At 48.3% G+C, this 55869-nt stretch carries 65 protein-coding genes, 1 CRISPR repeat array and 1 other annotated feature (1 of these 67 only partly in view); of the genes, 17 read left to right on the top strand and 48 right to left on the bottom strand.

The window, feature by feature from the left end; all coding sequences use genetic code 11:
• The 19 genes from J1781_RS11605 to J1781_RS11515 all read right to left on the bottom strand — a co-directional run.
• A protein-coding gene (locus J1781_RS11605; RefSeq protein WP_217233599.1) for a phage tail tube protein crosses the window boundary here: on the bottom strand, nt 1–433 show its 5' portion. The gene continues 38 nt to the left of window position 1, outside the view; only the first 433 of its 471 coding nucleotides appear in the window; the start codon lies at nt 431–433; the stop codon falls past the left edge of the window.
• A 55-nt stretch (nt 434–488) separates the two neighbouring features.
• Entirely contained in the window at nt 489–836 is a 348-nt protein-coding gene (gene gp17, locus J1781_RS11600; RefSeq protein ID WP_217233598.1) for a tail completion protein gp17, read from the bottom strand.
• On the bottom strand, nt 833–1279 hold the full coding sequence (locus J1781_RS11595; RefSeq protein WP_217233597.1) for an HK97-gp10 family putative phage morphogenesis protein: 447 nt from the start codon (nt 1277–1279) through the stop codon (nt 833–835). The genes gp17 and J1781_RS11595 overlap by 4 nt, the downstream gene beginning before the upstream one ends.
• On the bottom strand, nt 1276–1614 hold the full coding sequence (locus tag J1781_RS11590; protein WP_217233596.1) for a phage head closure protein: 339 nt from the start codon (nt 1612–1614) through the stop codon (nt 1276–1278). The genes J1781_RS11595 and J1781_RS11590 overlap by 4 nt, the downstream gene beginning before the upstream one ends.
• A gap of 10 nt (nt 1615–1624) precedes the next feature.
• Nucleotides 1625–1969, bottom strand: a complete 345-nt coding sequence (locus J1781_RS11585) for a head-tail connector protein (protein ID WP_217233595.1) — start codon at nt 1967–1969, stop codon at nt 1625–1627.
• Nucleotides 1970–2028: 59 nt separating this feature from the next.
• Nucleotides 2029–3243, bottom strand: coding sequence for a phage major capsid protein (locus J1781_RS11580; protein ID WP_217233594.1), 1215 nt, complete (start codon nt 3241–3243; stop codon nt 2029–2031).
• Between the two features lie 9 nt (nt 3244–3252).
• Nucleotides 3253–4101, bottom strand: a complete 849-nt coding sequence (locus J1781_RS11575) for a head maturation protease, ClpP-related (protein WP_217233593.1) — start codon at nt 4099–4101, stop codon at nt 3253–3255.
• Nucleotides 4102–4111: 10 nt separating this feature from the next.
• The gene (locus J1781_RS11570; RefSeq protein ID WP_217233592.1) at nt 4112–5416 is read right to left on the bottom strand and encodes a phage portal protein; all 1305 of its coding nucleotides are present in this window, start codon (nt 5414–5416) and stop codon (nt 4112–4114) included.
• Complete coding sequence (locus J1781_RS11565) at nt 5416–7146, bottom strand: terminase large subunit (protein WP_217233591.1); 1731 nt, start codon at nt 7144–7146, stop codon at nt 5416–5418. The genes J1781_RS11570 and J1781_RS11565 overlap by 1 nt, the downstream gene beginning before the upstream one ends.
• A gap of 3 nt (nt 7147–7149) precedes the next feature.
• The gene (locus J1781_RS11560; RefSeq protein WP_217233590.1) at nt 7150–7623 is read right to left on the bottom strand and encodes a phage terminase small subunit P27 family; all 474 of its coding nucleotides are present in this window, start codon (nt 7621–7623) and stop codon (nt 7150–7152) included.
• Nucleotides 7624–7830: 207 nt separating this feature from the next.
• A complete protein-coding gene (locus J1781_RS11555) occupies nt 7831–8181 on the bottom strand; it encodes an HNH endonuclease (RefSeq protein WP_217233589.1) in 351 nt (116 codons plus the stop codon).
• Nucleotides 8182–8193: 12 nt separating this feature from the next.
• Nucleotides 8194–8793: a hypothetical protein gene (locus J1781_RS11550; protein ID WP_217233588.1), complete on the bottom strand. Its 600-nt coding sequence runs from the start codon at nt 8791–8793 to the stop codon at nt 8194–8196.
• Nucleotides 8775–10229, bottom strand: coding sequence for a glycosyltransferase family 2 protein (locus J1781_RS11545; protein WP_217233587.1), 1455 nt, complete (start codon nt 10227–10229; stop codon nt 8775–8777). The genes J1781_RS11550 and J1781_RS11545 overlap by 19 nt, the downstream gene beginning before the upstream one ends.
• A gap of 57 nt (nt 10230–10286) precedes the next feature.
• The gene (locus J1781_RS11540; RefSeq protein ID WP_119822328.1) at nt 10287–10709 is read right to left on the bottom strand and encodes a hypothetical protein; all 423 of its coding nucleotides are present in this window, start codon (nt 10707–10709) and stop codon (nt 10287–10289) included.
• Between the two features lie 338 nt (nt 10710–11047).
• Nucleotides 11048–11599: a hypothetical protein gene (locus tag J1781_RS11535; RefSeq protein ID WP_129952718.1), complete on the bottom strand. Its 552-nt coding sequence runs from the start codon at nt 11597–11599 to the stop codon at nt 11048–11050.
• A gap of 99 nt (nt 11600–11698) precedes the next feature.
• Nucleotides 11699–12238, bottom strand: coding sequence for a lysozyme (locus tag J1781_RS11530; protein ID WP_217233628.1), 540 nt, complete (start codon nt 12236–12238; stop codon nt 11699–11701).
• A complete protein-coding gene (locus J1781_RS11525; RefSeq protein ID WP_013577792.1) occupies nt 12238–12441 on the bottom strand; it encodes a class II holin family protein in 204 nt (67 codons plus the stop codon). The genes J1781_RS11530 and J1781_RS11525 overlap by 1 nt, the downstream gene beginning before the upstream one ends.
• 415 nt (nt 12442–12856) lie before the next feature.
• Nucleotides 12857–13108, bottom strand: a complete 252-nt coding sequence (locus J1781_RS11520) for a hypothetical protein (RefSeq protein WP_129991853.1) — start codon at nt 13106–13108, stop codon at nt 12857–12859.
• A gap of 237 nt (nt 13109–13345) precedes the next feature.
• Nucleotides 13346–14401, bottom strand: a complete 1056-nt coding sequence (locus tag J1781_RS11515) for a DNA-methyltransferase (RefSeq protein WP_217233586.1) — start codon at nt 14399–14401, stop codon at nt 13346–13348.
• A gap of 1089 nt (nt 14402–15490) precedes the next feature.
• Between J1781_RS11515 and J1781_RS11510 the strand changes: the two genes are divergently transcribed.
• Complete coding sequence (locus J1781_RS11510; protein ID WP_217233585.1) at nt 15491–16552, top strand: N-acetyltransferase; 1062 nt, start codon at nt 15491–15493, stop codon at nt 16550–16552.
• Nucleotides 16530–16907: an ASCH domain-containing protein gene (locus tag J1781_RS11505; protein ID WP_217233584.1), complete on the top strand. Its 378-nt coding sequence runs from the start codon at nt 16530–16532 to the stop codon at nt 16905–16907. Before J1781_RS11510 ends, J1781_RS11505 begins: the two co-directional genes overlap by 23 nt.
• A gap of 28 nt (nt 16908–16935) precedes the next feature.
• Here J1781_RS11505 and J1781_RS11500 read toward each other — a convergent pair whose 3' ends face one another.
• The 10 genes from J1781_RS11500 to J1781_RS11455 form a co-directional block, all read right to left on the bottom strand.
• Nucleotides 16936–17283, bottom strand: coding sequence for an antiterminator Q family protein (locus J1781_RS11500; RefSeq protein WP_217233583.1), 348 nt, complete (start codon nt 17281–17283; stop codon nt 16936–16938).
• Between the two features lie 16 nt (nt 17284–17299).
• The gene (locus J1781_RS11495) at nt 17300–18313 is read right to left on the bottom strand and encodes a DUF968 domain-containing protein (protein ID WP_217233582.1); all 1014 of its coding nucleotides are present in this window, start codon (nt 18311–18313) and stop codon (nt 17300–17302) included.
• Nucleotides 18310–18468, bottom strand: a complete 159-nt coding sequence (locus J1781_RS11490; RefSeq protein WP_165383716.1) for a hypothetical protein — start codon at nt 18466–18468, stop codon at nt 18310–18312. Before J1781_RS11490 ends, J1781_RS11495 begins: the two co-directional genes overlap by 4 nt.
• On the bottom strand, nt 18465–19220 hold the full coding sequence (locus J1781_RS11485) for an MT-A70 family methyltransferase (RefSeq protein WP_217233581.1): 756 nt from the start codon (nt 19218–19220) through the stop codon (nt 18465–18467). Before J1781_RS11485 ends, J1781_RS11490 begins: the two co-directional genes overlap by 4 nt.
• Entirely contained in the window at nt 19217–19723 is a 507-nt protein-coding gene (locus J1781_RS26170) for a hypothetical protein (protein WP_238483517.1), read from the bottom strand. Before J1781_RS26170 ends, J1781_RS11485 begins: the two co-directional genes overlap by 4 nt.
• Nucleotides 19716–20063 (bottom strand): hypothetical protein, encoded by a 348-nt coding sequence (locus J1781_RS11475; protein WP_217233580.1) that lies wholly within the window; start codon nt 20061–20063, stop codon nt 19716–19718. The genes J1781_RS26170 and J1781_RS11475 overlap by 8 nt, the downstream gene beginning before the upstream one ends.
• On the bottom strand, nt 20060–21085 hold the full coding sequence (locus J1781_RS11470) for a conserved phage C-terminal domain-containing protein (protein ID WP_217233579.1): 1026 nt from the start codon (nt 21083–21085) through the stop codon (nt 20060–20062). The genes J1781_RS11475 and J1781_RS11470 overlap by 4 nt, the downstream gene beginning before the upstream one ends.
• A complete protein-coding gene (locus J1781_RS11465; protein WP_217233578.1) occupies nt 21082–21258 on the bottom strand; it encodes a DUF4222 domain-containing protein in 177 nt (58 codons plus the stop codon). Before J1781_RS11465 ends, J1781_RS11470 begins: the two co-directional genes overlap by 4 nt.
• 183 nt (nt 21259–21441) lie before the next feature.
• Nucleotides 21442–21963, bottom strand: coding sequence for a YmfL family putative regulatory protein (locus J1781_RS11460; RefSeq protein ID WP_217233577.1), 522 nt, complete (start codon nt 21961–21963; stop codon nt 21442–21444).
• Nucleotides 21964–22004: 41 nt separating this feature from the next.
• Entirely contained in the window at nt 22005–22244 is a 240-nt protein-coding gene (locus tag J1781_RS11455; protein WP_217233576.1) for a transcriptional regulator, read from the bottom strand.
• 108 nt (nt 22245–22352) lie between these two features.
• On the opposite strand from J1781_RS11455, the gene J1781_RS11450 reads away from it, so the two are divergent.
• Genes J1781_RS11450 through J1781_RS11440 form a run of 3 tightly spaced genes read left to right on the top strand, consistent with a single transcriptional unit; the run spans nt 22353 to nt 24019 of the window.
• The gene (locus tag J1781_RS11450; RefSeq protein WP_217233575.1) at nt 22353–23072 is read left to right on the top strand and encodes an XRE family transcriptional regulator; all 720 of its coding nucleotides are present in this window, start codon (nt 22353–22355) and stop codon (nt 23070–23072) included.
• A 47-nt stretch (nt 23073–23119) separates the two neighbouring features.
• Nucleotides 23120–23557 carry a hypothetical protein gene (locus tag J1781_RS11445; protein WP_217233574.1) on the top strand — a complete coding sequence of 146 codons (438 nt, stop codon included), beginning with the start codon at nt 23120–23122 and terminating at the stop codon, nt 23555–23557.
• A complete protein-coding gene (locus J1781_RS11440; protein WP_217233573.1) occupies nt 23558–24019 on the top strand; it encodes a hypothetical protein in 462 nt (153 codons plus the stop codon).
• Here the strand turns inward: J1781_RS11440 and J1781_RS11435 are convergent.
• Together J1781_RS11435 and J1781_RS11430 are read right to left on the bottom strand one after the other, a co-directional pair.
• The gene (locus J1781_RS11435; protein WP_217233572.1) at nt 23994–24260 is read right to left on the bottom strand and encodes a DUF2767 family protein; all 267 of its coding nucleotides are present in this window, start codon (nt 24258–24260) and stop codon (nt 23994–23996) included. The genes J1781_RS11440 and J1781_RS11435 overlap by 26 nt on opposite strands.
• 351 nt (nt 24261–24611) lie before the next feature.
• Nucleotides 24612–24905, bottom strand: coding sequence for a hypothetical protein (locus tag J1781_RS11430; RefSeq protein ID WP_217233571.1), 294 nt, complete (start codon nt 24903–24905; stop codon nt 24612–24614).
• Between the two features lie 839 nt (nt 24906–25744).
• On the opposite strand from J1781_RS11430, the gene J1781_RS11425 reads away from it, so the two are divergent.
• The 4 genes from J1781_RS11425 to J1781_RS11410 all read left to right on the top strand — a co-directional run bounded on the left by J1781_RS11425 (nt 25745) and on the right by J1781_RS11410 (nt 28752).
• Nucleotides 25745–26116, top strand: a complete 372-nt coding sequence (locus J1781_RS11425; protein ID WP_037033046.1) for a YfdP family phage-associated protein — start codon at nt 25745–25747, stop codon at nt 26114–26116.
• A 34-nt stretch (nt 26117–26150) separates the two neighbouring features.
• Nucleotides 26151–26978 (top strand): YfdQ family protein, encoded by an 828-nt coding sequence (locus J1781_RS11420; protein WP_217233570.1) that lies wholly within the window; start codon nt 26151–26153, stop codon nt 26976–26978.
• 390 nt (nt 26979–27368) lie between these two features.
• Nucleotides 27369–27626 (top strand): excisionase, encoded by a 258-nt coding sequence (locus J1781_RS11415; protein ID WP_129952702.1) that lies wholly within the window; start codon nt 27369–27371, stop codon nt 27624–27626.
• Nucleotides 27607–28752, top strand: a complete 1146-nt coding sequence (locus J1781_RS11410) for a phage integrase Arm DNA-binding domain-containing protein (RefSeq protein WP_217233569.1) — start codon at nt 27607–27609, stop codon at nt 28750–28752. Before J1781_RS11415 ends, J1781_RS11410 begins: the two co-directional genes overlap by 20 nt.
• Before the next feature lie 81 nt (nt 28753–28833).
• Nucleotides 28834–29101: a CRISPR direct-repeat array (repeat unit 28 nt; unit sequence TTTCTAAGCTGCCTGTACGGCAGTGAAC).
• 188 nt (nt 29102–29289) lie between these two features.
• Here J1781_RS11410 and J1781_RS11405 read toward each other — a convergent pair.
• The 9 genes from J1781_RS11405 to J1781_RS11365 form a co-directional block, all read right to left on the bottom strand.
• Complete coding sequence (locus J1781_RS11405) at nt 29290–29508, bottom strand: helix-turn-helix domain-containing protein (RefSeq protein ID WP_129952700.1); 219 nt, start codon at nt 29506–29508, stop codon at nt 29290–29292.
• Nucleotides 29505–29897 (bottom strand): hypothetical protein, encoded by a 393-nt coding sequence (locus J1781_RS11400; protein ID WP_217137744.1) that lies wholly within the window; start codon nt 29895–29897, stop codon nt 29505–29507. Before J1781_RS11400 ends, J1781_RS11405 begins: the two co-directional genes overlap by 4 nt.
• 711 nt (nt 29898–30608) lie before the next feature.
• A complete protein-coding gene (gene cheW, locus J1781_RS11395) occupies nt 30609–31106 on the bottom strand; it encodes a chemotaxis protein CheW (protein ID WP_129952698.1) in 498 nt (165 codons plus the stop codon).
• Between the two features lie 83 nt (nt 31107–31189).
• Complete coding sequence (gene cheA, locus J1781_RS11390; RefSeq protein WP_217233568.1) at nt 31190–33223, bottom strand: chemotaxis protein CheA; 2034 nt, start codon at nt 33221–33223, stop codon at nt 31190–31192.
• A gap of 30 nt (nt 33224–33253) precedes the next feature.
• The gene (gene motB / locus J1781_RS11385) at nt 33254–34357 is read right to left on the bottom strand and encodes a flagellar motor protein MotB (RefSeq protein ID WP_217233567.1); all 1104 of its coding nucleotides are present in this window, start codon (nt 34355–34357) and stop codon (nt 33254–33256) included.
• Nucleotides 34354–35244, bottom strand: a complete 891-nt coding sequence (gene motA / locus J1781_RS11380; RefSeq protein ID WP_047609299.1) for a flagellar motor stator protein MotA — start codon at nt 35242–35244, stop codon at nt 34354–34356. Before motA ends, motB begins: the two co-directional genes overlap by 4 nt.
• A 175-nt stretch (nt 35245–35419) precedes the next feature.
• Nucleotides 35420–36028: a flagellar transcriptional regulator FlhC gene (gene flhC / locus J1781_RS11375; protein WP_217233566.1), complete on the bottom strand. Its 609-nt coding sequence runs from the start codon at nt 36026–36028 to the stop codon at nt 35420–35422.
• Between the two features lie 2 nt (nt 36029–36030).
• Nucleotides 36031–36375: a flagellar transcriptional regulator FlhD gene (flhD, locus tag J1781_RS11370; protein ID WP_129952695.1), complete on the bottom strand. Its 345-nt coding sequence runs from the start codon at nt 36373–36375 to the stop codon at nt 36031–36033.
• A 1263-nt stretch (nt 36376–37638) separates the two neighbouring features.
• The gene (locus J1781_RS11365; protein ID WP_217218629.1) at nt 37639–38463 is read right to left on the bottom strand and encodes an SDR family oxidoreductase; all 825 of its coding nucleotides are present in this window, start codon (nt 38461–38463) and stop codon (nt 37639–37641) included.
• Nucleotides 38464–38792: 329 nt separating this feature from the next.
• Nucleotides 38793–38914, top strand: a sequence feature (His leader region).
• Between the two features lie 73 nt (nt 38915–38987).
• Between J1781_RS11365 and hisG the strand changes: the two genes are divergently transcribed.
• Genes hisG through hisIE form a run of 8 tightly spaced genes read left to right on the top strand, consistent with a single transcriptional unit; the run spans nt 38988 to nt 46141 of the window.
• Nucleotides 38988–39887, top strand: a complete 900-nt coding sequence (hisG, locus tag J1781_RS11360; RefSeq protein WP_129952693.1) for an ATP phosphoribosyltransferase — start codon at nt 38988–38990, stop codon at nt 39885–39887.
• A 3-nt stretch (nt 39888–39890) separates the two neighbouring features.
• Nucleotides 39891–41213, top strand: coding sequence for a histidinol dehydrogenase (gene hisD, locus J1781_RS11355; RefSeq protein ID WP_217233565.1), 1323 nt, complete (start codon nt 39891–39893; stop codon nt 41211–41213).
• Entirely contained in the window at nt 41203–42336 is a 1134-nt protein-coding gene (gene hisC, locus J1781_RS11350; RefSeq protein ID WP_217137740.1) for a histidinol-phosphate transaminase, read from the top strand. Before hisD ends, hisC begins: the two co-directional genes overlap by 11 nt.
• 14 nt (nt 42337–42350) lie before the next feature.
• Nucleotides 42351–43415, top strand: a complete 1065-nt coding sequence (gene hisB, locus J1781_RS11345) for a bifunctional histidinol-phosphatase/imidazoleglycerol-phosphate dehydratase HisB (RefSeq protein WP_238483519.1) — start codon at nt 42351–42353, stop codon at nt 43413–43415.
• Nucleotides 43415–44005 (top strand): imidazole glycerol phosphate synthase subunit HisH, encoded by a 591-nt coding sequence (hisH, locus tag J1781_RS11340; RefSeq protein WP_217233563.1) that lies wholly within the window; start codon nt 43415–43417, stop codon nt 44003–44005. The genes hisB and hisH overlap by 1 nt, the downstream gene beginning before the upstream one ends.
• A 5-nt stretch (nt 44006–44010) precedes the next feature.
• On the top strand, nt 44011–44748 hold the full coding sequence (hisA, locus tag J1781_RS11335) for a 1-(5-phosphoribosyl)-5-[(5-phosphoribosylamino)methylideneamino]imidazole-4-carboxamide isomerase (protein WP_129952688.1): 738 nt from the start codon (nt 44011–44013) through the stop codon (nt 44746–44748).
• Nucleotides 44730–45503 carry an imidazole glycerol phosphate synthase subunit HisF gene (gene hisF, locus J1781_RS11330; RefSeq protein WP_217233562.1) on the top strand — a complete coding sequence of 258 codons (774 nt, stop codon included), beginning with the start codon at nt 44730–44732 and terminating at the stop codon, nt 45501–45503. The genes hisA and hisF overlap by 19 nt, the downstream gene beginning before the upstream one ends.
• A 23-nt stretch (nt 45504–45526) precedes the next feature.
• On the top strand, nt 45527–46141 hold the full coding sequence (gene hisIE / locus J1781_RS11325) for a bifunctional phosphoribosyl-AMP cyclohydrolase/phosphoribosyl-ATP diphosphatase HisIE (RefSeq protein WP_129952796.1): 615 nt from the start codon (nt 45527–45529) through the stop codon (nt 46139–46141).
• A gap of 118 nt (nt 46142–46259) precedes the next feature.
• Here hisIE and gndA read toward each other — a convergent pair whose 3' ends face one another.
• The 8 genes from gndA to J1781_RS11285 form a co-directional block, all read right to left on the bottom strand.
• Nucleotides 46260–47669 (bottom strand): NADP-dependent phosphogluconate dehydrogenase, encoded by a 1410-nt coding sequence (gndA, locus tag J1781_RS11320; RefSeq protein WP_129952686.1) that lies wholly within the window; start codon nt 47667–47669, stop codon nt 46260–46262.
• A gap of 263 nt (nt 47670–47932) precedes the next feature.
• Nucleotides 47933–49177: a polysaccharide pyruvyl transferase family protein gene (locus J1781_RS11315; RefSeq protein ID WP_217233561.1), complete on the bottom strand. Its 1245-nt coding sequence runs from the start codon at nt 49175–49177 to the stop codon at nt 47933–47935.
• Between the two features lie 19 nt (nt 49178–49196).
• Complete coding sequence (locus tag J1781_RS11310; protein WP_217233560.1) at nt 49197–50339, bottom strand: glycosyltransferase family 4 protein; 1143 nt, start codon at nt 50337–50339, stop codon at nt 49197–49199.
• Between the two features lie 13 nt (nt 50340–50352).
• The gene (locus J1781_RS11305) at nt 50353–51246 is read right to left on the bottom strand and encodes a glycosyltransferase (RefSeq protein WP_217137735.1); all 894 of its coding nucleotides are present in this window, start codon (nt 51244–51246) and stop codon (nt 50353–50355) included.
• The gene (glf, locus tag J1781_RS11300; RefSeq protein ID WP_129952682.1) at nt 51243–52397 is read right to left on the bottom strand and encodes a UDP-galactopyranose mutase; all 1155 of its coding nucleotides are present in this window, start codon (nt 52395–52397) and stop codon (nt 51243–51245) included. The genes J1781_RS11305 and glf overlap by 4 nt, the downstream gene beginning before the upstream one ends.
• A gap of 13 nt (nt 52398–52410) precedes the next feature.
• Nucleotides 52411–54303 carry a DUF4422 domain-containing protein gene (locus J1781_RS11295; RefSeq protein WP_217137733.1) on the bottom strand — a complete coding sequence of 631 codons (1893 nt, stop codon included), beginning with the start codon at nt 54301–54303 and terminating at the stop codon, nt 52411–52413.
• Between the two features lie 34 nt (nt 54304–54337).
• Entirely contained in the window at nt 54338–55078 is a 741-nt protein-coding gene (locus J1781_RS11290) for an ABC transporter ATP-binding protein (RefSeq protein ID WP_129952680.1), read from the bottom strand.
• Nucleotides 55078–55845 (bottom strand): ABC transporter permease, encoded by a 768-nt coding sequence (locus J1781_RS11285; protein WP_217233627.1) that lies wholly within the window; start codon nt 55843–55845, stop codon nt 55078–55080. The genes J1781_RS11290 and J1781_RS11285 overlap by 1 nt, the downstream gene beginning before the upstream one ends.
• Nucleotides 55846–55869 lie beyond the last annotated feature (24 nt).

The following is a 55869-nucleotide window of genomic DNA, read 5'->3' as shown; positions in this document are numbered from 1 at the left end:
GCACGCGAAGAGAGTATGTTGCGGCGACCACGGAAGAAGTTGCCGCTGACCAGGTGCTCTGGCGAACCTCCACAAGAATGTAGTAACCATTGCCCGAGGCGAATTTCACACGCAGAGCGCGAAGTTCGTCATTCTCATAAGCTGTTTGCAATGCGCCCTGAGCCTCTTCGTCCCCAACCCAGTTACGGGTAATGCTCATTTCAGCTGGAGCGGAGAGACCATTGGTTTGCTCCTGCTCGGTTGAGCACAGCGTAGTGACATCAATATCCCCTTTCTGGCCGCCGGTGAAGGAAATTTCTTTGGTGGCACAGGTAGCCTCCAGCCAGGTGATACCCACACCAGGGAATGCAGGCGCGGTAAAATCAGCAACGGACACGGGGGCGTCGCTGATGGCAAACGTCATCCCTTTTGTAACTTCGTATTTACTCGACATAAGTTCTCCGGACATAAAAAAACCGCCCGTAGGCGGTTATTGGTGAGGTGATGGGTTATTGCTGGTTCTGAATTTCCAGCATGGCACGGTAGAGCCCTGTTTCGGACTCATATCCGTTGGTTCTATTGAGTTGCGTGAAATTCAGTGGGGCCAGCGCGTTTTGTACCAACTCACGAATTGCGCGGGCTTCATCAGGCGATTTCGCGTAAACATCGACCTGAACGGAATCTGTTTCTTCGGCAGGGCCACAAAGGGTGTCGCCAAAGTTCTCGCTGAAAATACTGAATACTATCCATGGTGCGGCGACAGCGGTTTGGCCCTCGGCATTCAGCGGTGCTACGTAGGGATAAACTTGCCCCCCGGCCAGATCCCCGATGAGGCCAAAAACGTCAGCTTCCGTCATTTTGATAGTGCCTCATCGATGGCCTTATTCATCTCGTCAAAACCAGCTTGCGCCGCCAGTTCCTGATTTGTGTCATAGGCTGGTCTGACAAATGGATTTGCGGGTAACTTAGAGGTCCCAAGCTCAATGAAGCGCCAGTAGAACGCATTATTGCGACTCGTTCCCTTAGTAGTGTTATCGCTGTTCGTGCCTTTGGGATTAGTGCCGCGAATATGCACCCCCGCCACCGCTTCACCCGGTCCGGATTTGCGGCTAACGACCACTATATTACGAGCCAGTTTACCGGTTCGTTTTGGCGCCCCATCTTCCACAGCATCGCGCAAAACCTGAGCACCCGCTCTTGCTGCCTGATTGAGGACTTTTTTAGTTTCCGACTTACTTAAAACAGCCAGGTCTTCAGCCAAATTCAGAAGATCGCTAAAATCTAAATTTGCTCCAATCATGCTTTCACCCCCTGATTACAGAGAATTTCCAACTGCGTCATTCTTGAGTCTGGGATTGGGGGACCTGATATTTCTAAAACCTGTCCTTTAAAGGGTCCTGACTCGCAGACAAGCCGGGATGAAGCGCCGATGTCAGCGCGATAGCGCACCCATACACGTATCGTTGCTTCGGCCTTTTCCGCCCCTGACGCCACAAGTTCACGCCCGCTTATGCCTTTCACTTCAGCCCAAACGGTAGCTGTATTCGACCAGACCTTTTCCGGCTGCCCGGATGGCTTTCTGGATTCAATAAAATTCTGAATGGTTACCCGATCACGAAGTCGTCCGGCCTGCATATAGCACTCCTTAAACGCCGTAAATTCGGTACGGCTGCAAAAGCGATTCCACAGCAAATGGGATAGACGAGGTAATGTTGCCGATATTTACCGCCTCCCTGTTGGCATACCAGTGGCCAATCAGCAAAAGCATCGCTGCCCGGATATCGTCATCAAGCAACAGCCTGTTTTCGTCTGTGTCGAAACCAGGATCCGTGTTCAGTAAGTAAAGCGTCCGGCGCGTCCACGTTTCAACATAACGCTTCGCAGCACCGGTATAAATTTGGAATAACGAATCATCAAGGGTGAAATCAGGTTCAACCCGGCAATGATTTTTTACGATATCTAGATCAAGTACTGCGGCGGGATCGGCCATCTTTCGCCCAACCTTTTACGTAAGAAAAAGCGGCCCGAAGGCCGCCATAAAATACAGATTTAGCTGCCGGAACCAGGCGCGGTGAATGCCCCGTAAATGAAGGCTTCCGGACGCTTAACTGCCAACGCCAGACGCTCCTCGCAACGAATCGAAATCATGTTCTTTTCGAAGTCGTCGGCGTTCTCAGTACTGATCACCACATTGGCGTCCTCACGGTCAAACAACTGAGCCGCCGCATTAAAAGCACCAGTCAGGAATTTGCCCTGGAATGCAGCTTCTTCAGTGGCGACAACCGGGAGTCCCCAAAGAGTCGGTCCGATCAGACCGGATGGGTTAGCCAGAATGTAACGGCCCAGCGTGTCTTTCGTCAGCTCGATCTTCGCCCAGTCGATGAAGTGGAGTACATGGCCGGATGCAGGGAAACGCGCCAACTGTGCCTGCAACATTGCCAGACGCAGATCATCGATGCCGTTTTGCTGTTCTACCGTAAAGGCTGGGTCGAATGCGGTAGCCTGCGGCACGATGCCATGAAGATGAACACCGGTACCATCGCCAAAGAGAATTTCCTGTTCTTCAACATATTTCAGGCCATAACGCATTTCCGCATCAATGGTTGATTGCAGTTGAGAAAAGTCATCAAGGATCTGTTTGGATGCTTTGAACATGTGCGCAATGGTAGTGACTGCAGTGATTTTTGTTGCAAACTGAATGCCGCTGTATGGCTTGGTCGTACCTTCCGGAACAACCTTCGCGGCATTAGTGAAGCCAGTTTGCTGCACCCAGAAAATCGCTGGAGCGCCAGTGCGCCCCGGAGCAATCAGATCGCGGATGAACAAGCGCTGTTTTGGAGCAGTGTCAATGCCTGGCAGTCGCTGCGGTTCAACTACACCGTCGGCGACATCCGGGGACAGTAATGCCGCATTCACAGGAATGTTTACACGCTTGCCGCCTTCAACACTCGCCGCGAAGTTCTTCAGCGCTTCGGAGCTGATCACCACTTTACCCACGGTCTCAGCGACTTTGGCAGCATTGTTCAGAGGCATCTGCGCGACGTGCTGTTCCAGATCGCCGAGTGCGGCTTTCAGCGTTTTTTCAGCTTCACGCAGGGCATTGAACTCAGATGCCATCTGATCGACTGCTGCCTTTGTTTCTGTAGAAAGAGACCCGGATTTTTTGGCCTCTGTCAGCGCTTCTTCTGCCTTAGCACTGAATTTGCCATTAGCTTCTTCAATGCTCGCCGTGACTTTTTTCAGAATATCGTTTACTTCAGACATGATGTTTCCTTATTTGCCGAACGCGGCCAGCGCGTCTTCAAGTTGTTTGATGTTTTCAGGGTTTGGTGCATCGGTAGCGCTCGGCTTACCTTGTTGATTGTCAGTAGCGCCCGGCGTACTGGCAGATAAAGATTTGAGAAGTTTTCTGCGCTCAGAGCGCGGGGTATTGGCTTTCGCTAACAATGCGTCAAGCTTACGCAGCGCGGCTGCCGGGCTTTCATCACCGTCAGAGATTTCATCTGCAGAAAGAAGGCGGTCAGCAAAACCTTTTTCGACCGCATCGTTGCCACCGATATACGTTTCGTTATCCATCATTTCTGAAACGTCTGAAGCATCAAGGCCACTGCGGGCAGAGTAAATATCCTGCATGGCGCGATCGAAAGGCTCCATGTCCTGGGCTGCCCGTGCAAGGTCATGCCGGTTTCCTACCGCGTAAACCCAGCAGTTATGGATCATCAGGAACGCCCCGCGACCGATCTGCACCTCATCCCCGGCCATTGCGATAATCGACGCGGCAGAAGCAGCGATGCCCAGCACTTTTACGGTGACTTTGCCGCTGTATTCGCGAAGCTGGTTATAGATTGCCAGCCCTTCGAACATGTCACCGCCCGGCGAGTTGATGCTCACTGTGACGGCTTCGCCGTTCATTGAGCGAAGAGCACCAGCAATTCGGTTAGCGGTAACACCTTCCCCCCAGTAATCAGAACCGATGACATCGAAAATAGAGATCGTGTTGTCGTTGCTGTTGGCAGCCTTAATGCCACCGTCCCAGCGATCCAAAGCGGCCGGCGATAGCTCACTGGTAACTTTCGCGCACGGGCGCCCCTCCGGCGCGGCCGGAAGATTCTTTAATGACATGGGATGGCTCCTAAGCCGCCTTTTTCAGCGGGGAATGTTCGAAAGAAATATCGGGGAACAATTGGTTATGAAGCTCGAGCAATGCGTTGGCTCTCGCTGCCTGGTTGTTTTGGCGTAAATCTTCAAGCGCGGTGAGGTTCAGCTGCACGGTATAAATCTCGCCGCCCGGGATCGGCGGTAGATTTTCCAGCCGGCGGACATCGTTGCGGCTCATCCAGCCATTCTGCAAGGCGGTAGTGTAATAAGCCGCACGCCCGGCGCTGTCAGCGCGGAGTAAACCTTCCACCGAGAATTCCGCAAAATAATCTTCATCATTACCCAGCAGACAGCGCGCTATCTCCTGCTCGATATTGACAAGCAGAGGGCGCAGCGTGTTCGTCAGGAATAACAGGTTCATGCCTTCGACGCTGGACGCCCAGCTGCTTTGTTTGGTCATGTGCCCTACCATAAACGGCGGGATCCGGAACCAGCGGCAGATTTCTTCAATACTGAAAGAACGGCTCTCCAGCATTTGCGCTGCCTCAGGGTTCATCGTTACCCCCTGATAGGTCATGTCACCTTCAAGCACCATGACCTTACCGGCATTTTTCGAGCCTACAAAAGAACTCAGGTTCTGCTTTAACTGTTCTCTCTGCTCTTTATTAATGTCTGTTTTTGCACTAATAAACCCTGAATTCTGTATGCCGTTCTCAAAGATTTTCGCGGCAGATTCCTCAACCGCCATTGCCGATCCAATGACATCACGACCGGCCATCATCGGCATCATGCCACATACACCATCGAGGCCGAACCCGCGAATATGCATCATGTTTTTCACAGGAATAACGCGCTGACCGTTTTTATCGGTGTAGGTGTATTGCAATTGCCCGTTATCAAGTCGCTTAACGACCATGTTTTGCGGTAACAGCGGGTTAAGCCCAACCAGCTTTTGACCAATCATCAGTTTTTCTATGAAGGCATTACCCCGCATGCAGATACTTGCAACGAGCATCAGCATAAATCTGGATGGTGTCATTTCCCCGTTGGGCTGCTTACAGAGCACTCTATATGCTGGGTGATCGGTGGCCAACTCCCGAGAACCGTCCTTTTCCCGCTTATAGACTTTCAGCGGCAGCGTTGATACCGACTCACTCAGCAGCCGTGCGCAGGCCCAGACGGCGGACAACATGATCGCCTTATCAACGGTCACCGTTTTACCGCTACTGCTGGTTCCCATCCACTCCTGCCAAAACGTGCCGGTGGTCAAACTGATAGGTACACCGAGCCAATTTAAAAGGGCGCTTTTTACGCGCCCCGGTTGTTTTTTGGATTTCATCAGACACCTATCATTATCGGATCTTCGAAGAAGTCGGTTAAGTCCTGCTTATCATCGCCGCCATTGACCAGTAACCGGCTCTTCGCCGTAAACAGTGCAACCGGTCCGTCGATTTTGTTTTCTGGGGTCGATTTATTGGGGAAGATATTGTCGTTTTTGTCAGGTTTAACCGTGACGTTTGACATCATCCACGTCATCACCGGATTGCCGTCGTGGTGGATTTTGCTTCCGTACACATCGGCCTGTACTGACTTCATCGCCTCAGACAGGTTTTTAACTGTTTGTGCAACCTCAACCAGCGGCAATCCCTCTTCAGCCAGTGCCAAACTAAACTGTGTTGCACTCCACGGGTCGAACGCGATTTCCTTCAGGCTTTCGCCTTTTACCCACGCTTCCACTTCGGCCTTGATGTAGCCGTGATCGATAACGTCACCATCGGTTAAGTCCAGATAACCCGCATCTGCCCACTTCCGGTACAGTTCGGAAATATGCTTCGGCGCGGTCTCCAGTCTTCCCTCAGGGATCCAGAATTTCGATTTCGTGTGAGTGTGGCCGGATGGAGAACGCCACGTTTTCACTGCGGCGCAAATATCGATTTTGTTTGCAAGGTCGATACCCACCCAAAGTGGCCAGTTGCGCAGTTCATCATCGGGTGCGATGTCAGCACATTTCGCCCAGCGGTCCATATCCATCCAGGCGCTTTCAGCCGTCACCCAGATATTTAGATGCTTCGTAAAGAAGTTCGGACGGGCGGCGATCTGCTCTTTCGCCTTTTTTGCAAGACGGCGCATATCGTCCCAGCGCTTACAGATGCCAAGCCCCGGATTCGCCTTCGGCCAGTTCTTTTCATCAAACGGGTCGTCGTCTTCATCAAGCGTATAAATGACAGCAAAATAAGTGTCATCGTCCACCACGCCGCGCAGCACTTTTATCGCATAGTCGCGCTGTTCGAAACAGATACCCTCTTTGTTAGATCCTGCTGTCGTAATGGCAAACAGCAATGATTGAAGACGCGCGCCGGTGGCCGTTTCCAATACGTCCCAGACGTCACGGGTGCGGTGAGCGTGAAGCTCATCCACGATCCCGCAATGAATGTTCAGGCCGTCGAGGTTATTTGCGTCGCTGGAAAGCGGTTCAAACTTTGAGGCTGTTCTCTCCTGATGGATGTTCAGTTTGACGTGACCAAACAGTCTGCCCAGTGTCCGGGGCGCTTTCTTGATCATGTTCTTCGCATCATCAAATACGATACGGGCCTGATCGCGTGTGGTCGCTGCTGAATAAACTTCGGCACCACCCTCACCGTCCGCGCCGGTCATGTAAAGCCCGATACCGGAAGAGAGCGTTGATTTTGCGTTTTTGCGGGCCACCTCGTTATAAGCAGTACGGAAACGACGAACCATGATTGCATCGCCGTCTTCATCGAACACCTGTTCCCCGGTCATTTCATCGATCAGGGGGATAACGAAGCCAAAAAGATTAATCAGAATGAAGATGTCCCACGCCATGAGCTCTATCGGCTTGCCAGCCAGTGCGCCTTTAACGTGGGGGACGAAGTTATAGAAATCGAGGATGTGCTGGGCACGATCCTCACTGAAGTAGACGCCGCGTTCCGGCCCATGCTCTAAATCGTTAAGGAATCGTTGGCACGAAAGCCGCACCAGTTCGCCAGCAACAATCTCGCCAGTCAGCACACGTTCTGCGTACTGAATACCTTCCGAAACGGTTGCCATTCATCATTTGCGCTTTTTCAAAAATTCTTCGAGTGGATCGGCTTCCCCTGCACCATCGCTGCTTACCTTGCTGCGTGAAGCGGGTGTCATGCCGAATTCTGCCATCATGCCGCGGAGGCGTTTCCAGGCATCTGCCATCATTCCAACCCGCGGATGAGCTTTAATCAGAGTGTCGCCTGTCATCGTCTTTGTTTTGTAGGTTTCCCCCTCCTCATCCAGAATGTCTCGGTGACTTCTCCATTCCACATAAGCACCGATCAACAATTCAAGTGCCATTCCATCGAGATGTGTGATCATATTTGAACCATCCAGCTCCTCACCGATCCGCTTGAACCAATACTTCTCTTGCTTATTGAAATGCTTCGGAACTGGGGGTACCCCTGACGGAGGTTTTGGCTCTGACTTGTTTATTGCTCGTTTTGAAGGGTTCCCCTTGATCAAACGCAGATTCGTTGGGGTTCTCGGTGGTCCAGACATGATAGAAAACTCCTATTAATCGCGATTGGGGATCCCCATGAAAAAGGTTTCCAACCTGCGGGCGCGTAACAAAAACTTAGGCGGCGGTCCTGAAGCGTGAAAGGCCTGAACTTTCGACCCGCCCTCCCCCTCGGAAATGAGAATTGATATCATTTGCATTGAAATGATTCAAAATGCAACGATTTATCATGTTGTTGATAATAATTATCACTTTAGTCGTTCCCGACCTGTTTTACCCCGATGACATGGCCAGCACAGGCTTTCGAGGTTGTCCGGGTCATCGGTACCCCCATTGGCTTTGGCAACGATGTGATCGACGGTTGTAGCTGGTGTGATCCTGCCCTGTCGCGCGCACTCCTGACACAGGTGCTTGTCGCGCCCGAGGATGAGCGGTCTGAGTTTGTCCCAACTGGTGCCATATCCGCGCGCATGCCTTGACTGTCCCCGCTGGTGCTGCTGCCATCCTTCATTGCGGTGCGTCTCACAATAACCAGAACGGTCTGTCGTGGTTAGGCCGCATCCATGCTTACGGCATGCGCGGGGAATTGCTGCTGGCATATTATTTACCTATCAGGGTGATACAGCGAGACGCCATGCGCGCCGCCGCTCTACCCTTGGTTGATTGTCTGGGTGTCGCTCGACCGTGACGCCGTCTGCATGATCCACCAACGAGTAACAGGGATAGATGACCTTGCCGCCCAATGCATCACCGACTGCATAGTCAGCCGCCTTGGTGCGGTTCCAGTTCTGCATGATGCGGCTTAGTCCGCTAACTGGCGGGCTGTAGCACACGCCATGTATTAGCCTGTCCATCGAGATGTGGGCAGCTCGGCATCTATCGGCATCAATCAGGCTGGCTGCGATATGCTGCTGGTACTGCGGAGGGCGCCCGGTACCCAGATAGAAACTGATGAGATTATCGGGGAACTTGGCCAACCACTCATTCACTCCCTGGGTAAAGTCCGGTAATGGCAGAGCATCATCCTCAAGTATTACCACGCGACAGTCCTGCTGACTGGCCCACTCGATAGCGCGTCTGTGATTCCAGTTCGCGCCGTGATCTTCTTCATCGATCAACAGGTGCGCGGACAACATGTCAGCGAGGCGAGTCGCCATGTCTCGGCGCTGGTGGTGCCCTACAACGCAGAAGGTCACTTGTGCCGATACCATGCGAACTCCTTACCGATGCCGTCAGATTTAAAAATGGTATGTACTTTGGGGCCAGTCACGATACGGTCACCGAATGACTTCGCCACGATGCCAAACGCACCCATATCAAACGGAGTCGCTGGCGTCTTTCCCTTATCCCAGAACCTGTGGCTTTCGCTGAGGTAATGCAGACGGACTATCTGGTGTGCAAAATCCATAACGTCAGCACGACAGCCTCCGAGCAGACCAGCATTAAGCAACGGGCTGTTACGGTGTTCGCTAAGGAAGTCAGCGTAACCTTTCCCGTGATGGTTCTGATGCATCCACTGATCTGAATATGTCTTGGGTTCAGAGCCAACATATATCTTGCCGGGCTCCATCTCTGCCCACGGTTCGTGCAACATCTCAACGTCAGTGCCGTCGGTACACCACACGAAGCGGTATTCAGGGTGAGCCCTCAGATACTGGTATATGTGCAGCCACCGAGCGAAGTAAGGACTCATCTGCAAAGCTGGAACTGAAACGAGTGCCGCGCCCGCGGGTGCATTGCTGAGTTGGTCAGCCAGCACAACAGCATCCGCGCCGCGAATTGACGATGCCCACGTGCTGAGCAGAGATGCATCCGGCTTAATCACGGCACCGCGCTGAGGATCCGGCTGTCCGGTCAGCAATGAAGTGATTACCACATCATGCTGGCGCCGGAATTCAGCATAACCGGCATACCCAGAATCACGACGGGCATTGAAAATGGTCACATTCTTCCGTACCAATGCTTCACGGTCAGGCTGAGCGACAGTGCGATTAACCGCTTCATGTTCATCAAGCGAATAAATGAGGGCTTCAGAACCGGCAACATCGGCATTTGCCCAGGTCGTCAGGCCAGCGTTATGAATACGCAGGGCCAGATCGGGATGTTCGTACATGCCACGGCCATAAACAGTGTCAAAGCCGCCGACTTTTTCAATCGCGCTGCGGTGGTAATAAAGCATCACGCCGCGTTGGCCGGTATAAGCGATATGCTGTTCGTCGCGATATAGCACAGCCATATCGTTCAGCTTCTTAGCGCCAGCCAGATCAAGAAATTGGTAAGCAAGGTGAGGCTCTGGCGATTCGACGTATGGGACATGCCAGTTATCACTGATCGGATAGGCATCATCGTCCCATAGAAAAAGGTGCTCACACCCCGCATCAATCAGCGCCTCAAGGCTCCGGTTCTTCGAAGCCACGATCCCGAGTGATTTCTCATGCCTGATTATTTCGATACCGGCAGCGGTAGCCGCTGGCACTGAACCATCGTCAATCACGATTAACTTAGCGCCAGCCGTTAGATATTTCAGATGCTGTTCAATCGTCTTTGCCAGAACAGCGGGTCTATTATGGGTGGTGATGGCAATTCCAACCCGAGAGCCCGAATTGCACGCAGGCGCATACGGGACACCATCGATAGTGACCTGCATATTAGCTCCAATAAAAAAGCCCGCCGAAGCGAGCCTTGGATAAAACTAAATATATATTTAACTTATGCGCTTAGACTTTTTCTTTCCATTAAACGCATCCTCAGTTACATAAAAGATGTGAATCCACATAGAGAAGACAAATACTGCAGCAGCACTAATCCATGCAATTGCAGGAAGTCTTGCGTCCATAAATCCACCATAAGGAATTACGGACCAACAAAGACTGACATATGTATAGCATATGAAAAGAGGTATAAGGTTCAGTCTACTCAGAAGCAATAAGACAGCAGAGACCCCATAAACTAGCGCGAAAGTTAACCCAAAAGACACCTTTGCATGCTCAACTGTCATGAACACAAGGCACAGGTTGAATACAATAACTTCGGCAACTATAAGCCAAAGATTCCCAATAGATGGACCACCATAAGCAATCCGGTGTAAACTTTTTTTGATTTCCTTCAAATCATCTTCTGTACTCATTTATATACCCTTCTTAAAAAGCGAACAACGTTCGCAACGGCAAATAAGCCTAAGGTGAACACCCTGACTGTGTTCAGGTATATTGATTTTCCTTTTTCATAATGTTCTTTCCACATCTTACTAATTCAGGAAAGCTGGTTCAATATAATTATACAAAGTGTAGCTTGAGGAGTTCAAAGTTGGAAAAAATCTAAAATAAAGCGCCATTTTTGCATGAGTCTTGTTCAGGATCACGCAGCGCTTTACAGCGTGGCTAACCGTTTAAGTATGCGTTGCACCGTGATAATCGCCATCTTTCAACGTGTAAAGTCGGTTAAAGCTCAAATAGATTTTGTTGGTCATTTAGCTGCACCTAATAAGTTTTCATGTCTTTCATCATCAATCTGGCGTATTCCGGCCAATTGGTTGTTAGCCTGCTCTATCAGGGTGAGTAGCGGGTCAATCCACAACACAGCCTGACAATAAGTTATTCGCTTGGTGGTAGTGGCACTAACAGCGGCTTTAACAGGCTGGCTGGTATCGGCGTACATTGCGCTGGAACGTAAACGGTTCGCGTAGTCGTACAGGCCGTTAGCAACATCAGCAGGGATAGGCAGAGTGCAGCTCGGCTCAGTTTTGAGGATTGTCCGGTATTCAATTTCTTTCTCCTGGCTGTCACCGATGATTTTGACGGCGTACTTTTGGGCAGCGCCAGCAATTTCATTTGAGCGCTGGAAGGTAAATGCCTGTGTCGATATTGTCAGTGCTTGCAGGTTATTATCACTTTGCAGCTGATCGGCTTTACCTTCGGACTTCACTGCGTTTGCGTGAAAATGAAAAGCCAGCGCCAGCAGAACGGCAATCACACTAGTAATCACCAACCCGCCAACTACAGCTGCTTTGCTATTCATGAGAGAAGCACCCCGATAAATAAGCACCAACCCCAGCCGGGGGCACGAAATAGCACCAGCACGAAACCGAAGAAGAACATCATTCCCGCTGCTGAGTGCCTATCCATCCAACCCCCAGCACGTCAGTTCGCTTTCCTGATCACGTCGTTGCACCTGACCGAAGCAATTATTCGCACGTATATTGCAATCCTTGCCATCGTCCCTCACCCAGCGTTTTATCTCTGAGCAGGCACCGCGTTTATCGCCAGTATTAAGTTTGCGGTAGAACGTCGAAGTAAAGCATTTCGCCGGACCGATGTTGTAAGGGCAAAATGAAGCGATTCCGGCAATTTGTGGCTGCGTCAGCGGGACGGTGACGTTTCCCTTTACCCAGGCAATCGCCTTATCTGACTCCAGCTTATTTACCTGGGCGCATTTCGCTGCTGTGAGCTTCATTCCCTTGTAAACAAGACGGCCATCAACACGGGTTGCGCCGCGGCAAATAGTCCAGCCCCCCACGCCATCTTGATAAGCAGTCAGGCGATTACCTTCCTTTTCATCAAGAAACTGGCCGAGGATAGCTGAAGCACCGGCACCAGAAATAATCAGAGCAATTACAGCTTTGCTGAGTTTGCTTTTGATACCAGGCTGAGTTGCCATCATTCACCTCTGAGTGCTTTGCGGCGGTCTTCTTTAATTTTGAAATAAAGGTTTGTCAGGTATGTGAGGAGCGCAACAGCTATACCTGCCAGCACACCTATAGCGTTCCACTGATCCGGACTAAATGCATTCAACAGGCCGTTCAGGACGCTACCGGCAGAGGCTCCGTACGCAATGCCTGTAGTCAATTTGTCCATTCTCATAGTCTCCCCCTCCGGTTGTCCGGTTGGGTGCGTAGTCGAGGGTAGTTTAGCGGCGCAGTCCGTTTGCGAAAGCATGAGTGGTTAGCTGATTGACTGGCCGCCAAAACGAGAAAAGGCCACCAAATTGGCAGCCTCAAAAACGCAAAAACCCGCACATTGGCGGGTTCAAATAATTTCTGTAATTAAAGATGTAGTCTCTGCCCCACCCGGCGCTTATCTCCGGCACTCTTAATGGCTTAGCTCTTGAAGGGGCCAGATCATAATCTCAGATTAATCCCGATGACATTTAACAATTTTTGCGAAATTAACCATTTTCAGACCAACAAAGTACAACGTTGTGATCCAGACCCAATAATCAGCGACCATTGCAGCACCGATGAAACAGACAAGGCAGCCGTTGGAATAATAGATTTCTCTAACTAATAATGCCAAACAGCTTTGCCCATTCTTCTATCTGGGATCGATATATAAACTGAATAGACGGCGGAGAGTAAGGGCCTTCGCCTTCTACAACTTGTGCAAGGCAAGGAAATTCTTTGGGTGCCCGTCTCAGCATTTCTCTTTCAAGCTCGTCCGCGTCGAAAAGCGAAGGAAATTCCTCATCCAAGTGAAGGTAGCCGTTTAGCATCCATTCGCGATACTCAAATTCGTTAGTTAGTAACTTCATGCCGATGGTCTCATATGATGTTTTATATAAGATAGCAGGCATTCGACAAATGAACGAAGATGCAAATCCACATTTCAGAAACGCAAAAGCCCCGCAATGTGCCAGGCTTGAAATGAGCGTTGGTTCCGTTTATCCAGCGTCTTTAGACCGAAACCTAAGGTAGCGGGTAAATTGTGTTTGGCTGGTAAAATAACCATCGGGGGATAAAACCCCAGACTTATCTGGGGTCGTAACGTGTTATGAGGTATTTGACTGTTCAGGGAATATTTCTCCGAAAGTCTGTTTATACCGTTCCTCTTCAAGTTCCACGCCGAGCGCGAAACGGCCCAGCTTGATTGCTTCTTTTATCGTGGAACCTGATCCCATGAAAAAATCCGCAACTACATCACCCGATCTACTGCTGGCGCTGATGATATCTCTCATCATCTCGGCTGGCTTTTCGCACGGATGTTTGCCCGGATAATACGGAACTGACTTATATGTCCATACGTCAGTAAATGGCACAAGACTCGTAACAGCGAACGGCCTTCGGATCCGCTTCAATTCATCAACAAGCTCCGCATAGTGCCGAGATAATGAATCATATTCCTTTACTAACTGATGGTGTGGAAGTTCCAGTTTCTGGAGACGATGTTTTTCACGTCCAACGCGCTCAAATAAACATTGCAACGCTAAGTAGTCTTTCTCACTCGGTAATTGCCACTGGCTTTCACTAAACCAATGCGAAGCCATTTGCTTGCCGGTTGCCTCATGAATCTCTTTCGCTGTGATCCCTAAAGCTTTACGGGCATTGCTGAAATACTCCACCAGAGGCTTGAGCGTGTTTTTGCGTTGCTCCTGGCACTCGATTGAATAGCTGGAGGACTTCCCTCTATACGGACCACGGTAATGCTCGGCGAAGAGGATCCGCTCAGTGGCAGGGAAGTACGACCTCAAGTCTTCTTTGTGCTGCCTGTTCCAAGGCCCAGAAGGTTTGGCCCAGATGATGTGGTTTAGAATTTTGAAGCGCTCACGCATCAGCAACTCAGTGTCAGCAGCTAAACGCGAACCACAAAAAACATACAGGCTGCCAGATGGTTTCAATACCCGCCAGAACTCCGCAAACATCTCATCAAGCCAGGCGAGGTAAGCTGATTCACCTGCCCACTGATTATCCCACTTACATGATTTAACCCGAAAGTACGGAGGATCAGTGGCTATCAGGTCAATGCAGTCATCAGGTAAGGTTTTAATGTATTGGAGTGAGTCAGCACAAATAATATTTATACTGTTTAAATTTACAGTATTTCTCATAGATCAGAGACGCCCTTTTTGATAGGCTCCATTTGCTGTGTGCACATCAGCAATGGGCCTCGGTTCGCTCGTGACCAACTAACGGGCGAATGGCGTGCACGATGTTATCAGCATCATGTTCGCCGCCCATTCCACAAACAATTAAGCCCTGGCTGAAGCCGGGGCGTTTTTTTTCATTCAATAAAACTTATCGCTGCTGTTGTCCTCACAACCGAATTGAGGGCATAAAAAAAGGCCGCCAATTAGGCGACCTTATGTATTTCTGGGTGGGTATGAGCTTAAGATTGTCTTTTAAACTTAGCAAAATGCTTTTTTTTCATAAATTGTTGCTTTTTGCAAAAATATAAAAAAATCGTTTCTCAGGTATTGACAGGTTTGTTGCGCCAGCAACGACGGGCGCTTAGGACCGTCCGGAAAAAAATCTCCCCAACTTATCCACAAAACGCGCCATTTTGTTCACTTGCAAAAGGTTTCGGACCACTCTATCTTGTTGATCGAAGCGGAGGAACGCCTAGATGTTGTGTGTATAAGTTATTGGATATGACATCAGGAATTTTTCTACTGCGGAAAAGTATTGGGGAGCCTTCCTGCAAGAAGACCCCCCGATATACGAAACGAGTTCTTTTGGAAGACCCCGCTAACGCATACGTTACAGTGAGCAGATTAGCGTTTCCAATAATATTGTCAAGTAACATGGGTCTGTTGCTTGGCTAAGGAATCAACGATGTCTAGCTCTAACTTAGCCCAACAAATCGGGTTCGCGTCAAGAAAGTCAGTGTATGTTAATCGCTATCAACGCATTCGTTACGGGCGTTTGGAGCATGTTATTGATCATTTCCGCTCGCCACCTAACTGAGTGAGCATCCTGAACAGTAACGCGAAGCTCGGCATGAAAATGCCGGGCTTTTTTTTTGATTTAAGAAAACTGGACCCTACCGAAAACAGGTTCTGAGATTGTCTAAGCTTTGTGACTACGTGACTACTCTTAACAGATTACAATGCTTTTTGCGTACGCGTTACATTTTTCGTATATTTGTAAGTTCCTAACACACAGTTAAAGAAAAATTATAACTTAGTAGAGGAAATCTCATGGATAACTTAGTTTTTCAACCATTCAGTAACTTTAATCACAACGATCCCTTTTTTGATTCCCTTAAAGCAAACTATGCTGAGTTTCCTCATTGGTTAGAAAAAAAAGCTAAAGATGGTGAGTCTGCTTATGTACTTTATGGTGATGACGAATCCATTGAAGGTTTCATGTACCTCAAAGAAAACGATGATGGAGGCGGGATTGAACCAGAATTACCTGCAACAAATCATCTCAAAATTGGTACATTCAAGTTTGAATCAAAAAAAACTCTACGTGGGCAGCGTTTTTTAAAAAAAGCATTTGATAGAGCTATATCCTCAGGAGCGGAAGACATTTACGTCACAGTTTTTGAGGAGCACGCGCATCTCATTCGGTTGTTTCAGACATACGGTTTCTACAAACACGGTGAGAAAAACACTCCGAATGGAAAAGAGATAGTATATGTCAGGTCTTTCAAAGATATAAATGGCGATGTTCTTCTTGATTACCCTCTAGTTATTGAAAAAAACGTCAAGAAATATCTATTGGCAATCTATCCGGAATTTCACACGAGATTATTTCCTGATTCCAAACTTATAACTGACTCACCCGATATTGTTCAAGATGTTTCTCATACAAACAGCATCCACAAAATTTACATATCAGGAATGAGATCTGTAATGAGAATGAAAAGAGGGGATATTATAATTATATATAGAACGAGCGACGGAAAAGGAAAGGCTTTCTTTAGAGCAGTAGCCAGTTCAATTTGCGTTGTAGAAAGCGTTAAAACAATTAATGATTTTAATGATGAAGAAAGTTTTGTTTCTTATTGCGGAAAATTTAGCATTTTTAGTGAGGGGGAGTTAAGAGAAATTTATCGCTCAAAAAAATCACCCTATGTAATTCGTTTTACTTACAACCTTGCTTTGCCTAAGCGCCCTACCCGTGGTAGTCTTATAGAGGACGCAGGACTAAATGGTACCGAAGGCTACAGATGGAACCATTTTGAGTTAAAAGATGCGCAATTTAACAAAATTCTTGAATTAGGTAGAGTCGATGAAAGTTTTATTATCAATTAAACCTGAATTTGCCGAAAAAATTCTAGACGGTAGTAAGCGTTTTGAATTTAGAAAAGGTATATTCAAAAATGAAAATATTACTACCGTCGTAATATATGCCACCATGCCCATTGGGAAATTAGTGGGTGAATTCCATGTGGAATCAATCCTATCCGGGCATCCTGATTTAGTTTGGAAGGAAACGAAAAAATTCGCTGGCATATCAAAAGAGTTTTTTGATTTATATTATGAAGGTCGTCAGAAAGCATTTGCCATTAAGATAGGAAGCGTGGAAAAATTTTCCGAGCCGTTACCTATCACCTCATTAGGTAAAAATGTGACACCTCCACAATCATATCGCTATCTTTCATCTTAAAATAACCCGGCTTTAGCCGGGTTTAATATTAAATATCTAACATACAAAAACAGCCAAGTATAAAACCTTGTGCCGTTTGCATTTCCTTCCTAATCGTTCCGTCTGAACACTTACGCCTTTTGGCAATTGTCCTGAGTGAAATATTGAATACATAATGAAGTATTACTAACTCGCATTCTTCTTTTTTGTATTTCTTTAGCTTAGAGACACACCCATCAATCATAATGCCTTCATCATCACAGCATTGTAAACGTGACTTAGAGGTTTGTGGCAAAAGTCCCTTAAATCCTGCCGCTATAGGGGAAAAATCAACGCCACTATTATCGCTTGCTGCCCAAGCGCCCCAAAGTTCTAAAGTCTCATGAATATCACGCATTATTATCTCCACACTATTATTTTTGTTTGCCGGTAGCAATAACACCCATCGCCAGCGCGCGGTCTAATGTCGTCAGTAACAGGTGTTCCTGTGTACCGTGTTCTTCTTCCCAATCCGGGGTGTTCGCATGAAGTGAGTCGTGACACCGTCTGCACAACGGGATCACGAACAGGTCATGCGCCTTTGTTGCCATACCGCCAAACCCATTGCCTGTGATGTGGTGCGGATCATCAGACCCGTTGCCACAGGCACAACATGGCTGGCGCTTTACCCATTGGGTGTATTTCGTGTTTTCGTACCGTCTTCGCTTCGGACGAAGCAAATAGGACTCGGGCGTCTCCGGATCGATTGCCAGCGCCAGCACCGGTTTGACATTGTTCGCCAGTTCTTCGCGGGGTTGCTTCTCCCACGGGTTAACATCAGCCTCTTTACGCTGACCACCAGGCGGGATGTATTTCATCCCCAGCGCCTCGCAAATTATCTCCTCCGGCAACTGTGTCGCCAGCCCCTTACTCGTTGCCCACCAGCACAATTCCGGTAAGGTCAGGCGGTGGCCGTCTGGCAGCCGAGACCGCGCACGAATAGCTTCAGTCACGAATTCAGTGACGTTCGCCAGAGCAGCAGCGTCCAGTTTGGCTGATTCTTTGTCGCGGTATTCATTGTCGTGAGACCAGCACAGGGACACCATGCCGCGCGCCCGGCGCACCTGCACCAGCTCATGATGATGATATTGGCCGCCGAAGTCGGTGCACTGACAGCCGCTGTTACGCTTAACCCACTGCGCCAGCGCATCCCAGCCACCAGCAAGACCAATCACGCGCTCTGACGAAAGAAAGGCCGCGAGACGCGGATCACGCGATAACGGCTGAGCCTCTACCGGTACCAGACCGTCCGCCGCGCCGCGCAGGTCTGCAGGCTCATCGGTGATCAGCAGACGTTTCCCGCTGAAATGTTGCAGCATGTCGCCCGGCGGCCGCAACAGCACGATCCCCAAATCCCTCTGTGGATATGGCTTTAAGAGCGCTCTCATTCAGCTCTCTCCCCGGCTTTAACCAGGCTGCTCAGTACAGCATCGGCATGTTCCCGCGCAGCGGTGTAATCAGTGGGATGTAGCTCCCCCGAAGGGGAGACCGCTGTCAGCCAGCCGTTGTAAGCAGAGAGCCAGATTTTCTGAAATTCATTCACGCAGCAACCTCCTGCAGGTAAACGATGCCAGCGGAGATCTGGGGTTTAGAAGCTGATAGTAGTGTCAGTGCCTGATAATGACCTGCCAACACTTTTACGCGAGAGTTCCGCACAGGAGGAATAGTAGTGAAGCTCGCCGGTACCAACTCGATATCGTTGAATGGGTTTTCATTTCCCCAGTGATGCCAGCCTGGAGCTTCTCCACGGCTAAAAAGCTCGATGCGTGAAACTTGCCCGTAAAGCTCTTCGAGGCGAAAACGCACCTCTGCTGGCTTTTCACTGTGCTCACCGCGGCAACTGTAAACAACCTGCTTAATGCTGGCGTTCAGGCGCTCGAGACCGGACCCGCGAACGGCGATCAACACATCTTCTGTGTTGCCGCGCGTGTAGTTTCCGCCATTCATCACCGTTTCCACGTTCAAAGTATCCATAAAGTCTTCGAAATCGATCATGGTCTGTTCTGCCAGCGCACGCTCTATACGGCTACGTGCCTGCTCATAGAGTTTTACCCACGTAAATCCCTTCATGGTTTTCACCTTGAAGCCCCATGCATTCGCCAGCTCCACTGCTTCTGAAGCAAAGTTGCCGGTGTACCACATCGCCAGAACTGCGTTTTCATCTGCAATAGACCAGACCGGAAGACGCTTCATTTCCTCAACCGCCATAGTGCTATAGTGGTCACCCGCCGCGCCGTTACTTATCTTGTTGGAATACTGCCAGGCAGGATCTGCATAAATCAGTTGATAACTCATAGCGCCTCCGATTTAGGGGCGATACGGAAGTTTTGATCAAAGTTTTTGGTTTGAAAGCATGACCAGCGCCCCGTATGTAGGGCATAGCCACATACTTTGTTTTTGTCCCGGTAAACAACATTGAACTCCTTATAGAAACGTGGTCTCAATTCAAGGTAGAGGCCTAGTTCTTCAGGAATTACTGATAAATTGCTTTTTTCGCCATGGTTCACTGGTGGTGTCGTGTAGACAGGAACAATTACGCCGCCGTGGGCGTTTTTGCATTTGATGGCATCAACTTCTTCCAAATACACATCAAGTTTAAAAGTAGAACTATTTCCGTCTGTGAACGGTCGACTAATGACGTAATAATCAGGCTTGGCCTGCTTTACTGCTAATGCTATACGTAAAAGTGGAATGATTTCTTGAACATCAAACAAAGCATTTCCGTATGAAATTGCTTTAGCCATTGAAAGCAACTCTTCCAACCGCCCTTCGCTGAACTGCCCCAAATCGTTATTCATAACGCCCCCTGCCCAGATGTACTGCCCATAGGTTGCATTCAAACTCAGCACTGATTTCAGCCGGTGTTTTCACAAGAGCTATATTGGATTTTTCGGCTGCTGGTTCTGCGACTTGTTTTGGCGCTTCGCCCAGTGAATAGGTTTTCTTCACGGCACAATGCCCAGTGACAATGTTGAACCGAGGCTTTTTGCTGATCGTATTAATCTTAGATGACATCGAATGCCCTGAAGGAATAAAGCAGGCATGATCGATTAACGATGCTTCAGTATTCGAGCAGGTGCGCGCAGTGCAATCACGCATGGGCTCTTCTATGACTAATTCCTGATGGTTTTTTTTCATGCAGATTTCCCCCCCTGCCGGCGCTGGGCACATTCTTTCCAGATGCGATTCCAGGTGCTGATCGCGAAATCACTGCGCATGCCGCGCACGCTGGCTTTGCTTGCCTCAGTACAGACCAGCTTTTCCAAATCAGTCGGGGCTTTGCTCGCCGTAACACCGCTGATGAACCGGCGGTAGGCCGCATCGCGCTCAGCCGTATCGACTTCAACTTCACCGTCAGCAGTCCACTTGCCATTCACGCAGATCGGACGTCCGCTCTTCGCCCATTTGGTCGCGCTAAGCAGGTAGCCTTCAAACTTGGCTGGCTGGAACAGAGTTGCCGGGCGCAGATATTCAGCCATTTTTGGAGAGTCGCCCCAGTGAACCTGCTTGTATTCGATAACCAGTTGCAGCTCTTCCAGCGTGTGGCCTTCACGGAGACGGGCACGCATGTTTTCCAGTGAGCTATTAGCGGGCTGATACCGTGAACCGGTTATTAGGTTCAGGTGCTTCAGTGCCTGTTTGGCTCGATCAGTAATTTCAACTTCGGCGTCGGTCTGCGCAGCAGGCTGACAAGAGGTTTTATTATCTGATGGATCTTGTTTTGAATTTACTGACGGATCCCCTCCAGATTCTGGACGGTCAAACCCGGTATTTTTCGTGTTTTCTGAACGTTCGGATTCTGAACATTCAGATTTTGAACGTTCAGATTCTGAATGTTCAGAAACTGGACTATCAGAATAGAAACCTGCTGCCGCCTCACGGAGCTTTTTAACGTTCAGGTAATACAGGTTGGTCTTGTTTCGGTTTCCCTTACGGCGTTCTTCGCGCACCAGCCACCCATCTGACTGAAGTTCAGTGATTGCCGTAATGACAGTGCTGCGACCAGCACCGGTCTGCCGAGCAATCGTATCCACGCCCGGATAGCTGATACCATCATCATTTGAGAAATCAGCAAGACGAGCCATAATCAGGAGCTTCACGCCTTTCAGACCGGCAGCAGCGCAACCATCCCAGACATATGCTGATAACTTAACGCTCATAAGACCCTCTTAAACTTTCGCCGGAATTGTTCAGTAGGCTGGGCGCACTCATGCGGGTAACCGGCGCGCATGAAGATGACGCGATCCCCTGCTCTGTCGAAGCCCACGACGTGTACCACAATGCCCCGCCAATCCTTGTAGTACCGGTCCAACGTTTGGATTTCTGCAGACATGCAGTCACCTTCCGGCTTCTCACACTGACGTAACCTACCCACCACCGGACGATCTGGTAGTTGCACGGGATCCAGCGGTTACCTATCATCACTTCATACGAAAGAGAGCCAGCGGCACCGCCTGTCGCCACACAGCGGATTTGCGGAACGCCAGCTTTTATGAGTAGACTGTTCATGCGTTAATTACTCCACACACGTTTTTAATGCGCCCGACGCCTCAAGCTGCACACTTGGGGCGTCACCCTTTCCGGACTTCTTCTTTTTTCCAAACAGCGCCAACACAGCCTTAACTTCAGCATCACGCGCAGCCAAATGACGGCGGTGATATTTCATGATTTGCTCAGCTTCCCCCTCATCAATCACGCCATCTTCCAGCGACGACTGAATGTTCATGTCTACGTGGCCACGGTGGGCGGCAGTGCGCATGCTTTTACTGAACAGCTCAACTTGATCCAGTTCTTCCAGTTGCGGAACATCCACAAACAAACCGCCGCGACGCTGTGAGAAATATTCAGCCAGGTAACTGGTTCCGCTGATGTCTTCCATCGCTTCCAGCTCAGCCACTTCGAAGAATCGGCAGCCGTTTTTCTCGTATAGATTGTTGTTGAACCCAGCTTCCGTCATGCCCAGAGCGCCAGCCATAGCAGAACGGCCGCCGGGGTAGGCTTTGCACATCGCTTTCACTACTAATTTCAGGTCTACCATTTCGTTTTTCCTTCGGTAGTTATGTTGCTTAGTGCTTTTGGTTAAGCTTCGATCTTCTTTTCAGCACGTTGAGGGAAAAGGACGGAGAGGTCTGGACGAATTTCAGAAGCAGAGATTCGGCCATTTGTTGCTCTTTCTATGCGGATGGCATTTTCAGCGGATACTTTCTTTTTCCCGTGAAGCCATGCCCAGACAGATGGCTGTTTGACGTTGCAGGCCTCAGCTAATTTTTGCTGACTACCAACAATATCAATGGCAGCTTTAATAGCTTCAATGACCATAAATTACTCCAGCTTTTATTAAACAACCTGAATAATAGCCAAAACTATGAAGCAAGTAAATAGCCCTGTCTATTTGATGAAATATAGTCTCAGCTATATGATTGAAGGATGGGAAAAATGACTTTTTCAGACAGATTAAAACTAGCCATGGACGAAGGTGGCTTTACTCAGGGTTCGCTTGCTGAGGCTGTTGGCATGGCTCAACCTAGCATTTGGAAGTTAGTTTCAGGTGGTGCAAAGGCCTCGAAGAAAACTATTCAGATCGCAAATGTCCTTGGCGTAAGGCCAGAATGGCTATCCGATGGAGATGGCCCGATGCGTATCGGTGACGCGTCGCACAGTGCCCCCCTATTGGTTAGTGAGAAATCCGCACAGTACAGAATTGAAGACGGTTTCCGCATTGAGTTGTTGGATGTAGCGGTGAGTGCTGGTCCTGGAGCAGTGAATACCAACGAGTTCATAGAAATAGTTCGCACGATCACCTATACCCCTGAACAAGCTCGGATGATGTTCGGTAATCGTTCGGAAGAGCAAATCCGGATGATTAACGTCAAAGGTGACAGCATGTCAGGCACTATTGAACCAGGCGATCTGATCTTCGTGGATATCAGTATCCAGCACTTCGATGGCGACGGGATTTATGCATTTCTTTACGATGATACCGCCCACGTTAAACGGCTACAGAAGATGAAAGATTACCTGCTGGTTCTATCAGATAACTCCCGGTACCAGACGTGGGATCCGATTACTCGTGATGAAATGAATCGGGTCTTTATTTACGGAAAAGTGATAGGCAGCGTCCCGCAGACCTACCGTAGACATGGCTAGTTTTTTGCTTTTTCAAAAGCTGCACACTTAAACTTGAGTTTAATCATATGGATTCTGCAAAAATTGCGTATTTATACGCATCTGAAATCAGCGCTTTAGACCGACTTGCCTCGCCTAAAGAACCAAAATTGAACGTAGAGGTGCAAGAGTTTCCGACGGAGGTAGAGATAATTTTAAATTTTGGGTTTATGGCATTTGCTCACGATACCCATTACTCGCTTAGTACTAAAATTTATAAAAACGATAAGGTTGTTAATGACCCTGACATCGATGGTCAGGTGTTTGAGCATTCATATCATATTTCAGAAAATAGTTATTACGTTTCAACAATGCGAAGTATTGAAAAATTTACTGTAACCGAGCCTGGATACTACTTGATCGAAATTGAACTTAGCTCAAGAAAGCTAAGCGATGAAGTAGGTTCTGAGAAAAAAATAGACCAACATTCGGCCTACATCTGCATCTCCCATAATTGGATCAGTTAAATGGCAACTATTCATAATCTACCTGCACGTTCATCATCCATTGATTCTTCTCCCCACAGGCCCCATGATAGAGAAAATGGAGGTAATGGTGGAGGTGGTGATATGCTTGAACCGCGTGTAGCTAGGCTTGAGGCTAACGTCGAACACATTGCTTCTGACGTAGCCGATATTAAAGCTAATTTAAGAATTTCCATGGCTGATTTGTCTTCCTTGAAAGTAGATTCAGCGCTTGTGAAAAAAGACATTACTGATGTCAAATCAGATACCAGCACATTGAGAGTTGATTTTAAATCCGTCGAAGACCGGCTTGATGGGGTGGAAGAATCAATCAAATCATTCAAAACCACTGTAAAAGCCAGTGTAGCCGTCATTTCAGTCGCTGTAGTAATATTTGGGTTTATAGCTGGCCCGTACCTCGCAAAAGTTGCAACGATACTTAACGCGTTAGCATTGAAAAGTTAGTACACCAACCCGGCCATTCAGTCGGGGTTCCCCGTGCTCTTACAATAATTTTCACCGCTAGCTTCATGATTTTAAGCTGGCCGAAAATCCACCAATCCCCTTTCCCTATCTCTGTGCACAACACATAGGCAATGGCTACTCGCTTTATCTCATGCCCTTCTGTCACCATTGCAAAAACTACATTCCCAACTAAACGACACATCTCATAGTGCCGGTGTTCCGCCTCAGCTCCGTAATCCATAAACACCCATGATTTTATCTCAAATCAGCATGCCTATTGCTCAAATCAGATAGCAGAAAAATCACTCCTTAAATAAATCACCATATAAATCAACTATAAATATCCCTATCTATATTTATATAGTTTAAGCTATTTACATAAGAAATACCCGGAGCTATTATTATCCCATCAACAGCGAACAGGCAGGATGCCCATGCAGTAGCTGCCGATGGCGCATGAAGCATCGGATGATTCGCTGAAAACGGTACAGCAACTTAATGAGGTATCAGGATGGTTCAGACTGGGGGTGGATTGAAAGTTGAAGTAAAAAAAGATAATCGAGGGGTGAGCTTTTTCATCACCCCAGTCACTTTAACTTTTGCCAATCAAATGCTCGTAAGCCTTGGCATTAGCAAATGCCATGCGGCCTTCGGAGTCGACTGTTTTTCCGTTAGCAAGGCACCAGGAGAGAAATTCGGATGGCTCCGCATAAGCCTTGATAACAGTTGCCCCAGAGTTCTGATAGCGCTTAACAATTTTCTCAGCGTCCCTGAGCCAGTCAGAATAACTGACTGACAAAACTTCAGAGTCCGTGAATATCTTTCTGAATTGATGGTATTGGTCTGCATCCTTAAACCACATGATGCCAAGTGCTTGAACTTGCATGATTTATCCCTTCTTGGTTGTGTGAGAACTCCCAAGATACCACCGCCGCCTGAGGTGGAGAAGTGACCAGGCATACAACGGCAAAAACACTGGGGGTTGAGGAACTCATCAACCGAAGTCACTCATGACCACAGTTGAAAAGTGTTCTTGCCGATGTTTAGGGATTAGTGGATCGGTAAATCAGGGACGAGCGTCAGATATGGAATTTCGCGGAAGGTTACAACTTCATAAACGTTAACTGGATGCTTACACACTGCACATACGATGGAGGAGATAGTCTCAGAGAATACGACATCAGAAGTGATATTGAATCTCTCAGAATTACATTTTTCGCAGATAAGTTTTATATCGGGCATTTTTAACTCATGGATAAGTGATGATCCTAACCAGATTATTAAGAATTTTCTTATTCCAATGACAAGTATAGCAGACGCTTAGATTCTTGAATGAATGCATAACGTAAAGAGCACTGACGGTGAGCAAGCTGGCAAAGCTTTCAATGTCCTACAGTCCCGATAGTGCTCTCTCCGTTGTGGCCAGCATCAGGTGATGGTCGGGTTCCCTACCCGATTGCGGGTTCGACTCCCGCCGCCACACGCCTAATCACTCTGGAAAAGTGGTAATTGCTGTGTATTTGTCTTTCGGCGGTGGCATGACTCTTCAACCTACCCAAGGGGGAGCGAAGATAATGTTCTGATCATGGCCACCGCCACTTTTTTCGCAGGCATAGACAAGGGTCGCTGGCACCCACCCAGCACGCCCTGTGCATTACCGGCCGCCCTTGTCTATGTGTGTGAGTAATTTACAGCGGCATGCGCCGCAATAAAGAGGGCATGAGAATGGCTGAAAGCCGTATGACAAACGTCCCGGAGTTTCTCTCCGAATTGGACGCCGGTATTTTCGAAAACAAAATCGCCGCCGCGCTGAATACCGCCGCTCTGGGTGTTCTGAATAACGGCGGTAAAGGCAAAGTAACCATCGAGATTGATGTTTCCCGGATCAGTAATTCGATGGAAGAAAAACGCGTGATGCTGGCTCACAAATTGAAGTTCTCAGCACCTACGCCTCGCGGGAAAACCTCCGAAGAAGACACCACCGAAACCCCAATGTACGTGGGAAAAGGCGGCAAGCTGACCATCATGCAGGAAGATCAGGGCCAGTTATTCACCATCGCCGGAGATCCCGACGGCAAACTCCGCGACGCGCGATAAGCATCGTTTAACCATTCGATAAAAGGAAATTGTTATGTCTCAAGTTTTAGACGCATCAGCAATCAAAGAAGTCCGGGATATGTCCCTCTCCACCTTACTGGAAGAACGTCTGTCATCAGCTGACTGCCCTGCTGTTGCCTTGCCAGAATCAGTACGCATTCATTCGCTGGAAAACCTGCAAGATGGCCGATTCCGCTTCCGCGGGAAAATGGAAACCGCCAGCATTCAGGATTTCTCCCGCTACTGCAAAGATTACGCAGGCGAAGGTGTCCGCAGTTTCATCAATGCTGACTACATGGCGGCGGTTACCGTGTTTAACCTCGGCACGCTGGCTGCACCAGGCCATGCTGATAATATCGCGGTTCTTAAGCTGAAACGCACCGCACCATTCCAGGCATTGCTGAACATCAACGGCGTTAAAAACTCCCAGAAAGATCTGGCCGAGTGGCTGGAAGACTGGTCTGAATTCCTCATGGCTTTCACCGCTGATGGCGAAGTGCTGGACATCAAGAAAGCGATCGGCGGCGTCCGTAAAATTACCATCGAAGCATCCAGTTCTGCAGATCATGAAGACAGTGATTTCGGCGCCAAGCGCTCAGTGATGGAAAGTGTAGAGGCAAAAAGCAAAGAAGCTATGCCTGCGGCTTTCGAATTTAAGTGCGTGCCATATGAAGGCCTGGGCGAACGCCGATTCCGTCTGCGCTACAGCGTGCTGACCGGCGGCAATGCTCCGGTGCTGGTTCTGCGGATCGTGCAGTTGGAAACAGCTGAAGAACTGATGGCCACCGAGTTCCGCGAACTACTGGAAGCCAACTTCACCGACGTTGAAGTGGAAACGTTTATCGGCGAATTCAAAGCCTGATAGCGCGGCCTTAAATGCCCTGGTCCACTGGGGCATTTAGTGAATCGTTATTACTGAAATTTGATTGCCAATTCTGGCAAGGGATTCACACACGCTGAAATCTGGGAGAAATTATTTCATGAAACTGGATATCGCATTTTTCTCAGCGTGGTAATGGGAATTACTTCTTTAGGAATGCAGCCATGATTGAAACAACCCGTTCGCATTTCGTCCGACGTGTCTTTGTGAAACGAATGCTGAACCTGTGGTTTGTTCCAGTTGAGTTTGCGCCAGCAATGCCGCCTGGGGAGAAAATGCCCTGGTGGCGAGCTGGGAAATATTACGGCCGATTTCGGGTCAGTCAGTAAACCGGTGTGCAGCCGGCTATAACTAAACGTGTGGAGTAAAAGTATGGGCCAATTAGTTTCTTTAGCGGAATGGGCAGCAGGACCAAATGGCTTCAAAGAACCTCCCTGCAAAGCCACCCTTCATCGTATTGCGAAAACCCGGCAGACTTATCCGCCGGCCGTTAAGCAGGGTCGTAGATGGGTTGTTGATGAGGAAGCCAAATTTATTGGTATGGTTGATCGGGTCGAAATATCGAGCCATCTTCCGGCCAGCGCCCGAAGTTTAGTGGAGAAAGCACTTAATGGCAGCAAGACCCCGTAAATACAACATTTCAACACCGAACCTGTATTGCAAGTTAGATAAGCGAAACAACAAAACATACTGGCAATATCGACACCCAATTACGGGAGAGTTCATCGGTTTTGGTACAGATGCAGATGCCGCGCACGCTGCGGCTCTTGAAATGAATCGCATAACTTCAGAGCAATTATCTTCTCAGTCTTTCGCCCTGATAGATATTGCGAAGCAAAAAGCCGACCCCAATGCTCAGAACATGCGATTAAAACAATGGGTAAAAGAATACAAAGCCATCCTTGACCGACGTGTGCAACGAAAAGAGTTGGCATCATCAACCGCCAGGGGGCGTAAGGCATGCGCAGAGATTCTTTCGGCGCGTTCACAGAACATTTTTCTTAAAGAGGTTGGCGCACGTGAGATGGCTGCTTTGATAAACGAATACGTTGATGCAAATAAAACAAGAATGGCGCAAGTCATGCGGGCGGCGTGGATCGATATGTTTAAAGAAGCACAGTTTGCCGGAGAGGTTCCCCCAGGCTTCAACCCGGCGCTGGCCACCCGTAAACCGCTGGATGAAGTTTCAAGACAGCGCCTCACACTCGATGACTGGTGGGCGATTTATCACGAGGCAGAACGCAGATCACCATACATCTGCAATGCCATGCTGCTCGCTGTAGTTACCGGACAACGGCGCGGAGACATTGTAAAAATGAAATTCTCTGATATTTGGGATGACATGCTTCATGTTGTCCAGGGAAAGGGTAAAGGCAAAATCCGGATAGCGATCCCCCTCTCGTTGCGATGTGACGCCATCAACATGAGTGTTCGGGATGTGATTAACAAATGTCGCGACCGCGTGCTGAGTAAACATCTTGTCCATAATTCAACACTCTCCGGCGGTTCAACGCTGGGTTCACCAGTGGCTGAAGGATCATTAACACAACGATTCGCCGAAGCCCGGGATTGCGCAAATATAAAAATTGAAAAAGGTAAAACCGCGCCGACATTTCACGAACAACGTTCTCTTTCTGAACGCTTGTATAAAGCTCAGGGGATCAACACTCAGGAATTGCTGGGGCATAGTTCAGCGAAGATGACTGAGCTCTATCATGACGAGCGCAAAGAAAAGTGGGTTGTCATCGCCGTTTAATTATTGCTCGGTTTTGGGGAAGCGTTTTGGAGGGGTTTTGGAGAGGAGATTTATTTAAAGATAAAACAGTGAGTTATTGCATTCGTGAACTGCCTGTACGGCAGTGAACGACAGCCATAGTCCACAGCCCCCGACTCCTTATTTCTAAGCTGCCTGTACGGCAGTGAACCGTTACACGGCATATCTTGAAACTCAGTCTATTTTCTAAGCTGCCTGTACGGCAGTGAACAAATCTTCAATCAGCTTGTCTGCAACTTTAGCTTTCTAAGCTGCCTGTACGGCAGTGAACGGCGACCCCGCATATCTGGATTTCAACCTACCTTTCTAAGCTGCCTGTACGGCAGTGAACTGTTGCGTTTTCAGGTTTATCCTTTGAACTGCAAAAGATTATGCCTGTTTGGGCAAAAATACCCTCTTTTTTTGATGATCTGAGTGATTAAGTAAAATCAATGGGTTAGCGAAAGTGCAAAAAAGAGGGTTAGTTCGCAGATGCCATTAATACCCCAACCCTCCCCTTTGCAGGGGAGGGAGCTGATCTCAGTTGTATTTGATTTCGGTGTAGCGGCTCGGCCAGATGGTTTCGGCTTTTACGCCGATGGCTTCGGCGATCAGTCTTTCACCTTTCGGCCATTTGCGGGTCAGCGCATTCGAGAGCGTTGAGGAACACAACCCTGCGCGGCGTGAAACTGCCGCCATCGTGGTGCCCTTCTTTTTAATGGCCGCAATAATATCGGCCTGATGCCAGTCTTTGTTCATGCGGCTTCCTCCGTGGAGGCATACAGTGAGCAGCGCAGCATTTCGAAACGTTCCCACAGGATAAACGCGATAATCTCTTTTATCTTTCTGTCTTGCAGCGTCATCAGTGTGAAGTTCAGCGCCATGCACTGATCGCAAAGTTCATCGGGCTCAAGCTCGGCGTAATCAAATAAGCCGTCGTCCAGCGGTATGCCTAAATCTTTCCGGTGCTCCGGGATGGGTTGCGATAAGGACGCTTCAAGGCATTCAAGCTGGTTGTGCAGCATCATACAAAGCCTGTCCTGCGCACCTTTGTTTTGCGGATTCACCAGCGCATTTGCCAGTAACCGGCAGCGATCGGTGAGTGTCCATGAATCGGGGGGTGTGTTGTTTGTGAGAGTAATATCCATTTGATTAGAACCTAATATTAGATTGCGTATCACGCTACCACTTAAGTTCCTACACTCAAGGTGGTAACTCAGGCAGGGGTAGGAATATCGGTTACCCTCTCCGACCAGCCCGAAAGCTGCCCCGCCCGAGTTACCAAAAACAATATACGATAATAATTCGTTTTTTGCCGGTAATACAAAGCGATGGCGAAATTAAAACATCCGCCATGAGGGTTCAGGTTCCTACACCTGACTGCGGATTTTGCCGCAGCGAGGAGACAATAACTGTATATGCACACATTAAAAATGGGCAAATCGCGGGAATGGGATACTGCTTCCAGGGAGTTTTTAGAATTTGCAGTGAGTTGCAGAGATGCCATTAATACCCCATCCCGGCCTTCCCCTTCGCAGGGGAAGGAGCAAGACAACACCCTTCCGCATTTGATTTTGCGAGAGAATCAGAACGGGGTTTTTATTCGGTCGGGACTGGCGTGCTCAAAAATCTTGCTGAACGGAGCGGCCTGAAGACCGGGGGCTTCAGGACCGAGAGAAGGCATCGCAACGCGACAAGATTTTGCGCCACACACAGAAGCCGCGAAACATGTCCGTCGTACCTGCGACAGCGCGCAGTGAAAAAACGCAGGATTGTTAAGGGGCGCGTTTACGCCCCTTAACCCGGTGTGGGCCGGCGCCCACGACCTTGACTTTGACTTTGACGTTAACAAACGAAAATCAAATTTTCGTCACACTATCAACGAGTGCCATTTCTTCACTGCTCAGCAGTTTCTCGATATCCACCAGGATCAGCATACGGTCCCCGAGCGAACCCAACCCGGTCAGGTACTCAGTCGACATGGTCACGGCGAATTCCGGTGCCGGGCGGATCTGCTCCTGGCTCAGCGACAGGACATCTGACACGCCGTCAACCACGATCCCGACAACGCGGTTTTCGAAGTTCAGTACGATCACCACGGTGTTTTCATTATAAATCACGTCTTCCTGAGCGAATTTGACGCGCAGGTCGAGGATCGGCACGATAACACCGCGCAGGTTAGTGACACCTTTAATAAAGGCCGGGGTGTTAGCAATACGGGTTACCTGATCGTATCCGCGGATTTCCTGCACTTTGAGGATATCGATGCCATATTCTTCATCGCCTAAAGTAAAGATCAGAAATTCCTGACCTACTGTTTCGCCCGCAATTTTCGCCACGGTTGCAAGTCCTGCCATGTTGTTCACCTTTGCTTTTATCTTTAAATCGGCCTGAGTTTTTCACACCCGGCGACGTTTATAGCCGCCGGAAGCTTTGCTTGTTATGCGGCGGTGGCGCCTGTTGCTAACTTATCGCGGTTCAGCGACTGCAATGCCGACACGTCCACGATCAGCGCCACACTGCCGTCACCCAAAATGGTGGCGGCGGAAATACCCGGTACTTTGCGATAGTTGCTTTCCAGGTTTTTTACCACAACCTGATGCTGACCAATCAGTTGATCCACCAGCAATGCATAGCGACGTCCCGCACTCTGCAAAATCACCACAATGCCCTGTGTTGCCTCGGTTTTGGCCTCTTCAACATCAAAGACATTGTACAACTCAACCAGCGGCAGATATTCACCACGCACCTGCAGAACACGTTCACCACCGGCCAGCGGATGCAGATCTTCTGACAGCGGTTGCAGCGATTCCATCACCGCGTTCAGTGGCAGAATGAAGACTTCTTTACCGACTTTTACTGACATGCCGTCAAGGATCGCCAGCGTCAGTGGCAACAGAATACGGATGGTGGTGCCTTTGCCCTGCTGAGAATGGATTTCAACGTGGCCCCCCATTTCCTGAATGTTTCGTTTCACTACGTCCATGCCCACGCCACGGCCCGAAACGTCAGTCACTTTTTCTGCGGTCGAGAAACCGGCGGCAAAAATCAGCATGCCGACTTCTTCATCGCTCATGTTGTCGCTGACGTTCATACCCTGCGATGCCGCTTTGGCCAGAATACGTTCACGGTTCAGACCGGCACCATCGTCGATCACTTCGATGCAGATATTACCGCCCTGGTGTTCAGCAGACAGAGTCAGGTTACCGGTGGGTTCTTTACCGTTGGCAAGACGCACTTCCGGTGTTTCCACACCGTGATCGAGACTGTTGCGCACCAGATGCGTCAACGGATCGATGATACGTTCGATCAGGCTCTTATCCAGTTCGGTCGAGCTGCCGAGCAGGGTCAGTTCAATTTGCTTATTCAGTTTGCTGGCGAGGTCACGTACCAGACGCGGGAAGCGGCTGAACACGAATTCCATCGGCATCATACGAATCGACATCACCGATTCCTGCAAATCACGGGCGTTACGTTCGAGCTGACCCATGCTGTTGAGCAGGTCGCTGTGCACCACCGGATCCAATAAATCTGAACGCTGCGCCAGCATGGACTGGGTGATCACCAGTTCGCCCACCAGGTTGATCAGCTGGTCCACTTTTTCAACAGCAACACGGATGCTGGTGGATTCCGGAGCTTTAGATGCACGGGCTTTAGCCGGTTCACTGTTCGGCACAGCCACCAGTACCGGAGCCTGACGGGCAACAACCGCCGGTGCGGCGGCAACTTCCGCTACAGCAGGAGCAGAAGCGGCTACCGCGACAGCAGGTGCAGACGCCGGCGCGTGTGTGAAACTGATTTGTTCCGGTTCCAGCACAAAACACAGCACCGCAACAATGTCGTCTTCGGTCACTGTAGTGATCAGGGTGGCTTCCACACTGTCATCAGTCTGAACCGGATCTTTGATCTCCCCGAGATTGCCGAGTTCTTCCAGCATCACAGGAATTTCCTGAGTTTTCAGGCCGGAAAGGCGCACGCGTAAATCGCCCTTGCCCGCCGCGGCTACCGGCGCTGGCGCGGCAGTTTCTGCTGCTGCCAGTGCTTCAACCACGTGAAGATCTGGCGCAGGTTCACGCGCCTGTTGCGCTTCGAGGGCCAGTTGTCTCAGGGCCGCACAGATATATTCAAAACTTTCTGCGTCAGGATCCCGGGAAGATTTATAGGCGTCGAGTTGCTCCTGCATAATGTCTTTTGTTTCCAGAAACAGGTTGATGATGTCAGTGCTCAGGCTCATTTCAGCGCGACGAGCACCGTCGAGCAGGTTTTCCAGTAAGTGAGTCGTTTCCTGTAAAACCGTAAATCCAAACGTCGCTGCACCGCCTTTGATTGAGTGCGCTGCGCGGAAAATCGCATTCAGTTGCTCAATGTCAGGCGCTTGCGGATCAAGCAACAACAGATGTTGTTCCATGTCCGCCAGCAACTCGTCTGCTTCATCAAAAAATGTCTGATAAAAATCAGTAATATCCATGCTCACGTGATCACCTCTGCTGTGAATCGCGGCTTGTTAATGTGTCGCAGGTGCCGTGCCCGCCGCGGCAGCCGGAGCTGCCGTCGCAGGTTGAGCGCCTGCCGATGGTGTCACTGGCGTCTGCGTCTCAATCCCGGGTATTGATGGTGCTTTCTCTGGTGTTGCCGGTGCCGGGCTTGCCTGTGGCGCTAACGCCGGGGCTGCCGGTGCCGGACTCATTTGTGGTGCTAATGCCGGCACTGTTCGTGTGCCTTGTACTTGTCTTTGCAGCTCGCCAGCGTCACTGATCGTGATCGCCTCGCCCTCACTGTTTTCCCGTTCAATCGCCTCTTCAGCATGTTTGTTCAGGACCAAAATGCTGATACGACGGTTGATAGCATCACCTGCCGGATGATTTTTCAGCTGCATGGAAGACCCCATGCCCATCACCCGCAGGACTTTTCCTTCACTGAGGCCGCCTGTTACCATCTCGCGACGTGAAGCATTGGCGCGATCAGTCGACAGTTCCCAATTGCTGTAGCCGCGTTCGCCCGTGGCATACGGCATATCATCGGTATGGCCCGCCAGGCTAATCTTATTCGGAAAATCATCCAGCACCGGTGCAATCGCCCTGAGGATATCGCGCATGTACGGCTCAACAATCGCGCTGCCAAGCTGGAACATCGGGCGGTTTTTGCTATCAATAATCTGAATACGCAAGCCCTGCTCGGTCAGATTAATCATCAGGTGTGGACGTAAATCTTTTAGCCGCGGATCCGACGCCAGCATATCTTCCAGCTTTTGCTGCAACCGCTGTAAATCATCCGATTCACGCTTACTTTCACCCTGCGATTGTTCCATTTTATGCACTTCACCGTCCTGCACGGTCGGGTCTTCGCCGCCGCCCGGGATCGGGCTGGTTGCGTCGCTGCTGCGTGGCCCGCCGGTGATCGCCACCGCAAGGGGTGTACGGAAGTATTCGGCAATTTGCACCAGTTCTTTAGGGCTGGAGATGGAAATCAGCCACATAACCAGGAAGAAAGCCATCATCGCTGTCATAAAGTCAGCGTAAGCAATCTTCCACGAACCGCCGTGATGCCCTCCGCCGTGCTTATTCTTTTTCTTACGTACAACAACGATTGGATGGCTTTGATGCTTCATACTTTTTCTTCTTCAGTTTGTTTCTGACCCGGCGACTTGACCTGGCGAACGTGCTCCTCCAGTTCAATAAAGGAAGGTCGCTCTGAGGTGTACAACGTTTTACGGCCAAATTCGACGGCAATTTGCGGCGCATAACCGTTAATGCTCGACAGTAATGTCACCTTAATGCACTGCATCATTTTGGCGTTTTCAGCACTCTTCTGGCGTAACACGCTGGCCAGCGGAGAAATAAAACCGTACGCCAGCAGGATACCGAGGAAGGTCCCGACCATGGCATGAGCAATCAGCGCCCCGAGTTCCGCAGCCGGACGGTCTGCCGCCGCCAGGGTATGTACGATCCCCATGACCGCAGCGACGATACCGAATGCCGGAAGTGAGTCACCGACCAGCGCCAGGCTGTTCGCCGGCACTTCACTCTCGTGCTCGTAAGTTTCGATTTCCTCGTCCATCAGCGCTTCGATTTCAAAGGCGTTCATGTTGCCACTGACCATAAGTCGCAGATAGTCAGTCAGATATTCGACTAAATGTTTATCGGCAAGGATGCGCGGATAATTAGCAAAAATGTCACTTTCGGCCGGATTGTCGATGTCATTTTCCAGCGACAGCATCCCCTGTTGACGTGATTTGGCTAATACCCTGTAAAGCAGCGCCATCAAATCCATATACAACGCTTTGTTGTATTTCGATGCGCGGAACAGCTGAGGCAGCGCACGCATTGTGGATTTGATCGCTTTACCGTTATTACCGACGAAGAAGGCACCGATACCGGCACCGCCAATGATGAGCAATTCTGCGGGTTGGTATAACGCGCCCAGTTCACCGCCGACGAGCATGAAACCGCCGAACACTGAGCCCAACACCACGATGTAACCTATTATCACTAGCACGATGAATCCTTAATTCGATGTGGTTTTAGGGCGAGGTAAAGCGCGCGCCATGTGTCTGGCCCATTTTTGCCACAGAACTTGCAAAAAAGAGGTCAAAGAATGACTGAGATGTCAGGGGGGAATTGATGAGCGGTGGTAGCCACCGCTCAGAACGACTTACTGCTACCCAACTCTCTCAAACTGCGCGCTTGACCTGTTCGTCCAGCTCTTGAGATGTTATATCGGCAACCTGCGGGGAAAGTTTACGTTTTTTTACTGCTCGGGACGGGGGCTGGCAAAGACTGCAAACAAACCCGTTGCGGGGCTGGTGTGCATGGGTAATAAATGAGCCTTCACAGCAGTTACACGCTGAAAGCTGCAACATACCGCTGTCGACAAAACGTACTAATGTCCAGGCACGTGTCAGCGCGAGGATCGGCGCTTCACCAGGCTGCTCAGGACACTGTTCCAGATATAAACGGTAAGCCTTGATCACGGCTTCCACGCCATTACAGTGGCCGCTCTTTAGCAGGAAAGAGTAAGCGTTGTAAAACATGGAAGAATGGATATTTTGTTCCCAGGTCATGAACCAGTCAGTAGAGAACGGCAGCATGCCTTTCGGGGGAGGACTTCCTCGTAATTCTTTGTACAGTTTTATCAGCCGGCCGCGACTTAATTGCGTTTCGCTTTCCAGCATCTGCAATCTGGCACCCAGCGTAATCAGTTCCATCGCCAGCTGAATGTCCCGCGCTTCCTGAACAATGCTTTTTTCTGCCGGTTTGGTTGACGCATCTTTACCAGACATAGCTACGCCCTTTTCTTCATCGCGCCGCTGTCTTTCGCAGCCAGACCTTTCAGCAGGTGGCTGGACAACAAGATACCGGTATGAATTTGTTGTAAGTCATCCACACGCGAATCCTGGGTCAAGCGTTCAATTGTCTTACTGTCATCAAAGCGGAACTGACATAAAAGCTGGTTCGTTTCAGCTAACTTCACCATCTGAGGCAGCGTCAGCTGTCTCAGGGTGTCTGCCATTACGTCGTCGATCCCCAGGCGAAACATCGCTGAGGCCTTTTCGTCGTTAATCAAACGCTGTGCCAACAGTAAATATGACAGGTTGATATCATATATGTGCTTAAGCAATTCGGACATTCTGTTCTACCCCGTAACCGATGCCGTTTTTTTAAGACGGCGGATTGATAGACATATTCCATGCAGCAAGAGTTTTACCCGGCGTGACAGGAGTATTTTTTACTATCAAAACAATTGGATCATTGGCTGATTAATAAATCTCACGATGACAATTAGATTTACCCCGCGGTATTTACTTCACCGCCAATACAATGTTGTTCCTGATGTAAACTAAATTAATTGTGACAATTGGGCTGCTAAGTAATCGAAAAACACTTTAGTTTTGGTGTACTGGCAGAGTCCGTTGCTGTGATGGCGCCTCATTCAGTGAAACGCTTTTACATACATTATTAGGAATAATCTTACTACGACGCAACTCTAACCCCGTTTCCTTTATACATACAATCTTACCGTGGACGAATTTTGAATAAAGTGTGATGTAGATCACACTTTTAAAATTTATTTTGTTCCTGAAAGTGCAATTTATCGTAAAAATTTGCGCAGTTTTAAGCCAAAAGTAAAAAAGCGTCTAAAAAGCTGGCTTCAAACTGTCTTTTTTAGCCTTTTTTAGATCAATTTGTACAAAGGCCATACAAAGCCAAATCATCAGCACAGACAGGTGTGATTAACAGTTCATGCAGATATTTATGCTGCAAATTTCAAATAGCATGATCATTGTGCTTAACGTGCCCAACCCAGGCAGTGCAAGGCTTTACGGGGAGTTGTCCTAAAGGATTGTGAAGGAAATACGCGTTAACTGTTCTTAAATCGTGAGCAACCATGCAGATTTAAAAATAAAAAGCCAAGGATTGTAAGAATTTATGATCTGGCATGCGGAAACATCCGGCAACAGGAGCGGATTGATAAGAAGAAGTGATGAAACGGCCATGCTTTGCCGTACTTACCTATCGGCAAATGTTCAGGAAAACTTTAATGATTGTGCTTAAAAAAGTGATTTATACCGCGCAATGGCAAACAAAAAGTTCATGAATAGGAATTTTATTACTAAATCAGCATCTGCCGCCAGTTTTACTGCCCGGGGGATGATTTAAACGCATTTTTAACAGGGAAGTCAGCGGAGATAAGACAACCGGCTTCAAAAATCATCTGCGATTAAACCGGCTAATTAAGCAGAGAGATTAAAATAGGCGAGCCCATGATCAATAATAGTCTCTTTCACAATGAGAAAGCTGTTTTCTGAACGTAAATGCAGCGGATACTTTAAAAACCTGCCGAAATTTCCGACAGGTCATAACGTTGTATTATTTAAATCGCGTCTGATGATTAAAAAGGCATGATTCGCGGATCAGGGTGCTGATATTCAAATCCCAGTTCTTTGCAGATCCGTTCGCCATCGACGATTTTGCCCTTCTCTGCTGAAGCAGGTTCAGCAAATGTTGGCGGCTCCAGCCCCATCTGTCTGGCAAGCGCCGGATAAAACTCAGCTTTGACCGGATGCACAGGCGCGCACAGGTTAAATGTATGGCCCCCCTTGGGCAGGCTGAGTAGCAATATAATTGCCGAAATGACATCATCCTGATGTACCAGGTTAACACCCTGCTGGCCGCCTTTGACCTGCGTCTTTCCGGCCATGAAACGCCCGGGATGACGATCGCCGCCCACCAGACCGGCCAGACGCAGCACATCAACCGATGTATTAGGCAAACCATGGAGCCAGTTTTCAAGTTCTTTAAGCACCTTTCCGCTGGCCGTGACCGGCTCAAGCGCAGATCCCTCGTGCACCACACCGTCTCCTTCACCGTATACAGACGTCGAGCTGGTGAAAATAATGCGTTTCACGTTATGCGCCAGCGCGCTGTCAGTTAACAGCTGTACCGCCTGGAAGTACAGTTCGCTGCCCTCCACTGTCCGGCGTGCAGGCAAGGTGATGATCAGCGCATCGACATTCAGCAACTGATCGAGATCTTCCGCTGCACATTCCATCTGCGGCGTAAACACCAGCGGGAAACATTCGATCCCCACCGCTCTTGCGGCATCTACCCCATCCGGCGTGGTTTTACTGCCCACGACTTCATAGCCTTTAGAAGCCAGTGCCATCGCCAGTGGCATTCCCAGCCAGCCCAGTCCGATAATCGAAACCTTCTTCATACTTTGCTCCATTGTTTCATTGGCATCGGGCCTCACAACACCCTTTGCTGATACCGCTTCCTTTATATTAGCAAACATCGCCTTTTCTCCGTTCAGCCAGCGTAAGGTTTTCTCTGTGTCTGTTAACGAATTATTCATTTATCCGATGAAACCCCCGACGTGGATAAGAAAAACTCATCATCGGAAAAAAAGGTTGCGCTGTTGCCGCCCGATCGTTTAGTTTTATTGGCAGCGAATGCAGTCTGTGTTGCAAATGTTTCAAATCTGAATCACGCCGCACAGCAATGAACATACTGAGAGACTGACATGATAAACGTTCTGATTAACCACCATCATCACCATCACCCTGACTAGTCTTTCAGGCGATTGGTGCTGGGAGACTGTTTAGATCTTCCAGTGGCGCAGAACGCAGAGATAGCCCCCGGAAGATTTCTTCCGGGGGCTTTTTTTTGGCCTGACGGATTGAAGTTAACGCCTTTAAACAAATGATTTTTACGATAAATAATTAAGAAACTGAGGTCATCATGCTGGATAAAACACGTTTACGGATAGCAATGCAAAAGTCAGGTCGCCTGAGCGATGAATCACGCGAACTGCTGGCCCGCTGCGGGATCAAAATCAACCTGCAGGAACAGCGTCTGATCGCCTTCGCAGAAAACATGCCGATCGACATTTTGCGTGTACGTGATGACGATATCCCGGGGCTGGTGATGGATGGCGTGGTGGATCTGGGCATTATTGGTGAAAACGTACTGGAAGAAGAGTTGCTGAGCCGCCGCGCTCAGGGCGAAGACCCGCGCTATTTCACCTTGCGTCGTCTGGATTTTGGCGGTTGCCGTCTTTCCCTGGCCACCCCGCTGGACACGGATTACACCGGTCCGCAAAGCCTGCAAAACGCCCGTATCGCCACTTCTTATCCGCACCTGCTTAAACAATACCTCGACAAGAAAGGCGTTGATTTCAAATCCTGTCTGCTGAACGGCTCTGTAGAAGTTGCGCCACGCGCTGGTTTGTCAGATGCGATTTGTGACCTGGTATCCACAGGTGCAACGCTCGAAGCTAACGGCCTGCGTGAAGTGGAAGTGATTTACCGCTCCAAAGCCTGTCTTATCCAGCGCGACGGCGACATGCCACAAGAAAAACAGCTGCTGATCGACAAAATGATGACCCGTATTCAGGGCGTTATTCAGGCCCGCGAATCCAAATACATTATGTTGCACGCGCCAAGTGAGCGTCTGGACGAAATCGTTGCATTGTTACCGGGTGCTGAACGTCCGACTATTTTGCCACTGGCAGGCGACCAGCAACGCGTGGCCATGCACATGGTCAGCAGCGAAACGCTGTTCTGGGAAACGATGGAAAAACTGAAAGCGCTGGGCGCCAGTTCCATTCTGGTTCTGCCAATCGAAAAAATGATGGAGTAAGCCATGAAGCCTGACGCGTTTACTACCCCGATTGACTGGCAGCAATGCGACGAGCTACAGCGTCGCGAGCTGCTGACACGCCCGGCAATGTCGGCGTCTGACCGTATTACCGAATCTGTCAGCGAAATCCTGCGCCGCGTGCGCAGTGAAGGTGACAGTGCGCTGCGCGAGTTTTGCGCCCGCTTTGATAAAACTGAAGTCCAGGAATTGCGTGTCACCGCACAGCAAATCGAGGCAGCCGCAACGCGTTTAGCCGATGATGTAAAACAGGCGATGGCGCATGCCGTGCGTAACATTGACACGTTCCATCAGGCGCAAAAGCTGGCCGTTGTGGATATCGAAACACAGCCGGGGGTGCGCTGTCAGCAACTGACGCGCCCTATTCAGTCTGTCGGGCTGTATATCCCCGGCGGGTCTGCGCCGCTGGTATCGACCGTATTAATGTTAGCGACACCGGCGCGTATTGCCGGATGCCAGAAAGTGGTTCTTTGTTCTCCGCCGCCGATTGCCGATGAAATTTTATATGCCGCGCAGCTTTGCGGCGTGGAAGAGGTGTATCAGCTGGGCGGTGCGCAGGCCATTGCCGCGCTGGCGTTCGGTACCGAAACCGTGCCACGTGTGGCGAAAATCTTCGGGCCGGGCAATGCCTACGTCACCGAAGCCAAGCGTCAGGTTAGTCAGAGCCTGGACGGCGCGGCAATCGATATGCCAGCCGGGCCTTCAGAAGTGCTGGTGATTGCCGACAGTGGCGCAACACCTGATTTTGTCGCCTCTGATTTACTTTCCCAGGCAGAACACGGCCCGGACTCACAGGTAATTTTGCTGACGCCGGATTTGAAAATGGCGCAGGCGGTCGGCGAAGCCGTTGAACGTCAGTTGCAGACATTATCCCGCAGCGAGATTGCCCGTCAGGCACTGGCAAGCAGCCGGCTGATTGTGGCGAAAGACATCGCGCAGTGTATTGAAATCAGTAATGCATACGGTCCGGAGCACTTGATTTTGCAAACCCGTGAGCCGGAGCAACTGGTCGACAGTATCACCAGCGCCGGTTCAGTATTCCTTGGTGACTGGTCACCGGAATCAGCGGGCGATTATGCCTCCGGCACCAACCACGTCTTGCCGACTTACGGTTACACGGCCACCTGTTCCAGCCTCGGTCTGGCAGATTTCCAGAAACGCATGACCGTTCAGCAGTTAACGCCTGAAGGTTTGCTGGGACTGGCGAATACCATTGAAACCCTGGCGCAGGCTGAACAGCTTACCGCACATAAAAATGCCGTGACTTTGCGTGTGAAGGCTTTGAAGGAGCAACGCGATGAGCAATGAAAATAACCTCAGCGTTCAGGCGCTGGCACGAAAAAATGTCCGGGAACTGACACCGTATCAGTCTGCCCGCCGTCTGGGCGGCAACGGAGATGTCTGGCTTAACGCTAACGAATACGCCATCGCGCCACAGTTCGAACTGACGCAGCAAACCCTTAACCGTTATCCGGAATGCCAGCCTGCGGTGGTCATCAATCGCTACGCCGCTTACGCCGGTGTGGATCCGGAACAGGTGCTGGTCAGTCGCGGCGCAGATGAAGGCATCGAACTGTTGATCCGTGCATTCTGTGAACCGGGTAAAGACGCTATTCTTTATTGCCCGCCGACTTACGGGATGTACAGCGTCAGTGCCGAGACAATAGGCGTGGAAGGCCGGACCGTGGCCGCAAAAGCCGACTGGTCTTTGGATCTTCCGGCGATTGAAGCCGCACTGGAGGGCGTGAAACTGGTTTACGTGTGCAGCCCGAATAACCCGACCGGCAATATCATCGACCCGGATGAGATCCGGGCCGTGCTGGACATGACCCGCGGGCGCGCCATTGTGGCGGTCGATGAGGCGTATATCGAATTCTGCCCGCAGGCGACAGTTTCCGGCTGGTTACAGGAATATCCGCATCTGGCCATTTTGCGCACGCTGTCCAAAGCGTTTGCCCTTGCCGGTCTGCGCTGCGGCTTTACACTCGCCAACAGCGACCTGATTGGCTTATTAATGAAAGTGATCGCGCCATATCCTTTATCTACGCCGGTGGCCGATATTGCCGCACAGGCCCTGAGCCCGGAAGGACTGGCGTTAATGCGCCAGCGTGTCACTGAAATAACAGAAAACCGTACATGGTTGCTGGAAGAACTGAAAAAATGTGTCTGTGTAGAAGAGGTTTTTGCCAGTGACACTAACTACGTGCTTGCACGCTTCTCCGCTTCAAGCGCCGTATTTAAAAACCTCTGGGATCAGGGCATTATCCTGCGTGACCAGAACAAGCAACCGGGACTTTCCGGCTGCCTGCGTATTACTATCGGTACACGGACAGAGCTGCAACGCGTGATTACTGCCCTGCAACTGTTACCGGCGGCCACCGCCACGACCTTCAATAAAAATCAAAATAGCCCCCGCAAGGAGCACATGTGAGCCAGAGTCCGTTATTGCAAAAAACACTGTTTATCGACCGCGACGGTACCCTGATTTCCGAACCACCTGAAGATTTTCAGGTCGACCGTCTGGACAAACTGGCCCTCGAACCGGGTGTCATTCCGGCGTTATTAGCGCTGCAAAATGCCGGCTTTAAGCTGGTGATGATCACCAATCAGGACGGTCTGGGCACGGCCAGTCTCCCGCAGGAAACGTTCGACCCGCCACACAACCTGATGATGCAGATACTGACTTCTCAGGGCATCGTTTTCGATGACGTGTTGATTTGTCCGCATCTGCCCGCCGATCACTGTGATTGCCGTAAACCGAAAACTAAACTGGTAGCGGGTTATCTGGAAAGCGGTGTACTGGACACGGCAAACAGCTATGTGATTGGTGATCGTGACACGGATATCCAGCTGGCCGCCAATATGGGCATCACCGGGCTGCGTTATCAGCGTGATACGCTGAACTGGGCCAGTATTACCGAACAGCTGACCAAACGTGACCGTCATGCAAAAGTAAACCGCGTGACCCGCGAAACGGCAATTGAAGTGGATGTCTGGCTCGATCGCGAAGGCGAAAGCAAAATCCGCACCGGCGTCGGCTTCTTTGACCATATGCTGGATCAGATTGCCACGCACGGCGGCTTTCGCATGAACATCGAAGTGAAAGGTGATTTGTATATCGACGATCACCACACCGTGGAAGACACCGCGCTGGCGCTGGGCGAAGCCCTGAACAAAGCGCTGGGCGATAAACGCGGTATCGGCCGTTTTGGGTTTGTGCTGCCGATGGATGAATGTCTGGCCCGCTGTGCACTGGATATCTCCGGGCGTCCGCACCTTGAATACAAAGCTGAATTTAACTATCAGCGCGTCGGTGACCTGAGCACGGAAATGGTCGAACACTTCTTCCGTTCACTGTCTTATGCGATGGCCTGTACCCTGCACCTGCGAACCAAAGGTAAGAACGATCACCACCGTGTTGAGAGCCTGTTTAAAGCCTTTGGCCGCACACTGCGCCAGGCAATTCGTGTCGATGGCAACACCCTGCCGAGTTCGAAAGGAGTGCTGTGATGAATGTCGTTATCCTTGATACCGGCTGCGCCAATCTCTCCTCCGTGAAATATGCGGTTCAGCGCCTGGGCTATGAGCCTGCGGTGAGTCGCTCCCCGGAGATTGTGTTGCAGGCTGACAAATTATTTTTACCGGGCGTTGGCACGGCACAGGCCGCCATGGAACAGCTCGAACAACGTGAGCTGATCGGGCTTATCAAAGCCTGCACTCAACCGGTACTGGGTATTTGCCTGGGCATGCAACTGCTGGCCTCTTCCAGTGAAGAGAATGGCGGTATTGATACGCTGGGTATTATCGACACCCCCGTGCAACGCATGCCTGATTTCGGTTTGCCGCTGCCGCATATGGGCTGGAATCAGGTCACAGCCAATGCCGACAGCCATTTATTCCGCGGCATTGATGAAAATGCCTACTTCTATTTCGTCCACGGATTTGCGATGCCGGTATGCGAAAATACGGTTGCCCAGACACTTTACGGTGAGCCCTTCAGTGCTGCTGTACAAAAAGATAATTTCTTTGGCGTGCAGTTTCATCCCGAGCGTTCCGGTGCCGCAGGCGCACGGTTGCTGAAAAACTTTCTGGAGATGTAAACAGCATGATTATTCCCGCTTTGGATTTGATCGAAGGCAGTGTGGTGCGTTTGCATCAGGGCGATTACGGGCAGCAACGTGACTACGGTAATGATCCGTTACTGCGCTTACAGGATTATCAGCAGCAAGGCGCACAGGTTCTGCATCTGGTCGATTTAACCGGCGCAAAAGATCCGGCAGCACGTCAGATCCCTTTGCTGACTCAATTACTGGCTGGCGTTTGTGTACCGGTGCAGGTGGGAGGGGGTATCCGTAACGCGCAGGATGTCGAAGCCCTGCTCAAAGCTGGCGCAACCCGCGTGGTGGTAGGTTCAACTGCGGTTAAAGATCCGGCGACCGTACAGGGCTGGTTCAGCCGTTTCGGCGCGGATGCGCTGGTGCTGGCACTGGATGTCCGCATTGATGCCGAAGGCACCAAAAATGTGGCCATCAGCGGCTGGCAGGAAAATTCTAATATCACGCTGGAACAGGTCGTCGGGCAATACCTGCCGTTCGGCCTGAAACATGTGCTGTGCACCGATATTTCCCGTGACGGCACGCTGGCGGGTTCCAATGTGGAACTTTATCGTGAAGTGACCGCACGTTATCCGCAGGTAGCGTTTCAGGCTTCCGGCGGCATCGGTTCGCTGGATGATATCGCAGCATTGCGTGACAGCGGCGTGGAAGGCGTGATTGTCGGGCGTGCATTGCTCGACGGTAAATTTAATGTGACGGAGGCAATTTCATGCTGGCAAAACGGATAATCCCCTGCCTCGACGTTAAAGACGGTCAGGTCGTCAAAGGCGTACAGTTCCGCAACCACGAAATCATCGGCGATATTGTGCCACTCGCGCAACGCTATGCGCAGGAAGGTGCGGACGAACTGGTATTCTACGACATCATTGCCTCAAGCGATGGTCGTGTTGTGGATAAAAGCTGGGTATCGCGCGTGGCGGAAGTCATCGACATCCCCTTCTGTGTGGCGGGCGGTATTAAGAGCCTGGAAGATGCCAGCCAGATTTTGCAGTTCGGCGCGGATAAAATTTCCATAAACTCCCCTGCACTGGCGGATCCGACGCTGATCACCCGCCTTGCCGACAGGTATGGTGTACAGTGTATCGTTGTCGGTATCGATACGTGGCATGATGCAGAGACGGGAACTTATCAGGTTCATCAGTTTACCGGCGATGAAGCACGCACCAAAATCACCACATGGCAGACCATCGACTGGGTGAAGGAAGTGCAGGAACGTGGTGCTGGTGAAATCGTTCTGAATATGATGAATCAGGATGGCGTGCGTAACGGTTATGATCTTGAGCAACTGAAGATGATCCGCGAAGTATGCCATGTTCCGCTGATCGCTTCAGGCGGCGCGGGCACCATGCCGCACTTCCTCGACGCCTTCCGGGAAGCACAGGTCGACGGTGCACTGGCCGCCTCCGTGTTCCACAAACAAATTATTAATATCGGCGAGCTAAAAAGCTACTTAGCCGAAAATGGCGTGGAGATCCGCTTGTGAGTAATCAGGATGTAAAAACCGGTCTGCTGACCGGTGAACAGATTAACCAACTCGACTGGGAAAAAGTGGATAACCTGATGCCAGCCATCATTCAGCACGCGGTATCGGGCGAAGTGCTGATGCTCGGGTATATGAATCAGGAGGCGCTGAATGTCACGCAGTCTTCCGGCAAAGTGACATTTTATTCACGCACCAAAGCGCGTCTGTGGACCAAAGGCGAAACGTCAGAAAACTATCTGAATGTTGTCAGTATCACGCCGGATTGCGATAACGACACGCTGCTGGTGCTGGTCAATCCGGTTGGCCCGACCTGCCATAAAGGCAATAACAGCTGCTTCCACCCTGCTGAAACCGACTGGGCGTTTTTATATCAGCTGGAAGAACTGCTGGCCTCGCGCAAAACGGCCGATCCGGAAAGTTCTTATACTGCCAAACTCTACGCCAGCGGCACCAAACGCATCGCACAAAAAGTGGGTGAAGAAGGTGTGGAAACCGCGCTGGCCGCCACCGTCAACGACCGCTTTGAACTGAAAAACGAAGCCTCAGATCTCATCTATCACCTGCTGGTCTTACTGCAGGATCAGGATCTGAACCTGAGCGCAATCATTGATAATCTGCGTCAGCGTCATAAGAAATAACGGCGACGTTCAAACGTAAATATTCAGACGTAAAAAAGCCGCCTTTGCTGATGCATCGGCGGCTTTTTTGTCACGGTCAACAACCCTGCGGCGCGCTTAACACGCGCCGGTCAGGCAATTAATCCAACCATTCGGTGTGGAATACGCCGTCTTTATCGGTACGTTTGTAAGTATGCGCACCGAAGTAGTCACGCTGTGCCTGGATCAGGTTAGCAGGCAGTACCGCTGAACGGTAGCTGTCGTAGTAGTTGATCGCAGCAGAGAATGTAGGCGTCGGGATACCGTTCTGAACAGCATAAGAGACGACATCTCGCAGCGCTTGCTGATATTCATCAGCGATATTTTTGAAGTACGGTGCCAGCAACAGGTTAGCGATAGATGCATTTTCAGCATACGCATCGGTAATTTTCTGCAGGAACTGTGCGCGGATGATACAACCAGCACGGAAGATCTTGGCGATCTCACCGTAGTTCAGATCCCAGTTGTTCTCGTCTGACGCAGCTTTGAGCTGTGAGAAACCTTGCGCATAAGAAACAAGCTTGCCCAGATACAGAGCGCGACGCACTTTCTCGATGAATTCAGCTTTATCACCGGAGAAGGCTTTCACCGCCGGGCCGGACAATACTTTAGAAGCCGCAACACGCTGGTCTTTCAGGGAAGACAGGTAACGGGCAAACACGGACTCCGTGATCAGGGTCAGTGGCTCGCCCAGATCCAGTGAACTCTGGCTGGTCCATTTACCGGTACCTTTGTTTGCTGCTTCGTCCAGAATCACATCAACCAGATATTTACCGTCTTCGTCTTTCTTGGTGAAGATATCTTTGGTGATGTCGATCAGGTAGCTGCTCAGCTCGCCTTTGTTCCAGTCAGCGAAGGTGGTAGCCAGCTCTTCATTGCTCAGATTCAGCGACTGTTTCAAAAGGGAATAGGCTTCGGCGATCAACTGCATGTCACCATATTCGATACCGTTATGAACCATCTTGACGTAGTGACCCGCACCGTCTGCACCGATGTAAGCTACGCAGGCATCGCCATCTTCAGCACGCGCTGCAATCTTCTCAAGAATCGGTGCCACCAGCGCGTACGCCTCTTTCTGGCCGCCAGGCATAATGGACGGGCCTTTCAGTGCGCCCTCTTCACCGCCGGAAACACCGGTACCGATGAAGTTGAAACCTTGCTCGGACAGTTCGCGGTTACGGCGAATCGTGTCTTTATAATAGGTGTTGCCGCCATCGATCAGGATGTCGCCTTTATCCAGGTGCGGAGTCAGGGATGCGATGGTTTTGTCAGTTGCTTCACCGGCTTTCACCATCAGCAAGATACGACGAGGTTTTTCCAGTGAGTCAACAAACTCTTCGACGGTGTAGTGCGGAACAAGGTTTTTACCCGGATTTTCAGCGATAACTTCATCAGTCTTGTCGCCGGAACGGTTAAAAATGGAAACGGAATAACCACGGCTTTCGATGTTAAGCGCGAGGTTACGGCCCATTACCGCCATACCGACTACGCCGATCTGTTGTTTGGACATTAGCAACTCCTGTCTGAAATAGTTGATCGCCCGGTTTTTAGTGTAAACCCCTGTAAACAGTGAGTTTACCTGCACCGGACCATACAAATGAACACAAGCATTGTACATGAGAAAGGCGATGGGTGAACCTATCGCAGCCATAACAATATTCTGATCGCACATGCCTGCCCTTGTCTGCTTCGCCTTCTCAGAGGCCGGGTTTACTTTACCGGTAACATCTCAGGAATGCAGGTAAAAAAGAGCTTTTACAGGCAATCAAGGGCTCAGATGCTTAGCGCCGCTGAGTCCTGCTCATCAGAGGATGCATACAGCCTGTCCGCCAGCATTTTTTTCTCACGATTAACGCGTCCGAAATCAATCAGGAACGCAGGACCGTGATTTTCAAAAAAAGAGTCAAGATTTAACGATTCTTCCCCCAGCTTTAAAAAAGACCAGTCAGTCACATACTTCAGACTATCGAATTTATTTTTATAATATTCTGACCAATAAAAGGACGTGCCTGACAATCCAACACTGGAAACGATAAGTTGAAAATGGAACCGGGTAGACAGGAAGAAATCTTTCATGGAAAACTGCAAGCCATGTTTCCAAATCGTTTCAAAAAAGACCATTTCTATGCTGGGGAACTTTTGTTTAAGTCTCTTATAGAAATAGCCATCGGAGCCAGGTCTGAACTCATAAAAACGTATCAATGAATCTGGAAACTTTTGAATAAAAGCACCTATTGCCGCTTCAACCTGCTCCATAAAACGTATTTCATTTTCGTCACCTTCAGAAAATTCATTATGAAGGCATAACCGGAGTACAGGATTGTCTCTTTCGACTAAACTCACAACGTCAGAGAATGGAAAACAAAAATAATCATCACCAATAAATGAGATTTTGCCTGGAAGGTATTTTTCTAAAACGTGATAACTGGCATAGTCTCTGACATCAAAGCAGAAATAATCTTTAATAAATTGAGAAAGATAGGCAGCTTTCTCATCCGACAGCGGCTGCAAACCCAGACCTGTTGCATAGGTTAAGGCATTATGCTTTTTACCAAAATATGAGACCAGTTCGATCAACCGAAGATTAGCCGCCCACAATTCATTAATATATCCTCCGCCCAATAAATGAATGCTGTCAGTCTCTTCAAAAATTTCACTCATTAAGCGTTCACGCATTGGCAGAAGATAAGTATCAGAAAATTTGGTTTCGATACTCCCCTCTTCTCCAAGCGCCTGAGCCAGTTGCCATAAATAATTGACGCATTTAACGTCCTGATACAATGTTGCGGCCACTAAGGGATCCACGGCATCGAGATAGATTGTTGCCTGAGGGTATCGCAGTTTAATGTGATTAATCCACCCCCGGGTGAGCATATCATCACCATAATTAGGCATACCCGATGCGGAAATAAGATAGAATGTTTTTGGCGGAAGTAGGTTATGAACGGGTGTAGTTATTGGCAGAGGTTCAATAGCATCTACTTTTTTATTTTTGGAAAACAGACCAAAAGAAATCATATTAAAATCCTTGTGCATATCATTCAGCTTTATTCTTCAATAAATAACCATAAAGATTAACGGTATCTTTTGTAATTATTGTAGAACAAAATTTCCCTTCTATCAGTTTTCGCCCATTCTCCCCCATTCTGCCTCTCACATCCGCATTTATGACTAAATGCTTTAAACACCCGGCCAGAGCGTTAATATCGCCTTTGTCAATAATAAATCCGTTTACATCGTTTTCAATCAGACTGCTGCAACCACCGACATTATATGAAATTATAGCGCGTCCGACAGAACTTGCCTCCAAAAGAATACGCGGTATTCCTTCAGGATAAACAGAGGGAAGTGCAACAATATTAGCGTCTTTAATCAACTCTTTCATATCGTCACATTTCCCAAGCCAGTTTATCTCTCCTTTGTTATGCGCCTCTTCAAGAAAACCAAGGGGGATAGCATCAGGATCATTGGGCGTGGGTATTCCGGCAACATTGAGAGTGAATTCAACGCCCTCGAGATGGAGGCTATTTTTTACATTAATAAGGTCAGTAAGTCCTTTGCTCCATAATAATCTGCTTGCAAATAAAACCACCGGAATTTCCCTTAAAGGTTCCTTTGAGTAGGGAAAGTCAACGATATTTATACCTGCACCATCTATAACTACCGTTCTGTTTTCATCTACTTTCAATGAGTGTAGAATACAACGCCTGTCACTTTGATGCTCAAAGGTCAGCAAAGATTTTTTATTCGAAAAGATAAAATTATAAAGAGGTATTATGAGCCGTTTCAGGAGAGAAAATTTAAACTTCTTCTCTGTAAATACCCGGCCAAGCCCGACAAAGCTTATGACAATATTTTTCGAAAAAATCTTTGCATACAACCCGCCAATCAAACATGGCTTAATAGTTATGCAATGTAAAACATCAGCATTGATGGATTTTATCAATTTTGTTGTATTTACTAATTCACAAGCAAATTTTAATGGGTTAACGGACTGAGCAGAAATTGATGAGTTATGACAAATAAACCCCATCTTAGTAAGTTTAGTCACTAATGACTGATCGACAAAATTAGTTATAATATGAATTTGATAGCCAACTTCTTGTGCATATGAAGCTCGCTCAAGCCAGTGCAAATCGAAATACCAATCAGAATTTATAAAGTAACATATTTTTCTCATCTCTCATTTACCATCAATGGCGCTTACCAGACCTAAAGAAGACACCATCAATTACGCCTCTTATGATATATTTAAGATAAAGATATTTATTATCTTGTTTAGATACATTTAAAAAAGCTTTTATAATTCGCAACACTATTCCAACTACCGAATATGGCCCGTTGGATTTGAAAAATTTTTTAGCAAGGATAAGGTTACGAATAAGATAATAAACCTTCCAAACAGGGGTGATTGAGTCCCCGGTAATACTAATATCATGTGTGAAGATTAATTTTGGTACATAGAGAAACTTATGGCCATTAAGAACCAGATGATGAGAAAAATAAACATCATCATAATACAAGAAAAGATCATCGTGTATATATTGCGATGCAGAACTCAAAACATCAGCACGAATTACCGTACCTACAAAAGAAAGAGTTACACATGGCTCAACTCTCTCATTATCAGGGATATAGTCTTTTGCATTGAGAAAATATTTAATATTGTCTAACAACGTTTTTGGTAATTTGACAAACGGCATATTCATTTTGCAATTAATGCCATGAGTATCAATGACCCGACAACTTAGCGCCGATGTGCCATCAAGCATGATCTCGCCAAAATTATGAAGCAAATCAGGAGCCGGATAGGCATCGTCGTCATACATAAACACCCATTCGGTGTTTATATGAGCACCAATATACTCAGCCCCTGCTCTAAAACCACCGGCACCGCCGGTGTTTTTAGTCAAAGATAAAACGGTCAACCGGGGTTCTTCAATACTTGCAAGCCAGGAAGCCGTGTCATCCGTTGAACAGTTATTGACTATAACAATATTGTCGAAAGGCAGCATCGAAGTGGATAGCCAACATTTTTTCAACTTATCAAGCCGATTAAAAGTGACAATTAATGCTGTCGTATTCATCTAACATCAACCGTGAATACAGGCATAGCATCTGATTCATTGATACATTTCAGATATACTTCGGCGGTTTTCAGGGCTTCAGCAATCGTAACATCCATATCCAGATATCGATAAGTCCCTAAGCGACCAACAAAAGTAATATTTTTTTCCGCTTTAGCAAGGGTTAAATATTTGTCCAGCAGAGCCATTTCACCAACCTGGCGGATTGGATAATAAGGGATATCCTCTGGCTCACAACTGCGACTGTATTCCTTATAACAAACCGATCCTTCATGCGACTCCCAAGGGGAGAAATATTTATGCTCGGTTATGCGGGTATAAGGAACATTTTGTTCACAGTAGTTCATCACCGCACATCCTTGATAATCGCCGTTAAAGGTGAATTTCTCAAAATCTAATGTGCGATAACCTAACCGGCCAAATTGATATTGATAGAATGCGTCTAAAGGACCACTATAAAAAACATGATCATAACTGGCCCTTTCATCGAAATTAAATTCGGTTCCTAGCTCCACAGTTATGTTCGGATGCTCAGCCATATTCTTAACCATCTCGGTATACCCGTCTTTGGGCATTCCCTGGTATTTATGGTTAAAATAATTATCATCGTAATTAAATCGTATCGGTAATCTTTTTAAGATCGATGCCGGAAGCTCTGCCGGAGACATTCCCCATTGTTTAATGGTATAGCCTTTGAAAAAAGCTTCATACAACTCTTTCCCAACGAACCTTAATGCCTGTTCTTCGAAGGTTTGAGGATCTGTTATAGAGCTATCTCCCTTTTCCTCAATCAATGCGCGCGCTTCGTTTGGAGAACATGTTTTGCCAAAAAACTGGTTTATGGTATGGAGATTGATAGGTAATGAATACACCTTACCATTATATGTTGCTTTAACCCGGTTGACATAGGGCATCATCACGGAATATTTCTGGATAAATTCCCATACGGATTGGTTATCTGTATGAAATATATGAGGTCCGTAGGTATGCACCATGACCTGAGTATCCTCATCACGAGCATCAAAGCAATTTCCTGCAATATGAGGTCTTTTATCAATAATTCGAACTTTATGACCTTGTTCAGCAAGTTGTCGCCCGATAACGACGCCAGAAAAACCAGCACCTACAATGAGAATATTTTTCTTAGTCATAATTTATACCTTATTAACCTATAACGACACGACGAAATTTATAATAACATTTTGCAATCACAGATCTTCGCTTTGAACCCGCAGGGGCAAAGCGATTAACGTACGGCATTAATTTATTTTTAATTCTTGTTTGTAATAACACCGGTTGCAACGCGATGGCCGTCGACTGGCCAGAATTTTCAGCATCAATCAGGCGGTCATAGACTTCTTTTTCCCAAGGTGTACCTTGAATATTTTTTATGAAATTGTCATAAAAGTCGACTTTATCTGTATTCCAGGGTTTATTTTCACCCGCAAAGTGAATCATTTTAGGATTACGTCGTGCGCTAAGAAATCTCATATACGTAGAGAACTTCAGGTTAGGATAAAATACGTCTGTATGACCATTACCATGGTAAACATTCCATTCCATGGGCAAGAAGTGAACACGGCCATAAAAGACTTTGTTCATTATATCCTGGTCAAGGAACCAGTAGCTTTGCCCTTTCATGGCTGCCATCAATTTTTCGAAAATACTCTCTTTGTTCATTTGATCGATATTGAAGACAATGATTCCTCCCTGGAAATAATTATCAGTATCGGCCATTCCCAGTCTGGTTTTAAGATATTCCTCTGCCGTCTGGACACCCGCGTCTGAACGCGCAATATTACCAAATTTAACAAACCCCTCCATGACAATATCTTGTACGGCAGCAACCAGATTATCACCTAACGGTGTTTCGATGAGTTCAGCGAGATCACTCTCAACTACTGTATCGGTATCAATGAAAAGTACTTTTTCAAAGTCTGTAAACAGTTTTGGGATGAAAAGCCTGGAATAAGTAGCAGCCGTAAAAGGTGGTCTGATATAAGCATCTTTAATTTCCTTAAATGCATTTATATCGAAATAGCGGACGTTCATATTGGCAGTATGCGTCACCAGATTTTTGACACGTTCTTTATTACGCTGGCTGAGTCCATTATCAAGTATGACAATGTCATAGTTATGATTTGAACTTGAATTCTGAACAATGGAATTAACTAGCGCACCAAGACTCATCGCATAGTTATCATCTGAGCAAATAACTATAGGGATATTTCTCTCACTATAATATGGGCCCAACTTGCCATTAAATGTTTCATTCTTAATAAATGTTCTTTGTACTTCTTTAATACGAAGATTTTCACTTTCTAATTTGAAAATTATAAAGATATTGAACAAACGCTCAGAAATATGTCCGATGACTCTTTTTTCTTGGGCAGAGTAATTTTCGAATGCGATTTCATCTTCAAGTTCATCTAATATACCAAAAAGCCAGGCTGAATACTCGTCGAACAATGGCTTCTTCATGACATACATATTAGTATAATAACCATCAACTGCTGTATTAAAGTGTTTAACAGCTGAAGAATACTCAGGGTGTTGTCTTAGAAGGACATCAATGGCTGTCTGATAATCTTTTATATGTAAGTGTTCTGAAACTTTATAATGGTGATAATTATTATTGCTACCCGCTGATTTTACTGACCATTTGCATGGAACGATGAGGTCTGTGTTTTCTAATAATTTTAATATCTGTTTCTCATTTAAACCAAACTCATCTTGATACCCGGCATTGATTTCATCACAATTCACCATTCCCCAGTTATCTTCTGGCTTTTGTTGATCATCAGAAAAATTAAAATGTCTGCGATAATGCATAAAACCAACATAATCTGTAGGTATTGCATTTTTCCATACCCAATAATGGGCTGTAAGTTCACAGTAGAACGGGTTTTTATACGATATATTATCGCCAGTATCATCACCGTCGCAACAAATAACATTCAGTGAATTGGCTTTTCCTACATGTATAGGCTTTATCACCGATGAATCGAGAAACGCACTCGGTTTATGGTGACAAGTATAGATTGATACAGTTTTCATCCTTTATTCCATCACAATAATTAAATATATAATATCAGGCCATTACTGCCTGATAAGCAGCAATGACATCAGCAGAGTTACCCATTTGCCTAAGCTTATGATCTTCAATCCATATAACGCGATCACATACCTTGGATACATCTGCCAGGTTGTGACTAACAAAAAGAATGGTTACACCTTTAGCTTTAAAGTCATTAATCGTTGCCAGGCATTTTCTTTGGAATGAAATATCCCCCACAGCGAGAACTTCATCGATTATGAGTATATCAGGATCAACTTGCGTGATTACTGAAAAACCTAATTTTGCCAGCATACCGCTTGAGTAAACACGAATAGGTTCATCGATAAAATCGCCTAATTCTGAGAACTCAATAATTTTGTCCATTCGCTGCTTAAGCTCTTTTCGACGCAATCCAAGCAGTGTTGCATTCAGGCGGATATTTTCACGTCCGGTTAATTCAGGATGAAAACCACCGCCTAATTCCAACATTGAGGCGACTCTGCCCGTGACACTGACCGTCCCGGATGAGGGTTTCATCACACCTGCAACCAGTCCCAGTGAGGTACTCTTACCTGCGCCATTACGGCCAATCAGTGCAACAGATTCACCTTTCTCAATGACAAAATTAATATCTTCGATGGCCAGATAACTTCTGCCACTAAGCAGACTTAGCGCTCTGCGAGGATTAAATATTAATTCTTTTATACCTGAGCCTATATGATGATAAAGGGGGTATCTTTTAGTTACATTCTTGAACTCAATGACAACGCTCATTATAGAATCTCTGCAAAACGATATTTTAATTTATTAAAAATACTACTACCGATTATAAGCATCACTATTCCATAGCCGTACAGAGTGGCTATATCAGTATAATTAACCGTATTATTCATAAATAAATCACGCCAACTGATAATCATATTAGCCAAAGGATTGTAGTCAATAAGCCAGCGGTATTTTTGGGGTATCATATCTGAAGAGTATAATATTGGCGTGCAATAAAAGAGCAACATAATACCAAGCGTTATGAAACGTTCCAGATCACGGAAAAACAAATTGAGTGTAGATAAAGTTAGCGCCACACCCAGCATAAGAATAATCTGCGCGAAACCAATTAGCGGAATTCCCCATACCCAATCCCAGGACGGGCGCATATCATAAACGTAAAGAAAAATAATAATAACAGGAATGGTACAAATGAAATGTAAGCATTCCATTAGTACATTACTCATGGGGATTACAGAACGCGGAAAAACAGTCTTCTTTATTATCTGTGCATTAGCCAAAAAAGAAAATAATGAATTAGACGTTGAACTTGCAAACCATTGCCATGGGAAAAGTCCGGTAATAATAAAAACGGTATAGTTGGGTATTTGAACCCTCATAATTAACTTAAAGATAAAGTAATATATCATGGCAAACAACAGGGGATTAGCAATCGACCATAAGTAGCCAAAGAAACTACTTTTGTATCTTACCTTTAGCTCTTTTTCAGTAATTACTGTCGCTAAATCAAACAAATAACCTAAACTGTACTTCATACACTTCTCTATATAGATTAATTC

Origin of the sequence: Rahnella perminowiae, from assembly GCF_019049695.1 — a bacterium.
GTDB lineage: Bacteria > Pseudomonadota > Gammaproteobacteria > Enterobacterales > Enterobacteriaceae > Rahnella > Rahnella perminowiae.
This window is presented reverse-complemented; position numbering and strand designations above follow the sequence as displayed.

Coding starts and splice junctions, on each gene's coding strand:
- J1781_RS11485 (WP_217233581.1), bottom strand. CDS start 19,220: ATGAGTTATCAACTGATTTATGCAGATCCTGCCTGGCAGTATTCCAAC.
- J1781_RS11450 (WP_217233575.1), top strand. CDS start 22,353: ATGGGAAAAATGACTTTTTCAGACAGATTAAAACTAGCCATGGACGAA.
- J1781_RS11460 (WP_217233577.1), bottom strand. CDS start 21,963: ATGGTAGACCTGAAATTAGTAGTGAAAGCGATGTGCAAAGCCTACCCC.
- J1781_RS11285 (WP_217233627.1), bottom strand. CDS start 55,845: ATGAAGTACAGTTTAGGTTATTTGTTTGATTTAGCGACAGTAATTACT.
- J1781_RS11310 (WP_217233560.1), bottom strand. CDS start 50,339: ATGAGAAAAATATGTTACTTTATAAATTCTGATTGGTATTTCGATTTG.
- J1781_RS11295 (WP_217137733.1), bottom strand. CDS start 54,303: ATGAAAACTGTATCAATCTATACTTGTCACCATAAACCGAGTGCGTTT.
- J1781_RS11520 (WP_129991853.1), bottom strand. CDS start 13,108: ATGAAGTTACTAACTAACGAATTTGAGTATCGCGAATGGATGCTAAAC.
- hisA (WP_129952688.1), top strand. CDS start 44,011: ATGATTATTCCCGCTTTGGATTTGATCGAAGGCAGTGTGGTGCGTTTG.
- J1781_RS11425 (WP_037033046.1), top strand. CDS start 25,745: ATGGCTGAAAGCCGTATGACAAACGTCCCGGAGTTTCTCTCCGAATTG.
- J1781_RS11515 (WP_217233586.1), bottom strand. CDS start 14,401: ATGAGAAATACTGTAAATTTAAACAGTATAAATATTATTTGTGCTGAC.
- J1781_RS11415 (WP_129952702.1), top strand. CDS start 27,369: ATGGGCCAATTAGTTTCTTTAGCGGAATGGGCAGCAGGACCAAATGGC.
- J1781_RS11470 (WP_217233579.1), bottom strand. CDS start 21,085: ATGAGCGTTAAGTTATCAGCATATGTCTGGGATGGTTGCGCTGCTGCC.
- J1781_RS11405 (WP_129952700.1), bottom strand. CDS start 29,508: ATGAACAAAGACTGGCATCAGGCCGATATTATTGCGGCCATTAAAAAG.
- J1781_RS11565 (WP_217233591.1), bottom strand. CDS start 7,146: ATGGCAACCGTTTCGGAAGGTATTCAGTACGCAGAACGTGTGCTGACT.
- J1781_RS11430 (WP_217233571.1), bottom strand. CDS start 24,905: ATGCAAGTTCAAGCACTTGGCATCATGTGGTTTAAGGATGCAGACCAA.
- J1781_RS11510 (WP_217233585.1), top strand. CDS start 15,491: ATGGATAACTTAGTTTTTCAACCATTCAGTAACTTTAATCACAACGAT.
- hisD (WP_217233565.1), top strand. CDS start 39,891: ATGAAGCCTGACGCGTTTACTACCCCGATTGACTGGCAGCAATGCGAC.
- J1781_RS11440 (WP_217233573.1), top strand. CDS start 23,558: ATGGCAACTATTCATAATCTACCTGCACGTTCATCATCCATTGATTCT.
- J1781_RS11585 (WP_217233595.1), bottom strand. CDS start 1,969: ATGGCCGATCCCGCCGCAGTACTTGATCTAGATATCGTAAAAAATCAT.
- J1781_RS11305 (WP_217137735.1), bottom strand. CDS start 51,246: ATGAATACGACAGCATTAATTGTCACTTTTAATCGGCTTGATAAGTTG.
- J1781_RS11410 (WP_217233569.1), top strand. CDS start 27,607: ATGGCAGCAAGACCCCGTAAATACAACATTTCAACACCGAACCTGTAT.
- J1781_RS11365 (WP_217218629.1), bottom strand. CDS start 38,463: ATGAAGAAGGTTTCGATTATCGGACTGGGCTGGCTGGGAATGCCACTG.
- J1781_RS11475 (WP_217233580.1), bottom strand. CDS start 20,063: ATGAAAAAAAACCATCAGGAATTAGTCATAGAAGAGCCCATGCGTGAT.
- J1781_RS11595 (WP_217233597.1), bottom strand. CDS start 1,279: ATGATTGGAGCAAATTTAGATTTTAGCGATCTTCTGAATTTGGCTGAA.
- J1781_RS11535 (WP_129952718.1), bottom strand. CDS start 11,599: ATGAATAGCAAAGCAGCTGTAGTTGGCGGGTTGGTGATTACTAGTGTG.
- J1781_RS11455 (WP_217233576.1), bottom strand. CDS start 22,244: ATGGTCATTGAAGCTATTAAAGCTGCCATTGATATTGTTGGTAGTCAG.
- cheW (WP_129952698.1), bottom strand. CDS start 31,106: ATGGCAGGACTTGCAACCGTGGCGAAAATTGCGGGCGAAACAGTAGGT.
- J1781_RS11560 (WP_217233590.1), bottom strand. CDS start 7,623: ATGTCTGGACCACCGAGAACCCCAACGAATCTGCGTTTGATCAAGGGG.
- J1781_RS11555 (WP_217233589.1), bottom strand. CDS start 8,181: ATGCCAGCAGCAATTCCCCGCGCATGCCGTAAGCATGGATGCGGCCTA.
- hisH (WP_217233563.1), top strand. CDS start 43,415: ATGAATGTCGTTATCCTTGATACCGGCTGCGCCAATCTCTCCTCCGTG.
- J1781_RS11575 (WP_217233593.1), bottom strand. CDS start 4,101: ATGTCATTAAAGAATCTTCCGGCCGCGCCGGAGGGGCGCCCGTGCGCG.
- gndA (WP_129952686.1), bottom strand. CDS start 47,669: ATGTCCAAACAACAGATCGGCGTAGTCGGTATGGCGGTAATGGGCCGT.
- J1781_RS11580 (WP_217233594.1), bottom strand. CDS start 3,243: ATGTCTGAAGTAAACGATATTCTGAAAAAAGTCACGGCGAGCATTGAA.
- J1781_RS26170 (WP_238483517.1), bottom strand. CDS start 19,723: ATGAATAACGATTTGGGGCAGTTCAGCGAAGGGCGGTTGGAAGAGTTG.
- hisG (WP_129952693.1), top strand. CDS start 38,988: ATGCTGGATAAAACACGTTTACGGATAGCAATGCAAAAGTCAGGTCGC.
- J1781_RS11530 (WP_217233628.1), bottom strand. CDS start 12,238: ATGGCAACTCAGCCTGGTATCAAAAGCAAACTCAGCAAAGCTGTAATT.
- J1781_RS11525 (WP_013577792.1), bottom strand. CDS start 12,441: ATGAGAATGGACAAATTGACTACAGGCATTGCGTACGGAGCCTCTGCC.
- J1781_RS11540 (WP_119822328.1), bottom strand. CDS start 10,709: ATGAGTACAGAAGATGATTTGAAGGAAATCAAAAAAAGTTTACACCGG.
- J1781_RS11500 (WP_217233583.1), bottom strand. CDS start 17,283: ATGCGTGATATTCATGAGACTTTAGAACTTTGGGGCGCTTGGGCAGCA.
- J1781_RS11495 (WP_217233582.1), bottom strand. CDS start 18,313: ATGAGAGCGCTCTTAAAGCCATATCCACAGAGGGATTTGGGGATCGTG.
- J1781_RS11315 (WP_217233561.1), bottom strand. CDS start 49,177: ATGATTTCTTTTGGTCTGTTTTCCAAAAATAAAAAAGTAGATGCTATT.
- flhC (WP_217233566.1), bottom strand. CDS start 36,028: ATGTCTGGTAAAGATGCGTCAACCAAACCGGCAGAAAAAAGCATTGTT.
- J1781_RS11445 (WP_217233574.1), top strand. CDS start 23,120: ATGGATTCTGCAAAAATTGCGTATTTATACGCATCTGAAATCAGCGCT.
- J1781_RS11550 (WP_217233588.1), bottom strand. CDS start 8,793: ATGGTATCGGCACAAGTGACCTTCTGCGTTGTAGGGCACCACCAGCGC.
- hisC (WP_217137740.1), top strand. CDS start 41,203: ATGAGCAATGAAAATAACCTCAGCGTTCAGGCGCTGGCACGAAAAAAT.
- J1781_RS11420 (WP_217233570.1), top strand. CDS start 26,151: ATGTCTCAAGTTTTAGACGCATCAGCAATCAAAGAAGTCCGGGATATG.
- J1781_RS11570 (WP_217233592.1), bottom strand. CDS start 5,416: ATGAAATCCAAAAAACAACCGGGGCGCGTAAAAAGCGCCCTTTTAAAT.
- J1781_RS11545 (WP_217233587.1), bottom strand. CDS start 10,229: ATGCAGGTCACTATCGATGGTGTCCCGTATGCGCCTGCGTGCAATTCG.
- flhD (WP_129952695.1), bottom strand. CDS start 36,375: ATGTCCGAATTGCTTAAGCACATATATGATATCAACCTGTCATATTTA.
- glf (WP_129952682.1), bottom strand. CDS start 52,397: ATGACTAAGAAAAATATTCTCATTGTAGGTGCTGGTTTTTCTGGCGTC.
- J1781_RS11590 (WP_217233596.1), bottom strand. CDS start 1,614: ATGCAGGCCGGACGACTTCGTGATCGGGTAACCATTCAGAATTTTATT.
- J1781_RS11465 (WP_217233578.1), bottom strand. CDS start 21,258: ATGTCTGCAGAAATCCAAACGTTGGACCGGTACTACAAGGATTGGCGG.
- J1781_RS11505 (WP_217233584.1), top strand. CDS start 16,530: ATGAAAGTTTTATTATCAATTAAACCTGAATTTGCCGAAAAAATTCTA.
- J1781_RS11400 (WP_217137744.1), bottom strand. CDS start 29,897: ATGGATATTACTCTCACAAACAACACACCCCCCGATTCATGGACACTC.
- J1781_RS11435 (WP_217233572.1), bottom strand. CDS start 24,260: ATGGATTACGGAGCTGAGGCGGAACACCGGCACTATGAGATGTGTCGT.
- J1781_RS11290 (WP_129952680.1), bottom strand. CDS start 55,078: ATGAGCGTTGTCATTGAGTTCAAGAATGTAACTAAAAGATACCCCCTT.
- hisF (WP_217233562.1), top strand. CDS start 44,730: ATGCTGGCAAAACGGATAATCCCCTGCCTCGACGTTAAAGACGGTCAG.
- motB (WP_217233567.1), bottom strand. CDS start 34,357: ATGAAGCATCAAAGCCATCCAATCGTTGTTGTACGTAAGAAAAAGAAT.
- gp17 (WP_217233598.1), bottom strand. CDS start 836: ATGACGGAAGCTGACGTTTTTGGCCTCATCGGGGATCTGGCCGGGGGG.